This window comes from Streptomyces sp. ISL-94 (genome assembly GCF_018614075.1).
Taxonomy (GTDB): domain Bacteria; phylum Actinomycetota; class Actinomycetes; order Streptomycetales; family Streptomycetaceae; genus Streptomyces.
Genome location: NZ_JAGGOZ010000117.1, coordinates 52502 through 107201, shown reverse-complemented (window position 1 = coordinate 107201; position 54700 = coordinate 52502). Strand labels below are relative to the sequence as shown.

58 protein-coding genes (2 of these 58 cut by a window edge) are annotated in these 54700 nt (G+C 71.4%); 34 read left to right on the top strand and 24 right to left on the bottom strand.

All coding sequences use genetic code 11. From position 1 onward, the window contains the following. Both J7E94_RS30515 and J7E94_RS30510 read left to right on the top strand, forming a co-directional pair. Positions 1-262, top strand: the 3' portion of a protein-coding gene (locus J7E94_RS30515; RefSeq protein WP_251057453.1) for a hypothetical protein. 236 nt of this gene lie to the left of the window's left edge; only the last 262 of its 498 coding nucleotides appear in the window; its start codon lies beyond the left edge, outside the window; its stop codon occupies positions 260-262. A 36-nt stretch (positions 263-298) separates the two neighbouring features. Next, positions 299-1018 carry a ribonuclease H gene (locus J7E94_RS30510; RefSeq protein ID WP_215020041.1) on the top strand — a complete coding sequence of 240 codons (720 nt, stop codon included), beginning with the start codon at positions 299-301 and terminating at the stop codon, positions 1016-1018. A 30-nt stretch (positions 1019-1048) separates the two neighbouring features. On the opposite strand, the gene J7E94_RS35105 is transcribed toward J7E94_RS30510, so the two are convergent. Next, positions 1049-1708 carry an NlpC/P60 family protein gene (locus J7E94_RS35105; RefSeq protein WP_251057452.1) on the bottom strand — a complete coding sequence of 220 codons (660 nt, stop codon included), beginning with the start codon at positions 1706-1708 and terminating at the stop codon, positions 1049-1051. Here J7E94_RS35105 and J7E94_RS35100 point away from each other — a divergent pair. From J7E94_RS35100 to J7E94_RS30495, 3 genes are all read left to right on the top strand, one after another. Continuing rightward, entirely contained in the window at positions 1707-2114 is a 408-nt protein-coding gene (locus tag J7E94_RS35100) for a hypothetical protein (protein WP_251057451.1), read from the top strand. The two genes, J7E94_RS35105 and J7E94_RS35100, sit on opposite strands and share 2 nt — an antisense overlap. 132 nt (positions 2115-2246) lie before the next feature. Next, positions 2247-4247: a hypothetical protein gene (locus J7E94_RS30500; protein WP_215020040.1), complete on the top strand. Its 2001-nt coding sequence runs from the start codon at positions 2247-2249 to the stop codon at positions 4245-4247. 4 nt (positions 4248-4251) lie between these two features. Then, positions 4252-5730 carry a branched-chain amino acid ABC transporter substrate-binding protein gene (locus J7E94_RS30495; protein ID WP_215020039.1) on the top strand — a complete coding sequence of 493 codons (1479 nt, stop codon included), beginning with the start codon at positions 4252-4254 and terminating at the stop codon, positions 5728-5730. A gap of 61 nt (positions 5731-5791) precedes the next feature. On the opposite strand, the gene J7E94_RS30490 is transcribed toward J7E94_RS30495, so the two are convergent. Beyond that, complete coding sequence (locus J7E94_RS30490) at positions 5792-6400, bottom strand: TetR family transcriptional regulator (RefSeq protein ID WP_215020038.1); 609 nt, start codon at positions 6398-6400, stop codon at positions 5792-5794. Positions 6401-6516: 116 nt separating this feature from the next. Between J7E94_RS30490 and J7E94_RS30485 the strand changes: the two genes are divergently transcribed. Together J7E94_RS30485 and J7E94_RS30480 are read left to right on the top strand one after the other, a co-directional pair. Then, positions 6517-7401: a class I SAM-dependent methyltransferase gene (locus tag J7E94_RS30485; RefSeq protein ID WP_215020037.1), complete on the top strand. Its 885-nt coding sequence runs from the start codon at positions 6517-6519 to the stop codon at positions 7399-7401. A gap of 93 nt (positions 7402-7494) precedes the next feature. Next, positions 7495-8727, top strand: a complete 1233-nt coding sequence (locus J7E94_RS30480; protein ID WP_215020036.1) for a GDSL-type esterase/lipase family protein — start codon at positions 7495-7497, stop codon at positions 8725-8727. Between the two features lie 31 nt (positions 8728-8758). On the opposite strand, the gene J7E94_RS30475 is transcribed toward J7E94_RS30480, so the two are convergent. Further along, positions 8759-9478 carry a hypothetical protein gene (locus tag J7E94_RS30475; protein WP_215020035.1) on the bottom strand — a complete coding sequence of 240 codons (720 nt, stop codon included), beginning with the start codon at positions 9476-9478 and terminating at the stop codon, positions 8759-8761. A 183-nt stretch (positions 9479-9661) separates the two neighbouring features. After that, entirely contained in the window at positions 9662-12067 is a 2406-nt protein-coding gene (locus J7E94_RS30470) for an excinuclease ABC subunit UvrA (protein WP_215020034.1), read from the bottom strand. A 224-nt stretch (positions 12068-12291) separates the two neighbouring features. Between J7E94_RS30470 and J7E94_RS30465 the strand changes: the two genes are divergently transcribed. Next, the gene (locus J7E94_RS30465; protein ID WP_308345535.1) at positions 12292-12891 is read left to right on the top strand and encodes a 2'-5' RNA ligase family protein; all 600 of its coding nucleotides are present in this window, start codon (positions 12292-12294) and stop codon (positions 12889-12891) included. A 321-nt stretch (positions 12892-13212) separates the two neighbouring features. Here J7E94_RS30465 and J7E94_RS30460 read toward each other — a convergent pair whose 3' ends face one another. Further along, positions 13213-14073 (bottom strand): helix-turn-helix domain-containing protein, encoded by an 861-nt coding sequence (locus J7E94_RS30460; protein ID WP_308345533.1) that lies wholly within the window; start codon positions 14071-14073, stop codon positions 13213-13215. Positions 14074-14704: 631 nt separating this feature from the next. On the opposite strand from J7E94_RS30460, the gene J7E94_RS30455 reads away from it, so the two are divergent. After that, positions 14705-15313, top strand: coding sequence for a helix-turn-helix transcriptional regulator (locus tag J7E94_RS30455; RefSeq protein WP_215020032.1), 609 nt, complete (start codon positions 14705-14707; stop codon positions 15311-15313). A 50-nt stretch (positions 15314-15363) separates the two neighbouring features. Here J7E94_RS30455 and J7E94_RS30450 read toward each other — a convergent pair whose 3' ends face one another. Continuing rightward, entirely contained in the window at positions 15364-16308 is a 945-nt protein-coding gene (locus tag J7E94_RS30450; protein WP_215020031.1) for a hypothetical protein, read from the bottom strand. A 281-nt stretch (positions 16309-16589) separates the two neighbouring features. Between J7E94_RS30450 and J7E94_RS30445 the strand changes: the two genes are divergently transcribed. From J7E94_RS30445 to J7E94_RS30435, 3 genes are all read left to right on the top strand, one after another. Beyond that, on the top strand, positions 16590-16802 hold the full coding sequence (locus J7E94_RS30445; RefSeq protein ID WP_215020030.1) for a hypothetical protein: 213 nt from the start codon (positions 16590-16592) through the stop codon (positions 16800-16802). Positions 16803-16966: 164 nt separating this feature from the next. Continuing rightward, entirely contained in the window at positions 16967-17602 is a 636-nt protein-coding gene (locus J7E94_RS30440) for an ImmA/IrrE family metallo-endopeptidase (protein WP_215020029.1), read from the top strand. Next, positions 17595-18794, top strand: coding sequence for a DUF6545 domain-containing protein (locus J7E94_RS30435; RefSeq protein WP_215020028.1), 1200 nt, complete (start codon positions 17595-17597; stop codon positions 18792-18794). Before J7E94_RS30440 ends, J7E94_RS30435 begins: the two co-directional genes overlap by 8 nt. An 82-nt stretch (positions 18795-18876) precedes the next feature. On the opposite strand, the gene nadE is transcribed toward J7E94_RS30435, so the two are convergent. Continuing rightward, the gene (gene nadE / locus J7E94_RS30430) at positions 18877-19707 is read right to left on the bottom strand and encodes an ammonia-dependent NAD(+) synthetase (RefSeq protein WP_215020027.1); all 831 of its coding nucleotides are present in this window, start codon (positions 19705-19707) and stop codon (positions 18877-18879) included. A 495-nt stretch (positions 19708-20202) separates the two neighbouring features. Beyond that, on the bottom strand, positions 20203-21159 hold the full coding sequence (locus tag J7E94_RS30425) for an alpha/beta fold hydrolase (RefSeq protein WP_215020026.1): 957 nt from the start codon (positions 21157-21159) through the stop codon (positions 20203-20205). A gap of 122 nt (positions 21160-21281) precedes the next feature. Between J7E94_RS30425 and J7E94_RS30420 the strand changes: the two genes are divergently transcribed. Genes J7E94_RS30420 through J7E94_RS30410 form a run of 3 tightly spaced genes read left to right on the top strand, consistent with a single transcriptional unit; the run spans position 21282 to position 23902 of the window. Next, positions 21282-21908, top strand: a complete 627-nt coding sequence (locus J7E94_RS30420; protein ID WP_215020025.1) for a TetR/AcrR family transcriptional regulator — start codon at positions 21282-21284, stop codon at positions 21906-21908. Between the two features lie 53 nt (positions 21909-21961). Further along, positions 21962-22252, top strand: a complete 291-nt coding sequence (locus J7E94_RS35825) for a hypothetical protein (RefSeq protein ID WP_215020024.1) — start codon at positions 21962-21964, stop codon at positions 22250-22252. A 42-nt stretch (positions 22253-22294) separates the two neighbouring features. Next, the gene (locus J7E94_RS30410) at positions 22295-23902 is read left to right on the top strand and encodes a serine/threonine-protein kinase (RefSeq protein WP_215020023.1); all 1608 of its coding nucleotides are present in this window, start codon (positions 22295-22297) and stop codon (positions 23900-23902) included. A gap of 22 nt (positions 23903-23924) precedes the next feature. On the opposite strand, the gene J7E94_RS30405 is transcribed toward J7E94_RS30410, so the two are convergent. The 7 genes from J7E94_RS30405 to J7E94_RS30375 form a co-directional block, all read right to left on the bottom strand. Then, positions 23925-24104, bottom strand: a complete 180-nt coding sequence (locus J7E94_RS30405; protein WP_215020022.1) for a hypothetical protein — start codon at positions 24102-24104, stop codon at positions 23925-23927. Between the two features lie 84 nt (positions 24105-24188). After that, positions 24189-25439, bottom strand: coding sequence for an MFS transporter (locus tag J7E94_RS30400; RefSeq protein WP_215020021.1), 1251 nt, complete (start codon positions 25437-25439; stop codon positions 24189-24191). 191 nt (positions 25440-25630) lie between these two features. Next, a complete protein-coding gene (gene thpR / locus J7E94_RS30395; protein ID WP_215020020.1) occupies positions 25631-26215 on the bottom strand; it encodes an RNA 2',3'-cyclic phosphodiesterase in 585 nt (194 codons plus the stop codon). A 364-nt stretch (positions 26216-26579) separates the two neighbouring features. Continuing rightward, positions 26580-27473, bottom strand: coding sequence for an arsenite methyltransferase (gene arsM, locus J7E94_RS30390; protein WP_215020019.1), 894 nt, complete (start codon positions 27471-27473; stop codon positions 26580-26582). Between the two features lie 126 nt (positions 27474-27599). Further along, positions 27600-28532, bottom strand: coding sequence for an ABC transporter permease subunit (locus tag J7E94_RS30385; RefSeq protein ID WP_215020018.1), 933 nt, complete (start codon positions 28530-28532; stop codon positions 27600-27602). After that, a complete protein-coding gene (locus J7E94_RS30380; protein ID WP_215020017.1) occupies positions 28529-29416 on the bottom strand; it encodes an ABC transporter ATP-binding protein in 888 nt (295 codons plus the stop codon). Before J7E94_RS30380 ends, J7E94_RS30385 begins: the two co-directional genes overlap by 4 nt. Next, the gene (locus J7E94_RS30375) at positions 29413-29802 is read right to left on the bottom strand and encodes a GntR family transcriptional regulator (protein WP_215020016.1); all 390 of its coding nucleotides are present in this window, start codon (positions 29800-29802) and stop codon (positions 29413-29415) included. Before J7E94_RS30375 ends, J7E94_RS30380 begins: the two co-directional genes overlap by 4 nt. Positions 29803-29989: 187 nt before the next feature. Between J7E94_RS30375 and J7E94_RS30370 the strand changes: the two genes are divergently transcribed. Then, positions 29990-31081, top strand: a complete 1092-nt coding sequence (locus J7E94_RS30370) for a DUF5954 family protein (protein WP_215020015.1) — start codon at positions 29990-29992, stop codon at positions 31079-31081. 45 nt (positions 31082-31126) lie between these two features. Continuing rightward, positions 31127-31306 carry a VOC family protein gene (locus tag J7E94_RS35540; RefSeq protein ID WP_215020014.1) on the top strand — a complete coding sequence of 60 codons (180 nt, stop codon included), beginning with the start codon at positions 31127-31129 and terminating at the stop codon, positions 31304-31306. Positions 31307-31323: 17 nt separating this feature from the next. Here J7E94_RS35540 and J7E94_RS30360 read toward each other — a convergent pair whose 3' ends face one another. Next, entirely contained in the window at positions 31324-32358 is a 1035-nt protein-coding gene (locus J7E94_RS30360; protein WP_215020013.1) for a helix-turn-helix domain-containing protein, read from the bottom strand. A gap of 107 nt (positions 32359-32465) precedes the next feature. Here J7E94_RS30360 and J7E94_RS30355 point away from each other — a divergent pair, with 107 nt between their 5' ends. The 3 genes from J7E94_RS30355 to J7E94_RS30345 all read left to right on the top strand — a co-directional run bounded on the left by J7E94_RS30355 (position 32466) and on the right by J7E94_RS30345 (position 36658). Then, positions 32466-33362 (top strand): alpha/beta hydrolase, encoded by an 897-nt coding sequence (locus tag J7E94_RS30355; RefSeq protein WP_215020012.1) that lies wholly within the window; start codon positions 32466-32468, stop codon positions 33360-33362. A gap of 219 nt (positions 33363-33581) precedes the next feature. After that, the gene (locus J7E94_RS30350; RefSeq protein WP_215020066.1) at positions 33582-34679 is read left to right on the top strand and encodes a serine hydrolase; all 1098 of its coding nucleotides are present in this window, start codon (positions 33582-33584) and stop codon (positions 34677-34679) included. 47 nt (positions 34680-34726) lie between these two features. Further along, a complete protein-coding gene (locus J7E94_RS30345) occupies positions 34727-36658 on the top strand; it encodes an NAD-binding lipoprotein (protein ID WP_215020011.1) in 1932 nt (643 codons plus the stop codon). Positions 36659-36675: 17 nt separating this feature from the next. Here J7E94_RS30345 and J7E94_RS30340 read toward each other — a convergent pair whose 3' ends face one another. Beyond that, on the bottom strand, positions 36676-38625 hold the full coding sequence (locus tag J7E94_RS30340) for an FAD-dependent oxidoreductase (RefSeq protein WP_308345531.1): 1950 nt from the start codon (positions 38623-38625) through the stop codon (positions 36676-36678). A 208-nt stretch (positions 38626-38833) separates the two neighbouring features. Next, on the bottom strand, positions 38834-39370 hold the full coding sequence (locus J7E94_RS30335; RefSeq protein WP_215020010.1) for an NADPH-dependent FMN reductase: 537 nt from the start codon (positions 39368-39370) through the stop codon (positions 38834-38836). 96 nt (positions 39371-39466) lie between these two features. Here J7E94_RS30335 and J7E94_RS30330 point away from each other — a divergent pair, with 96 nt between their 5' ends. Next, on the top strand, positions 39467-40060 hold the full coding sequence (locus tag J7E94_RS30330; protein WP_215020009.1) for a GNAT family N-acetyltransferase: 594 nt from the start codon (positions 39467-39469) through the stop codon (positions 40058-40060). Between the two features lie 100 nt (positions 40061-40160). Then, positions 40161-41411, top strand: a complete 1251-nt coding sequence (locus J7E94_RS30325; RefSeq protein ID WP_215020008.1) for a phospholipase D-like domain-containing protein — start codon at positions 40161-40163, stop codon at positions 41409-41411. Positions 41412-41502: 91 nt separating this feature from the next. Here the strand turns inward: J7E94_RS30325 and J7E94_RS35535 are convergent, their stop codons facing one another. Next, positions 41503-42720: a monooxygenase gene (locus J7E94_RS35535; protein ID WP_215020007.1), complete on the bottom strand. Its 1218-nt coding sequence runs from the start codon at positions 42718-42720 to the stop codon at positions 41503-41505. 196 nt (positions 42721-42916) lie between these two features. Here J7E94_RS35535 and J7E94_RS30315 point away from each other — a divergent pair, with 196 nt between their 5' ends. From J7E94_RS30315 to J7E94_RS36100, 3 genes are all read left to right on the top strand, one after another. Further along, the gene (locus J7E94_RS30315) at positions 42917-43399 is read left to right on the top strand and encodes a hypothetical protein (RefSeq protein ID WP_215020006.1); all 483 of its coding nucleotides are present in this window, start codon (positions 42917-42919) and stop codon (positions 43397-43399) included. 109 nt (positions 43400-43508) lie between these two features. Then, the gene (locus J7E94_RS30310) at positions 43509-44432 is read left to right on the top strand and encodes a hypothetical protein (RefSeq protein ID WP_251057447.1); all 924 of its coding nucleotides are present in this window, start codon (positions 43509-43511) and stop codon (positions 44430-44432) included. 387 nt (positions 44433-44819) lie between these two features. Beyond that, complete coding sequence (locus tag J7E94_RS36100; protein ID WP_215020005.1) at positions 44820-45188, top strand: chloride channel protein; 369 nt, start codon at positions 44820-44822, stop codon at positions 45186-45188. A gap of 223 nt (positions 45189-45411) precedes the next feature. Here J7E94_RS36100 and J7E94_RS30300 read toward each other — a convergent pair whose 3' ends face one another. The 3 genes from J7E94_RS30300 to J7E94_RS30290 all read right to left on the bottom strand — a co-directional run bounded on the left by J7E94_RS30300 (position 45412) and on the right by J7E94_RS30290 (position 48282). Continuing rightward, entirely contained in the window at positions 45412-46491 is a 1080-nt protein-coding gene (locus J7E94_RS30300) for an RICIN domain-containing protein (RefSeq protein ID WP_215020004.1), read from the bottom strand. Positions 46492-46654: 163 nt separating this feature from the next. Further along, positions 46655-47272, bottom strand: a complete 618-nt coding sequence (locus J7E94_RS30295) for a TOPRIM nucleotidyl transferase/hydrolase domain-containing protein (protein ID WP_215020003.1) — start codon at positions 47270-47272, stop codon at positions 46655-46657. A gap of 230 nt (positions 47273-47502) precedes the next feature. After that, entirely contained in the window at positions 47503-48282 is a 780-nt protein-coding gene (locus J7E94_RS30290) for a hypothetical protein (RefSeq protein ID WP_215020002.1), read from the bottom strand. Between the two features lie 89 nt (positions 48283-48371). On the opposite strand from J7E94_RS30290, the gene J7E94_RS30285 reads away from it, so the two are divergent. Together J7E94_RS30285 and J7E94_RS30280 are read left to right on the top strand one after the other, a co-directional pair. After that, complete coding sequence (locus tag J7E94_RS30285; RefSeq protein ID WP_215020001.1) at positions 48372-48740, top strand: hypothetical protein; 369 nt, start codon at positions 48372-48374, stop codon at positions 48738-48740. Positions 48741-48882: 142 nt separating this feature from the next. Then, positions 48883-49056 carry a CsbD family protein gene (locus J7E94_RS30280; protein WP_215020000.1) on the top strand — a complete coding sequence of 58 codons (174 nt, stop codon included), beginning with the start codon at positions 48883-48885 and terminating at the stop codon, positions 49054-49056. A 173-nt stretch (positions 49057-49229) separates the two neighbouring features. Here J7E94_RS30280 and J7E94_RS30275 read toward each other — a convergent pair whose 3' ends face one another. After that, positions 49230-50264, bottom strand: a complete 1035-nt coding sequence (locus J7E94_RS30275; protein ID WP_215019999.1) for an SRPBCC family protein — start codon at positions 50262-50264, stop codon at positions 49230-49232. Between the two features lie 3 nt (positions 50265-50267). Beyond that, on the bottom strand, positions 50268-51248 hold the full coding sequence (locus tag J7E94_RS30270) for a histone protein (RefSeq protein ID WP_215019998.1): 981 nt from the start codon (positions 51246-51248) through the stop codon (positions 50268-50270). Positions 51249-51483: 235 nt separating this feature from the next. Between J7E94_RS30270 and J7E94_RS30265 the strand changes: the two genes are divergently transcribed. The 7 genes in view from J7E94_RS30265 to J7E94_RS30235 are tightly spaced (at most 60 nt apart) and all read left to right on the top strand, a layout consistent with a single transcriptional unit that may run on beyond the window. Further along, the gene (locus tag J7E94_RS30265) at positions 51484-51873 is read left to right on the top strand and encodes a gas vesicle protein (RefSeq protein WP_215019997.1); all 390 of its coding nucleotides are present in this window, start codon (positions 51484-51486) and stop codon (positions 51871-51873) included. A gap of 28 nt (positions 51874-51901) precedes the next feature. Beyond that, positions 51902-52369: a gas vesicle protein GvpJ gene (gene gvpJ, locus J7E94_RS30260; protein WP_215019996.1), complete on the top strand. Its 468-nt coding sequence runs from the start codon at positions 51902-51904 to the stop codon at positions 52367-52369. Between the two features lie 3 nt (positions 52370-52372). Further along, positions 52373-53083, top strand: coding sequence for a GvpL/GvpF family gas vesicle protein (locus J7E94_RS30255; RefSeq protein WP_215019995.1), 711 nt, complete (start codon positions 52373-52375; stop codon positions 53081-53083). Between the two features lie 60 nt (positions 53084-53143). Further along, positions 53144-53392, top strand: a complete 249-nt coding sequence (locus tag J7E94_RS30250; RefSeq protein WP_215019994.1) for a gas vesicle protein GvpG — start codon at positions 53144-53146, stop codon at positions 53390-53392. A gap of 18 nt (positions 53393-53410) precedes the next feature. After that, positions 53411-53842 (top strand): gas vesicle protein, encoded by a 432-nt coding sequence (locus tag J7E94_RS30245; RefSeq protein ID WP_215019993.1) that lies wholly within the window; start codon positions 53411-53413, stop codon positions 53840-53842. Further along, positions 53839-54660 carry a GvpL/GvpF family gas vesicle protein gene (locus J7E94_RS30240; protein ID WP_215019992.1) on the top strand — a complete coding sequence of 274 codons (822 nt, stop codon included), beginning with the start codon at positions 53839-53841 and terminating at the stop codon, positions 54658-54660. Before J7E94_RS30245 ends, J7E94_RS30240 begins: the two co-directional genes overlap by 4 nt. Further along, positions 54657-54700: the beginning of a gas vesicle protein gene (locus J7E94_RS30235; protein WP_215019991.1), read on the top strand. 169 nt of this gene lie beyond the right edge of the window; 44 of the gene's 213 nt are visible here — the first part of the coding sequence; its start codon is at positions 54657-54659; its stop codon lies off the right edge, out of view. The genes J7E94_RS30240 and J7E94_RS30235 overlap by 4 nt, the downstream gene beginning before the upstream one ends.

Sequence of the window (54700 nt, the reverse complement as noted above, 5' to 3'; positions counted from 1 at the left end):
GCCGGACGAGTCGGCGGCGATCTCCGTCAGCGACGCCCGCGGACTGCCGCGGTCATGGGGCCGGGTGCCGCGGACGTACCTGCGGTTCACCGCCGACCGCTCGATCCCGCCCGCGTTGCAGGACCTGATGATCAGGGAGGCCGACGAGCTGACCCCCGACAACCGCTTCCGCGTACGGTCGATCGCCGCACCCCACATCGGCCCCCGCGACCCGGCGGTCCTCGCCGACGAGCTCGAGCGCGTGGCTCGGCTCCAGGGCTGAGTACCGGCAGGCGGCGGCGTGCGGCATGATCGGAGGATGTCTGATCGCATCATTGCCGCCTGTGACGGAGCGGCCAAGGGGAATCCGGGGCCGGCCGCGTGGGCCTGGGTCATCGCCGACGGCGAGGGGCGCCCCGAGCGCTGGGAGGCCGGCCCGCTGGGGCGGGCCACGAACAACGTCGGGGAGCTGACCGCCCTCCAGCGGCTTCTGGAGGCGGTCGCCCCGGGTACCTCGGTCGAGGTGCGGATGGACTCCCAGTACGCGATGAAGGCCGTGACCCAGTGGCTCCCGGGCTGGAAGCGCAACGGGTGGAAGACGGCCTCGGGCCAGCCCGTCGCCAACCGCCAGCTCGTCGAGCGGATCGACCTGCTGCTGTCCGAGCGCGATGTGACGTTTCAGTACGTTCCTGCACACCGCGAGGACGGCGACCACCTGAACGCGATCGCCGACCAGGCCGCCAGCGACGCCGCCCTCACCCAGCAGGCCGCCGGCACCGCGCTCGGCGACGAGGAGATGCCGCGTCCGGCTCCCGCCCGCAGCACGCCCTCGCGGCAGAAGGCCGGCGCCGGCGCCACACGCCGCAAGACGTCCGAGGGGGCGCCGGCCGGCGGGGCCGCCAGGCCCATCAAGGCGAAGTTCCCCGGAACCTGCCCGTGCGGGAAGACGTACGCGGCCGGTGACCTGATCACCAAGAACGGCACCCGCTGGGGTCATCCGGAGTGCGGCACCGCCGTGCCCGTCGGCCCGACGGCGTAGGCGGCGGCACCGCACGAGGCCCCGCGGGCGTCAGAGGCGGTGCACGGTGTGCAGCTTCCTCGCGTAGGTTCCGGTGCCGGCGAGCAGCGAGGCACCTCCGAGGTCGGACATGGTGGGGCCGTTGCCGGTCTTGAGGCGGGAGAGGGAACGCCGCTTGCCGGCCGCGTCCAGGCCGAGGTAGATGCCCACGTGGTCGACGGTGACCGTCTCCGTGGCGTCGCCCGAATCGGCGTTGAACAGGAGCAGGTCGCCGGGCTGGAGCTGCTGCGCGGCCGGCGGGCTGGTCCCGTCCGTCCGGTCGATCCGCGTGCCGGGGGCGTAGTCCGCCATGTGGCGGGACTTGCGCGGCAGCCGGGTCTTCGAGGTGTCCTCGCCGGCGGCCATGGGCACCCCGGCGTGGTAGCCGTAGACCATGCGCGTGCAGCCGGAGCAGTCGAGGTTGCCGACCTGCTGCGAGGAGGGGCCGGTGTAGGTGCCGTCGGGGAAGGTCCAGCCGAGGTTCATGTACTCGTGGAAGTCCGCGCCCTCGTAGCGGAAGCCCTGCGGGTCGAGGCAGCCGTATCCCGCCTCGCCCAGCACCTGCCTGCCCGCCGCCGGGCCGGCTCCGGCCGCCACCGCCGGCGCCCCGGCGAGGAACATGGCCGCGTACGCCAGGACGTTCGGCGCGGCGGAGGCGGCCCCGATCTCCATGTTCGACGAAGCGGGCAGAAATGGTGTGCGCAAGCAGTTCCGCCGGCTGGGCTGGATCATGCGCCTTCTGGCCTTCTTCGGCCGCTCGGCCAGGATGTCCCCCGAGGAGAGCGCGGAGGTCGTCATCGAGCTGGACGCCCTCAGCGGCGAGCTCGGGCAGGACTTCGCGGCCCTGCGATGCCCGGTGGTGTTCGTCGTCGGCAGCGGCGGCCACCCCGGCGCCTCGGAACAGGAGACCGGCACGATGCGTGCCGCCGTCGCCGAGGCCACGGCAGGCAACGACCGAGTGACGGTGTTCGGCACCAGTCGCAGCAACCACATGCAGATCCTTGCCAAGGACCCCGACATCGTGGCCGCGGCGATCGCGGACGTCATCGGGCTGTCGGCGAGATCCACCCGCCGGTGACACCGGCCGCCGCCCGTACGCTGATCGCCGCCCGTACGCCGATCAGATGATCCGCGGCAAACGCCCTAGCCGCCACCGGCTTCGGATGGCAGTCTGTGTCCTCGTTTACGGCATCCTGTGGGGGGAAACGTGATGGAGCCGGGTACGGGCATGGGCCTGCGCGGACGTAGCGGCATCCTGTCCCTGGTCGACGCGTCCCTGAAGGAATCCCCCGCGGCCGAACGGCCGCTCACCATGCTGCTCGGCCCGCCCGGCAGCGGCGCCAGCGAGGCGCACAGCGCGCTCATGGAGCACTTCGGGCCCGACTACCCCTTCGCCTTCGTCAACTTCGCCGGAGCGCAGTCACTCCTGCCCCGCTACGCCCTCGGCCTCCTCGCGCGCCAGCTCGAACGCAAACTGCCCCGCTACGGCCGCTCCCACTTCCCGCTCCTCAGCCTCGGCCTCCTCGCTTCCGACCAGGAACTCAGAATGCGCAGCCTCGCCGAAGGCCGGCGCGCAGTGCAGCGGCAGCTCGACCGGTTCCAGGAGGAGAACGAGGCCCGGCACGGCGACTACCTGGCCGCCTTCTTCGAAGTCGGCATGGGCGCGGTGGGCATGCCCGAAGGCGCCTCCACCGCCGCCCTCGCCCTCTTCCAGGACGCGCTGCGCCGCAGCCGCCGCACCATGCCGAACCTGTTCGGGGGCAGGTTCGGCAGCCGGCTCACCGCCGGGGCCCAGTGGTACGGACGCCATCCCATGATCCGCAGCGGCGATCCCATGGAAGCCCTCGTCGAGCTCAACCTGTGGCGCCACGAGGGCGACGAGAACGAGCAGGAGCGGCTCGACCTCGTCCTCTTCTCGGCCTTCCTGGAAGACCTCAGACGCAACACCGCCCGCAACTTCATGCCCCGCTCCTACCTCCTGCTCCTCGACAACTCCCACACCGATTACGGCCGCCGCTTCCTGGACCTGCTCGTGCGCGCCCGGCACGACAACACGGTCGTGGCCGGCCTCGACAGCGACCCGCTCACCATCGTCGCCAGCTCGAACCGCTGGCTGCCCCGCTGGGGCCCCGCCACCGGGGACTCCTGGCCCTGGCAGCTGCGCGGCCCCGACCGGGCCTCCCTCGCCGACTGGAACACCCACCGGCCGACCCGCGACAGCGAGGACACCTGGTGGTACCCGTTACGTCTGCGCGACCTCAACCTGGACGAGGTGCGCATCCGCATAGAGCTCCAGCTCGGCGGCCACAGCGACCTGGCCCCGCTGACCCGCCTCACCCCCTTCGTGCACCGGCTGACCGGCGGACTGCCGCGCGCCGTCCACCAAGTGCTCGACGTACTGCGCCAGTCCGGACCGCCCCCGGACTCGGGCCCGCAGCAGGACCGCTGGCTGCGCACCCTGCCCGACCGGCCCCTGCGCAGCGGCGAGAGCACCGCCACACTCGCCGACACCGCCCTGCGCCGGCTCCTGCGCGACTTCGACGAGACCGAGCGCACCGCCCTCGCCGAATGCGCCGCCGCCCGGGACTTCTCCGTCGGCACCCGCCTCCTCAGCCCCGGCGACGCGCTGTTCGGCGAGATCCGCTCCCGCTGGCTGCTGTCCGGACCGCTCACCGTGGTCCCCGTACTCCACCCGTGGCTGCGCCGGTTGCTGCTGTGGCGGCTGGGCCGGCGCCCCGACGCGTGGGACGCCGCGCACGAACTCCTCGCCGAGTACTACCGGGGTGAGGGGAAACAGGTGCAGGAGATGTACCACCTGCTCGCCCTCGGACGGACCGACGAGGTCACCGCCCATCTGACTCGGCGCTTCAGCGCCGTCCCGGCCATGCAGTGGATCGCCGAGTTCGACGCGATCACCGCCGCCCCCAACCGCCTCCCGACGGACCGCGGCCCGCTGGAACTCCTCGCCGGGCTCGGCCCGCGCAGACCCGACGGCGTGATGGACGTCGAGTCGGTGATCCACACGCTGGTGACCACCCGCTGGGTGTGGAGCGATCCGCTCGCCGACCCCGCCATGCGACTCAACGACATGATCGCCGACGGCTTCACCCAGCTGTCACAACTGCGGAGGAACGACATCGTGGCTCTGTTCAACGAGGCGGAACGGCACCGCCACTGGCGCGATCCCCAGACCGTCGGAGGGGAGGGCTGAGCCCGTGGTCAGAGTCGAATGGCCGCTGCACGTCGTGCGCCGCGTCGCCCTCGCGACCGCTGCAGCCGTCGTGCTGGCGGCGGCCGTCTGGCTGGGAGTCGGCTGGATCCAGGACCGCCAGTCCAGATGCGCCGACGGAGTGGTCGAACAGGGACCCCACGACGAGTGCGTCGGGGTCACCGACGGCGCCTATTCCTTCGCCCCGCACCTCGACGCGGTCGCGAAGAAGATCCACGAGGAGAACGAACGCGTCCTCGCCGACGCGGACAAAGAGCCCTACGTCAGCGTCGCGTACCTGACCTCCTTCACCTTGACCGCCGAGGACAGCAACTCGGCCGAAGGCATCCGGCACGAGCTCCAGGGCGCGTACCTCGCCCAGTACCGGCACAATCGCGGCGACCTGGCCGCCACGCCCAAGATCCGGCTGCTGATCGCCAACGCGGGCAGCCAATCGGCGTACTGGCAGCACACCGTCGACGAGCTGATCGCCCGCAAGGACTCCCCGGACCGGCTGGTCGCGGTCGCCGGCCTCGGACCCAGCACGGACGAGAACCTCGCGGCCATACGGCGCCTCTCCGAGAACGGCATCGCCATGGTCGGCGCCACCATGACCGCCACGAACATCCAGGGCATCAACGGCTTCGTACGGGTCGCGCCCACCAACATCGACGAGGCGTACGCCGCCGCCGGCTACCTCAAACGGCGGGGCGTCGGCACCGCCGTCGTCATCCAGGACGTGGCCCAGGGCAATCTGTACGCCTCCACCCTCGGCACGGCCTTCACCGAGGCCTTCCAGGAGGGCGAGAAGCACAAGCTGGTCGCGGAACGCATGACCTACGACTCCTCCGTCAGCAGTGCATGGCAGAACGAACTGCGCTACATGCCCGGTCAGTTGTGTCTGCAGCGCCCTCAGCTCGTCTACTTCGCGGGCCGCGGCCGGCACCTCACCCACTTTCTCGACGCCCTGTCCAACCGCAGCTGTACGGAGCAGAAGTTCACCGTCTTCGCCGGGGACGACACGACCAACCTGACCGCCGAACAGCTCGCCCACGCCGCCGAATCGGGCGTCGAGGTCCTCTACACCGGCCTCTCGCACCCGGACATGTACCGCACTTCGCCGCAGGCGGTGTCCGCTCCGTCGGCGCGGAACTTCCAGCAGGGCGGGCTGCTCGACCAGTGGTTCCCGCACGACCCGCGCGACGACGGCGGGGCCCTGATGGGCCACGACGCCGTCCTCACCGCGGCTCACGGCATCCAGATGGCCGCCCGCTGGCAGGGCCAGGTCGTGGGCGACGCCGTGGCCCGGATGTTCCACCAGATGGACGGCAGTCAGCAGGTCGCCGGGGCCAGCGGCTTCATCTCCTTCCAGAACAACGGCAATCCCCGCAACAAGGCGGTTCCGATCCTCCGGCTCAACGTCAAGGGCATGGCCGAGTTCGTCGAAGTGTCCGCGGCGGAGGGCAAGCCGCCGGAAGCGCAGTGACGGAGCCGCGCCCGGCGGCCGCCGCCGGTCGGAGGGCCGCAGTGAGCGGTCGCCGGCGCCGTCAGGCGGCCGGCGGCTGCTGCGCGGCGCCGAGCAGGACGGAGACCAGCCGTTCGGTGGTCCCCTTCGCGTCCTCGCTCCCGCCGGGAAGGCGCGTCATCAGCAGGTGGTGGACGGTGCCGACGAGCGCGAGCGCGATCGTCGCCGTGTCCGCCCCCGGCGCGATCCGGCCGCTGTGCTGCTCGGCCTGGAGGTACGCGGTGAACGAGCCCTGGATCGCGTCGAAGGCCGGCGCACCCGACTGAAGACCCTCCCGGGCGTGGAGCGCGGCCGCGGGGCGGGTCATCGCCAGGCCCACCACCGCCGGGGGCAGGGAGTCCAGCAGTGTGAGAGCGACCTCTTGGAGGTTGCCCGCGACGGTGCCCTGCCCCACCCGCGCGCCCAACCCCTCGGCCTGGCGGGCGCTGCGCGCGAACCGGTCCAGGACCAGCTCGGCGACGAACTCGTCCAGCCCCGCGAAATGCGTGTGCAGGACCCCCTTGCCGCAGTCCGCTTCCGCGGTGACGGCGCGGCTGGTCAAAGCCGCCGCTCCGTCGCGGGCCACCACTCGCTCCGCCGCGGCGAACAGCCGCTCCCGCAGGTCTGGAATCGCCACTCCACGAGGTGACACAACCGCCCCTTCCGCCAAGCCCATTGCAAGTATGGGCGTTCGCCCATACTGTTTGGGCACTTGCCCATTCTAGGGCCGGGGACGTTCGACGCCCCCGGCGGGGACGGAAGTGCCGCATGGATCAGCCGGCCAACAATGCTCAGGCCCAGGCATGGAACGGCTACGAGGGAGCCCAGTGGGCCCGCAGCCAGGAACGCTGGGACGCCGTCAACGACGGCTTCAACCAGCCGCTGCTCGACGCCGCCGATCCGCGCGGGCCGGACCTCGTACTCGACATCGGGTGCGGAGCCGGGCGCACGACCCGGCTGGCGGCCCTGCGGGCCGACCGGGGTCAGGCCGTTGGGGTGGACCTCTCCGGTCCCCTGCTGGAGCGGGCCCGCCTGAGCGCCGAGCGCGAGCGGGTGCGCAACGCCTCCTTCGTCCACGCCGACGCCCAGGTCCACCCGTTCGAGCCCGGCTCCTTCGACGCGGTCATCAGCCGCTACGGCATGACCTTCTTCGCCGACCCCGTCGCGGCCTTCGCCAACATCGGCGGGGCCCTGCGCCCCGGCGGCCGCCTCGCGTTCATCTGCGCCGCCGATGCCGAAGCCAACGAGTGGCTCAAGGCGATGGCCTCGCTGGACGGCATCCTGCCGCTCGGCGGCTTCGGCGAGCCCGGAGCCCCGGGCATGTTCTCCCTCACCGACCCCGACCGCACGCTCGCCCTCCTGGCCGCCGCCGGCTTCGAGGACGCACGTGCCCAGCGCGTGGAAGCCGCCGGGAACTGGGGGCTGGACGCCGAGGACGCGGCGGCCTTCCTGCTCGACTCCGGCCCCGGCCGCCACCTGCTCAGCCAAGTCGGCCCCGATGCGCAGGAAGAAGCCCGCCGTACGCTGACCGGGGCGCTGCGCCCGTACGAGAGCGGCGGCGCGGTATGGCTGCGCAGCAGCTCCTGGCTGGTCACGGCAGCCCGCGGCGCCGCCCCAGCGACCCCGCGCACGGCTCAGCGGACCCGGTCGTAGACGAGAGCCGGCGCGGGCCTCCCCCTCGACCGGTCCGCCCGCGCACACCGGTAAAGGCGCCGGGCCGCGCATCCGACCGGGCAGAATGCAGTCATGGACGACCGCCTCGACGACGCCCCCGCCACCACTGCGGCCCGGGCGGCGGACTGGAACACCCCGCTCCTCACCACGACCATCACCGCAGCTCTCCTGCGCGGCGCCCTGGATCTGGAGCGCACCGCACACGGCGTGCTGCCGCACCGGCTGCCCGCCCGGGCGCGCGCCCAGTGCTCCGACGGGCAGCTGGCCATGGCGGAGTCCCAGCCCTCCGGCGTACGGCTGGCGTTCCGCACGCGCGCCACCACCGTCGAACTGGACACCCTGCGCACCAAAATGGCCTACCACGGCGCCCCGCCCCGGCCTGACGGCGTCTACGACCTGCTCGTCGACGGCCGGCTGGCCGGGCAGGCCAGTGTGACCGGCGGCAACGTCCTCATGGTGGACATGGCCACCGGGTCCGCGGAAACCCGGCCCGGCCCGGTCGGCACCGTCCGGTTCTCCGGCCTCCCCGACCGCGTCAAGGACCTCGAGATCTGGCTGCCCTACAACGAGATCACCCAACTGGTCGCCCTGCGCACCGACGCCCCCATCGAGCCCCTGCCGGACGGGGGCCGCAGGAGGTGGCTGCACCACGGCAGTTCGATCAGCCACGGCTCCAACGCCGCGAGCCCCAGCACCACCTGGCCCGCGCTGGCCGCGTCGGCCGGCGGCGTGGAACTGACCAACCTGGGACTGGGCGGCAACGCCCTGCTCGACCCGTTCACCGCCCGCACCCTGCGCGACCGGCCCGCAGACCTGATCAGCATCAAGATCGGCATCAACCTCGTCAACACGGACCTGATGCGCCTGCGCGCCTTCGGCCCCGCGGTGCACGGCTTCCTCGACACCATCCGCGAGGGCCACCCCACCACTCCGCTCCTGGTCGTCTCCCCCCTTCTGTGCCCCATCCACGAGGACACCCCCGGCCCCAGCGCCCCGGACTTCGGCAGCCTCAGCGAGGGAAGGCTCACGTTCCGGGCCGCGGGCGACCCTGCGGAACGGGCCGCCGGAAAGCTGACCCTGGGCGTCATCCGGGACGAACTGGCCCGCATCGTGAAGCAGCGGGCAGCCGAGGACCCGCACCTGCACCACCTCGACGGCCGCGAGCTCTACGGCGAGGCGGACTTCGCCGAACTGCCGCTGCCCGACCAGCTCCACCCGGACGCCGCCGCGCACCGCCGCATCGGCGAACGCTTCGCGGCCCTGGCCTTCGGCTCCGGCGGCCCGTTCGCCGCCGAAACCCCCTGAAAACGAACGAGGCCGGGCCTCCTCCCGGGGCTCAGGAGATCCCGTACCACTGGCTGGCCCAGCCGGTGTTGATGGTGCTGGTGGACTGGTCGGCGAGGTTCACGCCGGCCGGCAGCGAGGTCTGACCGGTCAGCAGGGTGCTGTAGCGCAGGTTCGGCGGCGTCAGACCGGCGTTGACCGAGATGCCGGCCCCCGTGGCCTTCAGGGTGAGGGCATTGGTGGCCCAATTCCCGTTGAGGAGGAGCGCGATGAAGTACGTCCCTGGGGCGGCGGTGAACGGCTTGCCGAGCGGCAGCGGCTTGGCGACGGCCTCGGTCATCAGCTGGGGAGAGATGTCCGCCGTGGCCGCGACCAGCGTGCCGTTGGCGTCGTACACGCCGAGGTAGCAGTTGGCGAGCTGGGCGCTCGGGTCGGCGCCGGCCAGACCCAGCCAGATGTTCGACCACGTGATCTGCTCGCGCAGGACGATCCGTACCAGGGTGACGCGCCCGCCGACCCCGGCGGCGGACTGGGCTGTGACATGGCCCGCGTCATTGGGGTCGCCGGTCCACGCCAGGAGGTTCTGATCCTGCGGCCGCGGCCCCTCGTACCCGGAGCCACTGCCCGGCGCCGGCGCGGACGGCGCTGCGGAACTCACGGCCGTACGGCCGGCCCGCGGGCTCTCGCTCGGTGCGGTACAACCGGCCAGGACGAACAGTGCCGCGAGCGCGGCCATGGAGCCGGTCGCGGCAGTGGTGGTGCGGGTGCGCATGGTCCCCCCCATGAGGTGCGGATGTGCCGACGGGCCATGGTCACATGAGCCGCTGACGTCCCCCGAACCGAGTACCGGAGACCGGGGGCTCCACGGCCCCGGGCCCCCAGCCCCCGGCCCCCAGCCCGCGGCCTCCGGCGTTGGAGGCGGCCGGTCGCACCCGCTCGCGTAGGCGATGGCCCGTCAGGCGCCGACGTAGGCCGCGAGGTGCTCACCGGTGAGGGTGGAGCGGGCGGCGACGAGGTCGGCCGGTGTGCCCTCGAAGACGAGCCGGCCGCCGTCGTGGCCGGCGCCGGGGCCGAGGTCGATGATCCAGTCGGCGTGCGCCATGACCGCCTGGTGGTGCTCGACGACGATGACCGACTTGCCGGAGTCGACGAGCCGGTCGAGCAGGCCGAGCAGCTGCTCGACGTCGGCGAGGTGCAGGCCGTTGGTCGGCTCGTCGAGGACGTAGACCCCGCCCTTCTCGGCCATGTGGGTGGCCAGCTTGAGCCGCTGCCGCTCGCCGCCGGACAGGGTGGTGAGCGGCTGGCCGAGGCTGAGGTAGCCGAGCCCGACGTCGGCGAGCCTGCCCAGGATGCGGTGCGCGGCCGGCGTGTGCGCCTCGCCGGCGCCGAAGAACTCCTCGGCCTCCGTCACCGACATCGCGAGCACCTCGCTGATGTCGCGGCCGCCGAGGCGGTACTCCAGCACCGATGCCTGGTACCGCTTCCCCTCGCACTCCTCGCACGGGGTGGCGACCCCGGCCATCATCGCCAGGTCGGTGTAGATGACGCCGGCGCCGTTGCACGTGGGGCAGGCGCCCTCGGAGTTGGCGCTGAACAGCGCCGGCTTCACGTCGTTGGCCTTCGCGAACGCCTTGCGGATCGGGTCGAGCAGTCCGGTGTACGTCGCCGGGTTGCTCCGCCGCGAGCCGCGGATCGCGCCCTGGTCGACCGACACCACCTCCGCGCCGGCGTTCCCCGACCGGTGTGGCAGCGACCCGTGCACGAGCGAGCTCTTGCCGGAGCCGGCGACGCCGGTGACGACGACGAGCACCCCGAGCGGGATGTCGACGTCGACGTCGCACAGGTTGTGCGTCGTCGCGCCGCGGATCTCCAGCGCGCCCGCGGGCTTGCGCACGGTCTCCTTGAGGGCGGCCCGGTCGTCGAGATGGCGGCCGGTGACGGTGTCGCCGGTCCGCAGCCCCTCGACCGTGCCCTCGAAGCAGACGGTGCCACCCGCTTGACCTGCACCCGGGCCGAGGTCGACGACGTGGTCGGCGATCGCGATCGTCTGCGGCTTGTGTTCCACGACGAGCACCGTGTTGCCCTTGTCCCGCAGTCGCAGCAGCAGGTCGTTCATCCGCTGGATGTCATGGGGGTGAAGGCCCGCCGTGGGCTCGTCGAAGACGTAGGTGACGTCGGTGAGCGAGGAACCGAGGTGGCGGATCATCTTCACGCGCTGCGCCTCGCCGCCCGACAGCGTGCCCGACGGCCGGTCGAGCGAGAGGTAGCCCAGCCCGATCTCCACGAACGAATCGAGGGTCTGCAGCAGCGCGGTGAGCAGCGGCGCCACCGACGGTTCGTCGAGGCCGCGCACCCACTCGGCGAGGTCGCTGATCTGCATCGCGCAGGCGTCGGCGATGCTGATCTTCTTGATCTTCGACGAACGGGCCCCCTCGCTGAGCCGGGTCCCCTCGCACTCGGGGCAGGTGGTGAAGGTGACCGCCCGCTCCACGAACGCCCGGATGTGCGGCTGCATCGCCTCCTTGTCCTTGGACAGGAACGACTTCTGGATCTTGGGGATCAGCCCCTCGTAGGTGAGGTTGACACCGTTGACCTTCACCTTGACCGGCTCCCCGTAGAGGAAGTCCTGCATCTCCTTCTTGGTGTACTTGCGGATCGGCTTGTCCGGGTCGACGAAGCCGGACTGGGCGTAGACCTGCACGGTCCATTGGCTGTCCGACTTCCATCCGGGGATGGTGAACGCGCCCTCGGCGAGCGACTTGGAGTCGTCGTACAGCTGGGTGAGGTCGATGTCGGAGACCGAACCGCGGCCCTCGCAGCGGGTGCACATGCCGCCGGTGCGGTTGAAGGTCGCCTTCACCGCCTTCTTGGCGCCGCGCTCGACGGTGATCGCCCCGCTCGCCCGGACCGAGGGGACGTTGAAGGCGTACGCGCTGGGCGGGCCGATGTGCGGCTTCCCGAGCCGGCTGAAGAGGATGCGCAGCATCGCGTTGGCGTCGGTGGCGGTGCCGACCGTGGAGCGGGGGTCGGAGCCCATCCGCTGCTGGTCGACGATGATCGCCGTCGTCAGCCCTTCGAGTACGTCGACCTCGGGCCGCGCCAGTGCCGGCATGAAGCCCTGTACGAAGGCGCTGTAGGTCTCGTTGATCAGCCGCTGCGACTCGGCGGCGATCGTGTCGAACACCAGGGAGCTCTTGCCCGAACCGGAGACGCCGGTGAACACCGTCAGCCGGCGCTTCGGGATCTCGATGCTGACGTCCTTGAGGTTGTTCACGCGGGCGCCGTGCACACGGATCAGAGCGTGGCTGTCGGCGTCGTGCGGCGCAGGCGCCCCTGTTTCCGGCTTCGTGGCCCTGCCCATCGTGTCTCCCTCGGTCGCGCGGGCCGCCGTCGCGGACTCCGTCTCCGTCGCCTGGCTCGATCTAACCAGTGTTGAGCCGAACGGGCGCACATATCCGTTGCCCTGGAGCCACCCCACCCGCCACGACCCGACGCTCTGACCTCTGCATGCCGGCCCCTCGCGGCCTCCGGCACGCCGTCCTCCGAGGTCCGGACCGCCGTGCGGCCCCAGGGCATCATGGCCGGGTGAATGTGTCTCCGACCGCCGGTGGCGGAGCCGGTGTGCCCGGATTCCTCGAGGTCGCCGCCACGCCTCGGACCGCCGTCGTGTGGCTTCCCCCGGCCGGGCTCTGGCCTCCCATCCAGAGCATCCGAGCCGAGCACGACCCCCAGATCCGCCGCTGGCCGCCCCATGTGAACCTGGTCTTCGGCTTCGTTCCGGAGGATGACTTCGCGCAGGCCGCCGCCCTGCTGTCCGCCGTGGCCGCCGGAACCGAGCCCTTCGCCATCCGCCTCAGCGGAGTGCACAGCTTCCGGCACCGCGCCTACGCCACCGTCTGGCTGGACCCGGCCGCGGCCGGCCTGGAGCCCTGGACGGCGCTCCAGGCCGACCTGGCGGAGCCGTTCCCGGGCTGTCGCAGCCGGTTCCCCCGTTTCACACCTCACCTGTCACTGGGACGCACCCGCGATCCGCGGCACCTGGCTGCGGAGTGCGCCGCCCGCCTGGGGAGCATGCCCGCGCAGGTCGACGAGATCGCGCTGCTCTCACGCCGCGGTGAGGGGCCGATGCAACCCCGCGTCACGATCACCCTGGGCACGGGTGAGCTGCACTGGCACCGAGAGTGAGAGGTCGTCCCGGTTGGCTGTACGGCGGTAGCAGATCAAGGCGCTGGCGATACCGACGAAGGCCAGGGCAACGACCCCAGGCACGCATCGGTCAAGCGAGCCGCAAGCCAATCCAGGGGATGATGTCTCCCGGCAGCAGGCCCCACCGAACGCGCGGCCTCCTTCGACTGCCTTGGGGGAACCTCTACGTGATGACCATGGAGGCACCGGAACGGCTCGCGCTCGAGTCGGAGGGAGCCCAGTCGGCCGGCGCTCCCGCGGCCCTGACCCGCAGTCGCTGAACGCTGGACCCGCGGGCGCGCCCGCGGGTTTCCCAGGCCTCTACGTCATACGGTGCGCACCGCGCTGCCCGTCACGCCGCGCGCACCGGGGGGCGGTCCGGATGCGCGTACGCGCTTCGGGAGCGGTCGCGGATTCGACCGCGGCCCGCAGCAGGAGCCCGTACCCGGTGGCACGGTCGTCTTCTGCCGCCCCGTCGGGATGCAGGACGCTCAGCGCGCCGACCACGGGCGGTTCCGCGCCGGGGGCGGCGCAGGTCCCCGGCAGGCGCCGCAGCGGCACGGCCACCAGGGACCAGCCGGGCAGCGGAGAACGGGTGCGGGCCATGCCGTCGCGACGGACCCGGCGGAGGTCCTCGCGCAGTTGCGCGTCGTCGGGACACAGGTGGGCCAGCATGGCGAGGCCGGCCGCGTCCGCGCCGAGCGGGGCCTGGCGCAGGATGCCGGTCGCCTCCGGGGCGGACGCCAGTGCGCGCCGGACCGGGGGTGTGTGGGTGCCGGTGGCCGCGGCGCACAGGCGCTCGCCGCTCAAGGGGGCGTAGGTGTGGAGGAGTACGGGATATCCGGTGCGCGCGTGGAGCTCGTTCAGCAGCGTCTCCAGCAGCGGCGAGCGGGGGAGGGCCGCGCCCGGATGCCGGAGCACCGGGGAGGCCGGGCCCGACGGGGCCGCGGGGGCGTGGGTCAGGAGCTCGTACTGGCCGTGGCGGGGGCGGCGGCACAGGTCGGCGTCGACCAGTTGGGAGAGGCGCCGGTGGGCTTCGGACTTGCTGAGCCCCGTCTGGTGGATGATCTCCCGGAACCGGTGCGGGCCGGGGCCGAGCCCGCGGACGGCCTGGAGGAACGCGTAGGCCTGGGCGCCGTTCCGCTCGGGCGTGGGCTGCACGGGGTGGGCGGGTGTGATCACGCTTCCTCCTGGAGCGTCCGGTTCTGCCTGGGGGTCGGGAGTCCCGGTGGCGCGGCTGCGGCGGCTCGGGTCGCGAGGGCCGCATCGGCGGTAACGGCCGCGTCGGCCGTGCCGGCGGCGAGCGCCGGCGCGCTTCCCCCGTCGGCATGGGGTGCCGTGCACCCCCGGACGGCGGACGGCGGTTGAGGACGCCCCCGGAATGCTGCTGGGACACTCCTGTTCGCCCGCCTACGGTCCGACCTCTCCCCCGTGGAAGCCGGAACCGTGGCGGCGTACGCGGCCGGGTCCGCACCCGCCTCGCGGTGGCGAAGACAGTGGCGGCTCGGCGGCACAAGCAGGATCTTGCTCCAGCCGCGCCGTCGATGTCAACAATAGTTAGCACGATAGGCTTTGAAGTGGCGTCAGGAGCCGTCAGGAGGGCATGAGGAGGTGTCAGGAGGCCTCGGCAGGCGCAGGCGGCTCGCGGGTCCGGCCCGACTGTGTACCGCCCGCGAGGATCTTGATCGTGTTTGCCCTTGCCCGACCAAAGTCAGGCTGGGAGAGTCTTCCCTGAGAGATTCACCAACAGGGGGAGTTGACGGCATCCTGCTCGCATCCAGCAGCAGCGGCGGGCCATGGCGGGAAGGAATCGATGAGCGGGGCAGCCGGGGATGAGTACGGGCAGCGGATCGCGGCACGGCTGAACTTCCTGTTCGACCGGATCTACCGCAGGGGCGGCAGCCCGCAGACCGGCGAAGAGGTCAGCGCCGCCACCGGTGTGCCCCTCGACCACCTGGCCCGGCTCCGGTCGGGCGAGCCGGCCGAGGACGTTCCGGCCGACGCCGAGCTGTTCCGCGCCCGCCTGGAGCACCTGTTCGAAACGCGTACCACGGCCACCGGGGACCCCTTCAAAAGGGACGACGTGGCCAAGGCGTGCGACAAGAGCCGCGTGTGGCTGTACAACGTGACCTCGGGGAAGAGCAAGCCGAGCTGGGAGTCGACCGTCCAGCTCGCCGCCGTGTTCGGCGTCGAGACCTCCTACTTCGCGGACACCCCGCTCCAGGCCCTCGCCAGGCACTTCGGGATCGAGGCCGGCGCCGAGTTCTTCCTCGCGCCCGACGACTCCGACGTCGTACGGGACACGACCGCCCACGTCGAGCTGCTGGCGATGCTGCGCGAGGCCGGGGGCATCCCGGCCCTGCTGGGCCGGATGGCGGGCCCGCTGCCGGGGGCGGGGGGCGGGGATCCCGCGGGCGGTTGAGGCGGATCCCGGCCGGGGGTGCGGGCGGACTGCGGAGCGAGCCCCGCCGGTCAGTCCATGTGGCGGTCGGCCGAGCCCGCCCACCACTCGCCGAGTGCGAGCAGGTTGTCGGTCCCCGTCGCCTCGTAGAGCCGGTTCAAGAGGGTGGTGACCGTTCGCTCGCTGATCTCGAGCCGGCGCGCGACCTCGGCCCGTCCCTTTCCGGCCCGCAGTATCCGGTACAGCGCGCGCGTCTGCGGCGTGGTCACCGCCGCACCGCCGGGCTCGGGGCCCCTGCCGCCCTTCCACGGTTCGGAGCGGGCCCAGAGCTGTTGGTACACCGCGACCATGAGCGAGACCACCACCGGGTGGGTGATGCAGTAGGCCGAAGTCGTCGCCCCCTCGGGGTCCTTGGGGTCGGACACGACGACCGTCCGGCCGTCTACGATGATCATGCGGACGAAGTCGGGGACGCGGGTGCGCACCTCCGCGCCCGCGGCGGACATGGTGCTCGCCCACTTGCTCTCCGCTTCGCGCTGGCGGGCGGAGCTGGGGTAGATCGTACGGAACTGCTTTCCCTGCCGGACGAGTTCAAGCTCCCGGGCCAGGGACTTCTCCAGGCTCCACGCGGGGCGGTCCTTGGGCTGCGCCGACCAGACGCTCGACTCGGTGCCCGAGATGAGCGTCGTCAGCATCCGGTTGGCGTCATCGGGTGAGGCCAGGCGCTCGATGCCCTCCATGGGGGCCAGCGCCGACTTCTTCGGCAGGGCGGCGAACAGGTCCGGGACCCCCGACAGCCGCTCCAGGTGCCGGCGTATGGCATCGAGTTCCCGGACGGTGGCGTTCCGTTCCGCCTGGTGGACGTCGGTGGGCTCGAACCGGCCCGGAACGTACAGGCTGGGGGTCACCAGATCGAGCGCCAGCAGCTCCTCCAGGGCCGGACGGTCGTCCGGAGGGACCCCGGCGCCGTTCGTGATCTTCAGGTAGACCTGCCGGGCGGCGCAGGAAAGGGTCACCGGGGGCAGAACGTTTTCGCCTGCTTCGTACAAGACCGAACCCCCTGGGAGCTTCCACTTGAGGAAGTGCGCCGATGGGAAGCCTGGATTTCCTTGATCTTCCCAGGGGGGACCGTACAGGCTGCCGGGTGTGACCCTCCAGTCACGGACCGGCCTCTTCGCGGCGCAAAACAGGCACTGAGCTGGGGTTCTGTCCGCAGCGGCCCTGGCCCCACGCCGGGCCCGGTGCACGCGGAAGGCCACGAACGACCGGATGCCCCGACGAGAGAATCGAGAAGATCATGCGCAGCACCCGCAGGCTGTCACGAGCCGTCGCAGGCATCGCCCTGGCCGGTGGTGTCCTGCTCTCCGTTACCGCCATGGGCGGTACGGCGGCCGCGGACACGCGGTGGGACTCGGCCCCGGCGGACACCCGGTGGGACTCGGCCCCGGCGGACACGCGGTGGGACTCTGTTCCGGCCACTCTTGCGCCGCTCGACACCCGCTGGGACTAGCCTCTTCCTGTGGGCGGCCCGCAGCGGGCCGCCTCCAGGGCTCCGCCGGGCGCCCGAGCAAGCGCACGAGCACCACGAGTACGACAAGCACCACATGCACCACATGCACCACAAGTACCAACAGCAGCGCAGAGTACGTACGCGGGATGTCGGAGGGACGAGTCGTGGGGGGCAGCATCCGGGCGTCGCTCGGCCTCGCAGCACAGACGCTTCGTGAACAGCGGACGCTGCGCAAAGAGCGCAGGGAATTCCGCATCCGGCTCGGCCTCCCGGCCCACCCGACCCAGCACGAGGTGGTCGAAGCGGTCGGCCGCAGCCGGGGTTTGCCGATCCGCATCCTGCACCTGCCGCTGCGCCGGCCCCTGACCGGCGGACTCCTGCACACGCCCGACGAGTTGATCCTCCTCGTCGACAGGGACTCGCCCAAGACGCTTCAGGCCATCGTCATCGGCCACGAACTCGCGCACATCTACCTCGGCCACGACCCGGAGGAACACGGGCACGACCTCATGAACGACGAGATCCTCGCGCTCCTGGCGCCCGCGCTGAACCCGGCCGTGAGCCGGATGATGCTGGGCCGGACCTACTTCGACGTCGCCGGTCCCGGCCCCACCCACGCGCACCCCCATGCCGGCGCCTCCGACTCCGCCACCGGTACGCACGCCCACGGCGGCCCGTCCGCGGAGCGCCAGGCCGAGATCCTGGGGCGGCTGATGGTATCCATGATCGTCAACGCCGACGAGCCCGCCCACTGCCCCGAGGCCAACTCCGCGCTCCGCCACAGGGGGACCGGTGTCTGAGGACGCAGCCGACATCGTCTACCTCATCGTCGTCGCCATCGGTATATCCACTACGACGGCCAAGGTCATCGCCTGGCGCCGGGAACGCTCCGGTGCCCTGCGGCTGATCGCCACCTGCTCGGCGGTGGGCGTGGGCGCCTTCCTCTTCGCCACACCCGTCGTGTACCGGGCCGTGGCCGTCACCACGGGTTCCCCGAACCTCGCCGAACTGCTCGTCTTCTTCTGCATCCTGGGCTTCTTCGCCCACACGCACGTCATGGCGATGCTGTGGCAGCCGGAGCGGATGCCCCCGTTCGCGGTCAGCGCGCTCGCCGTGCGCCTGTCGGCCTACGGCCTGCTGGGCCTCCTGATGCTGGCCGGCTTCCTGCTGTCCGCCACCGGGGACACCCCCCACCCCATGGACTTCAACATCGCCTACGGCCAGGACCCCGGCGCGCTCCTCATGCTCGCCGCCTTCCAGTCCGGCCTCGCGTACGCCTCGCTCGCCACCGCGATCCGCTTCCGCCGCACCGCCCTGCTCTCCGCGCAGCGGGACCCGCGCCTGAGCCGCGCCCTGCACCACATCAGCATCGCCACCTGGTTCATCGCCGGGTACGTCGTCTGCGTCGGACCGGCCACGCTCGCCGGCGCCCTCGGCTCGCACGCCCTCGACCCCCTGCACAGCCTCGGCCCGGTCTCGGGCACCATCGGTGCGTTCGTCATCAACTACGGATTCTCCGGCGCCGCCGTCGCCGCCTGGCGGGCGGACCGGCGCGACTACATCGCCCTCGCACCGCTGTGGGAGCTGACGCGCCAGGCCGATCCGCGCATGGCGCTCACCGAGCCCAACCGGCTCACCGCCCTGGGCTTCTTCGACGTACGGGACTGGCACCTGCTGACCCGGATCGCCGACATCCTCACCGTGGTCCAGAGCCTGGGCCCCTACTTCGACGCGGCGCCGGCCGACCGGATCCGGCGGGTGGCGGGCGCCGAGCGCTGGACGGAGGCGGAGGAGCGGGCCGCGGCCGCGGCGGCGACCCTCCTCGACGCCATCGCCCGCAAGAACGACGGCGCCGATCCGCCCGCCGCGCCCGCACCGCTGCCCGGCCGCGGGCTGAGCCCCGCCGAGGAACGCGCCCACCTGGTCAAGGTCGCCGGCCGGCTCCGGCACCCGGCCGTACGGGCCGCCGCGGGTGTGCCCGTACGAGCCTGAAGGCTGAAATCGTCAACGACCGTGCGGCAAGCGTTCCAGGCTCCCCGGATGACCAGCGCTCTTCTCCGCCTCACCTCTCGCCCTAAGGGGCGACGGGCAGCCGGCGCTTGTGCTCGGTGAGGCGGTAGCGGCGGACGATCGTTTCGAAGGCCCGCCCGTCCACCGGCTTGCCCTCCAGGAAGTCGTCGATGTCGTCGTACGTGACCCCGAGCGCGTCTTCGTCGGCCTTGCCCGGGTCGAGGGTCTCCAGGTCGGCCGTCGGGGTCTTCCAGACCAGCTCGGCGGGCGCGCCCAGGGCGTCTGCGACGGCGCGCACCCGGCGCTTGGTCAGGCCGGTCAGCGGGACCAGGTCGGCGGCGCCGTCACCGAACTTGGTGAAGAAGCCGGAGACCGCCTCGGCGGCGTGGTCGGTGCCGACGACCAGGCCGTCGTGCGCGCCGGCCACCGCGTACTGGGCGATCATGCGCTGCCGGGCCTTGATGTTGCCGTGTACGAAGTCCTCGTGGTGGGCGTCGCGGAAGCTCACGCCGGCGGTCCGCGCGGCCTCGAGCGCGGCGTCGCTCGCGGGCTTGATGTCCACGGTCAGCACGTGGTCGGCCCGGATGAAGGCGAGGGCGAGCTGGGCGTCGTGCTCGTCTGCCTGGACTCCGTAGGGCAGCCGCATCGCGTAGAACCGCGCCTCGTGCCCGGCGGCCCGGGCCCGCTCGACGGCGAGCTGGCACAGCCGGCCGGCGGTGGTGGAGTCGACGCCGCCGCTGATGCCGAGCACGAGGGAGCGCAGACCGGTGGAGGTCAGCCGCTCGGCGAGGAAGGCCACCCGGCGTTCGATCTCCAGCTCGGCCGCGAAGGCCTCGGCGACCTCAAGTTCCCGCGCGATCTCCTGATGGAGGGCGACGGACGCCGGCTCGCTCACGTGTGCTCCTTGTTCCCGCTTCCCGATATTGTCGCGCCCACCCTACCCAGAGCGCGCCCGGCGGATTCCGGGAGGACAGCCCGGGGCCGTGACCCTCCGGTGGCCGGCGACCGAACACCCCGCACGGAGCGGTCGGTGAGACCGGCGCTCCCGTGTCGAGTCACTCCCCACGGGAATCCGGCTCCACGTTCACGGTGCCCAGCACCGCCCCGTCCGAGCGGCTCAGCACGGCGAACACCCCGGGGGAGGCCACACACCTCCGCTCGCGTGCCGCGATCTCCTCCTCGGATACGGGGCCACCGAGGTACCGACGGACCTCCAGTCCCGCCAGAGCCGGGAGACCGCCGGGACCTCGTCGGACTCGATGGGAGCGGCCCACCTGGGTGGGCTGGCCGCGAAGCTCCCGCTCGTCCTCGGCTGACCGGCCGGTGGGGAGGCGCAGACCGGGACGGCATCCGAGGAGCTCAGGCGGTCAGGCTGTGGGCGGTACGACCGTCACGAGCCGCCAACGCCATGGGCGGGAGCCGGGGCGAGGGAGTCGACGTCCTCCATGAAACTCAACATCCGGGCGTTCACCAGGTCGGGGTGGTCGATCTGCGGTCCGTGGCCGGTCGCGGCGATGATCTCGGCGCGGGCACCCGGAATCAGGCGCGGCACACGCTCCAGCTGCCGCTGCGGGTGGACGAGCAGGCTGCGCTTGCCGAGGACGAGGTAGAGCGGGGTGCGGATGGAGCGCAGCGCGTCCTCGGCCAGCGGCAGCGGCGCGGGGCGGCGGACCCGGAAGGCGCGGGCGCCCGTCTGGACGAACTTCCGCAGCTCGGGGACGACGATCACCGGCTGCTCCAGCCAGGAGGCGAGGCGCGGGCGCAGCGCCTTGGGGGCGAAGCTGGCGAAGAGGCTGACGAAGACCCAGGCGAAGAAGCGCAGCCCCACCTTCTCCAGGCCGCCCGGGTCGAGCAGGGTGACCGAGGCGAGCCGTTCGGGGCGGCGGTGGGCCTGGTTGAGCGCCAGCCAGCCGCCGTAGGAGGAGCCGACGAGGTGGACCCGGTCGAGGCCGAGGGCGTCCAGGGCCTCGTCGAGCCACTGGGCGGCCCGCTCGGGCTGCCACATCGGCTCGCGGTGGACGCTGCGGCCGGCGTCGCCGGGGGTGTCGAGCGCGTACACGGGGCGTTCCGCGCCGAGCGCGGGGGTGTTGGGGTACCACATGGCCGAGCAGTAGCCCGCGCCGTGGATCAGCACGATCGGCGTGCGGGACTCGGCGGCCGGGTCGTCGGGGCCATAACGGTAGACGTGCGTGGTGCCGAAGCCGGTTTCGACGTCCGTCTCGGAGCGGATGGGCGCACCCATCGCGTAGAGCGCGTCGCAGGCGGCGAAATAGCGGTCGCGCAAAGTGTCGTTCACGTAGCGGCCGATGTCGCGGCGTGCGCGGGTTCGGGTCGTCTTCTCAGGCACGGGGCACCTCCGGTTAAGGTCCGTTCTTCGTGATACGACCGTACCATGTTGGTGATACGTGGGTACCATGAAGGGCCCGAGGAGCCGGGCTGCGAACCCACACGAAGGCGGGGACACCACAGATGCCGAAGCGCGTGGACCACGAGGAACGCCGCACCCAGATCGCCGAGGCGCTCATCCGGGTCGCCGGGCGACGCGGACTGCACGCCGTCGGCATGCGTGACGTGGCAGCCGAGGCCGGCGTCTCACTCCGGCTCGTGCAGTACTACTTCCAGACCAAGGAGAAACTGCTCTTCTACGGGCTCCAGCACCTCACCGACCGCTTCACCGCGCGCGTCGGCGCCCGCCTCCAGGCCGCCGGCCCGAACCCGGGCCCGCGCGCGGCCGTTGAGGCACTCCTCCTGGCCTCCCTCCCCACCGACGAGGAGAGCCGCACCTTCCACCTCCTCTACAGCTCCTACGCGATCCTGTCCGTGACCGACGAGGCGCTCGCCGCCCAACCCTTCATCGACAACCCCGACGCAGCCGAGAACGCCCTCACCGGCCTGCTCCGGCAGGCCCAGGAAACCGGCCTCGCCGACCCGGACGCCGACGCGCGGACGGAGGCCGTCAGCCTGCTCGCCATGACCGCGACCATGGGCACGAGCATCCTCGTGGGGCAACGGGAGCCGGAGTCGGCCGTCGCGGTCCTGCGCCACCACCTGGACCGGATCTTCACCGCCGCCGACCGTCCCGCGCCGCCGGCCTGATCAGCGGCTGTCCTGCCCGGCCGGTTGCCGAGGACGAGCGGCACGCCGAGGCCGTGGCAGGCGCCGAGGACGCCGCCCATGCCGGGGGCGGGCCATGTCAGTTCACAGACGTGGGCACGGCCGCCGGCGCGGTCTGCGGCCTGGGCGGGATGGAGGCTCGGCATGTGGAACAGCCAGTCGGAGAGGACCAGTCCGTACAGCTCGTCCGGGCCCGCGGCCGGAAAACCGTCGAGGTAACGGCGTACGCCGTCCCGGACTGCGCCGAAGACCTCCAAGCCACGGACGCGGCGGCGGTCATCATCCCCTCCCGGCAACTCCTCGCCCAGTCCCCGCGCTTAGGGTGATGTCGATCAACTCATCGTTGATCGGGGGATCGGGGGAGGCCGATGAACAGCGCGACCGAGGTGTTCCAGCCCTTGCAGGCGGACGATCCGACTTCCATGGCCGGCTATCGCCTCGTGGCCCGGCTCGGCGCGGGTGGCATGGGCCGGGTCTACCTGTCGCACACCCAGGGCGGCCGTCCGGTGGCGATCAAGGTGGTACGGCCCGAGCTGTCCGAGGACCCGGCGTTCCGCCGGCGCTTCCGCCGTGAGGTGGAGGCCGCCAGGCGGGTCCGGGGCGCGTACACGGCCGAGCTGATCGACGCCGAGGCGGACGGAGTGCCGCCCTGGCTGGCCACCCTCTACGTGCCCGGGCCCTCGCTGGCGGAGGCCGTCGCCCGGCGCGGACCGCTGCCGGTGCCCGCGGTGCTGTGGCTGATGGCGGGGGTGGCCGAGGCCCTGCAGGCCATCCACGGCGCGGGCATCGTGCACCGGGACCTGAAGCCGTCGAACGTCCTCCTGGCCGCCGACGGGCCCCGTGTCATCGACTTCGGCATCTCGCTCGCGTCCGGCACCACCGCGCCCACCGCCACGGGCAGTGCGATCGGCACGCCTCAGTTCATGGCCCCCGAGCAGGCGTTGGCGGGCGAGAGCACGGCAGCCACCGACGTCTTCGCACTGGGCCAGACCGCCGGGTTCGCGGCGCTGGGCGAGCCGCTGTACGGAGACGGCCCCGCCATGACCGTGCTATACCGGATCGTGCACTCCGAACCCGACCTGTCCCGGCTGCCGGAGCAGCTGCGTCCGCTGATCGCCCGGTGCCTGGCTGCCGATCCGCAGGAGCGTGCCACCCCGGCGGAGATCGTGGCGTGGTGCCGGCAGCGGCTGGGCGCGGCCGCCGACGGGGGCGGCGGCCCGGCCGTCTGGCGGGAGGTGGCGGGGCCCGAGGTGGCGATCCCGGCGCCGCTCCCGCATCCCACCCCGGTGCATACGCTGCCGCTGGTGCGTCAGCAGCCGCAGCCGCCGGCGCCGGACGGGCCGCAGGAGCGGCGGGCGCGCAGGCGGCGTACCGCGCTGATCGCCACCGTGGCGGTGACGACGGGGACACTGCTGCTGACCGCCCTCGTCTGGACGCTCGGGGACGTGGCGGGCAGACTGCGCGACCGGGAGGCGTCCGGGGCGAAGCCGTCCGGCTCGGCCGCGGGGGCACAGAAGACACCGTCGGCGTCGGCCGGCTCGTCTCCCGGCGGCCGGACACCGGGGACCTCCGGATCGATACCGAGCTCGTCCCCACCGCCGAAGCCCGTCCTCCTCCCCTATCCCATGGTGCGCCTGGACGAGAAGAGTTCGATCGGCATCAAGGAACCGGTCCAGCGCGAGGACCGCACCGGCGACATCCGCCTGAACTGCGAGAACGCCGGCTGCGCGCTGGAGAGCGACTCAAGCGTGATCACGATGCTGTTCGGCGAGCCGCACGGCTCGCTCGACGAGTGCTGGATCCTCCTCAAGGGCGCCACAGCGCGAAGCTTCTCGCTGGCCCCGGCGGCGGCCGGCAGCGAGTTCTGCGTCAAGCACCCGTCGGGAGACATTGCGTTGCTCGTGCTCCAGATCAAGTCGACTGTGGGCCCCGCGGGCTTCGTCGTCGCGGACATGACGGTCGCGCGCGCGGCCTGACGGCGCGATCGACGTCTCCGAGTCACCCCGTGATGCGCGGGTCGAGCCGGCCCGGATCTCCCACGCCGGACGGCGACGGGGAGGGCGAGGGCGACGGGGCGGCTCGGGCGCCCGTACCCGAGGCGAGCGCCGGCAACAGCAGGGCGGCGCAGCCGGCGGACACTCGGCGCCGCAGCGCCGCGAAGCGGATCGGATGGTCCACAGCGCGCTCCGTTCGTCGCGGCTGTCATCTCACGGGTCCCCGATGCCTCTGATCAGGGTGGCACGGCACGCTACGGCGCGCACGTCACCCCGCGCGCCCCCGGCGCCGCAGGGCGGCCCCGGGCCGGTCGGCACCGCCGGCGATCGCGCCGGCGCGGACCACTGAGGGCCGTGAGACGACGGTGACCAGGAGGGAGACCACGGCGGCGGCGGTGATCGCCGTGCCGGGGGAGAGGTGCTGGGCGGCGGCGCCGGCGAGCGCGGCGCCGAGCCCCTGCCAGGTCATCCGGCCGGCGGACTCAACGCCCTGGACCTGACCCCGCACCGGGTCGGGTGTCAGCTCGAGAAGCTGCTCCTGCAAGGGGAGGGTGGCCGCGAACCCCGCACTGGCGACGAACACCGCGGCGGCCGAGACCAGGACGGGCGGGTGGACCGCGAACAGCAGGTAGGGGGCGGCGAGCAGCAGCCGCAGGGCGAAGGCACCGCGTCGGCGCCCGTCGGCGGTCAGCAGTCGGCCGACGGTCAGGTCCCCGAGGAGCATGCCGGCCGATCCGGCGGCCAGGAGAGTGCCTGCGTGGCCCGGGTCATAGGAGATGAACAGGGCCTCACAGCCGACGATCAGACCGTTGGGGACCCACAGGTTCAGCAGCAGCGCCCGCCGGCCGGGGTGGGAGAAGAGCGCGGCGTTCGTCGTCCAGGTCTGGCGCAGTCCGGGGCGGCGGGTGAGACGGATCGAGTGTTCGCGGACGGTGGTCGCCACGGCGGCCAGCCCGAGTCCGGTGAGGACCGCCGCGACGACGAAGACCCCCTGCGGGCTGAGGTAGCGCTGCAAGACGGCACCGGTGGCGTAACCGAGGACCGCCATTCCGCCCGAGGTGATGTTCATCAGCGAGCGTGCCAGGGCGTAGGTGGAAGTCGGGACGACCTCGGCGAGCAGCCCCATGCGGGTGCCTGTCCCCAGCGACTGGAAGAACCCCAGCACCAGCAGCAGCCCGAACCGCGCAGCCAACGGCAGCCCGGGGATCGCCTGCGCGGCGACACCCGCCAGCGAGACGCACTGGAGCGCGACGAGGGTACGGCGCGGACGCTTCCCGTCCGCGACCGACATCAGGGTCAGGGCGCCGAGCACGGTCGCGAACGTGGCGCCGTACATGCTCACGGCCGTCAGGAACGGGGAGTGGGTCTGGTCGTTGACCAGGGTGCCGAGCGCGAAGCCCGAAAGGGTCGTCGCGGCGGCCGTCAGGGTGAAGCCGGCATAGAGACCGGCGAACTCTCTGTCGCGGAGCAGGGCGCGATAGCCGGGGGCGGCGGTGGGTGCTGAAGTGTCAGAAGGCATAAAAAAAGCCTCCGGACGCGTGAGTTGTACGCGTCGAAGGCCAACAAGGTCATTCTAGCAGGCTCGATGACGCGGTGGTGGCGGTCAGCGGACCTTCGGCCGGCGCTTGGGAAGCCCATCGTGGCTCGCCGCCCGGGAGAGCCATGGCCCGCTCGGGCCGACCGTTCGGCTCCGGCGTGAGATCGGCCGGGTCAGCTTCCGCCGCCGAAGTTCCACGCTTCGATGTCGCGGTAGCGGATCGGGCCCGGGCCGCGGCCGACGTTGCTGCCGACCAGGTGCAGGCGTTCGGAATGCCAGCGGCGCCCGGTGAATGCGGTGAGCCCGGTGGCGGCCGTCACCACGCAGGACGGATCGTTGCGTCCGGATCGGGCCAGCGTCAGATGGGGACGCAGCGGACGGTCCTCGAAAGCGATCCCGCACTCCTTGACCACGGCGCGCACGTCGGTGGCGAGCAGGTGCAGCCCTGCGAGGTCCCCGTCGATCCCGCTCCACAGCACGCGCTCGTCGAAGTGCCCGCCGCCGCGCAGTGCCAGTTCTACGGGCCGGCGTGCCGCCGCGAGCTCTGCGAGCGGCGGCCGCAGCAGCGGAACCGTGGTCGCCGGGAGCTCTCCGAGGAACGCCAGGGTGATGTGCCAGTCCTGGATGCGGTTCCACCGCATGCGCGGGTACGCGTCGTAGGCGGGGCGCAGCTCGCGCGCCAGCTCTTCCTTGGCCTCGTCGGGCGGGGCGAGGGCGATGAACACCCGAACGGTCGCGGGCTGTATCTCTTCGTTCACAAAGACTTCCTACCGTGCTCGGCCGACTCAGTCATCTTCTCTTACGTACACCGCAGCGCAGGTGAGCCGGTACCGCCCGCGCCCGTCGCCGGCGGGATGTGGTGTGCGTCTGCGTCCCAGCGGAGGGCACCGTCGAACCCGTCATCGACGCACCCATCGGCGATGGGCAGGGCCACTGTGCACCCCAGTGCCCTCGCTCCTGTCCAGACACGAATTCCCCGGCCCGTCACGCCATCGTTATGGAACCGTCTCGACGCGGCGTTCAGCCGGCTGGAAAGGACGCATGGCGTTCCCTACCTGACGGAATGCCTGGGCAACCGACTGTTCTGGAAGCTGGGCACGAGCCTCTGAGCGGGGCCCGGGGTCAGTCCTGGCAGCCGCATCCCGAGGCGGCCTCGGCCTCGTAGGCCGTGGTGGCGGGGTCGGCGGACCGCTCGTAGGCCGTGCAACAGGCGGTGGCGCCGCAGCAGTCGGTGGCCGCTTCGGTGCCGGCGGAAGAGGCGGGCTGTGCGGCCGGCTTGACCGCGCGGACGATGGCGGAGTGCATTCCGTCGGCGACCCGGTGAGTCGGGGTGATCTCGATGCCGGTGAAGCCTGCCCTCTCCAGCCCGTGACGGTATTCGGTGAAGGAGAGCGCGCCGGCGATGCAGCCGACGTGGTCCCCGCGCTCGGCGCGCTGCGCGGGGGTGAGGGTGTCGTCCGCGAGGACGTCGGAGATGCCGATCCGGCCGCCGGGGACCAGGACACGGTAGGTCTCGGCGAAGACGGCGTGCTTGTCGGTGGACAGGTTGATCACGCAGTTGGAGATGACGACGTCGACGGTGTTCGCGGGCAGCGGGACGGCCTCGATCTCGCCCTTGAGGAACTCGACGTTCGCGGCGCCGGCCTTCCTGGCGTTGGCCACGGCCAGGGCCAGCATCTCCTCCGTCATGTCCAGCCCGTACGCCCTGCCGGTGGGGCCGACGCGACGTGCGGAGAGCAGGACGTCGACACCGCCGCCGGAGCCGAGGTCGAGGACTCGCTCGCCCTCGCGGAGGTCGGCGACGGCGGTGGGATTGCCGCACCCGAGGGAGGCGGCGACGGCCCCGTCCGGCAGCTGATCGAGGTCGCCCGGCGTGTAGAGGGCGGAACCGAAGTTCTCGTCGAGACCGACAGGCTCGGGCCCGCAGCAGGCGGTGGTGCCGCCTTCGGTGACCTTCAGCGCAGCGGCTGCGTACCGCCGGCGGACGGTCTCGCGCAGATCTGTGGACTCGCTCATGGCGCGCTCCTCGCGGGAAGCCGATCGCGTTGTATCGAAGATTCTCGATACAAGCTTGCGCGCTGAATCGAAGAACGTCAACATAGAGGAATGTCGAAGCCGTGCCCGAGCGGCAGGAGGCAGTGCTCAGCCGTGCCGGGCGCGCACGAGCCGGAAGGCGGCGTAGAGGAGGGCGGCGGTCAGGGCCAGGAGGAGGGAGGTTTCGATGAGCTGCGTCGGCCAGTAGTGCGAGGCCGGGTGGAACTCCGCGTACCGGGCGGTGATGTGCATGTCGGCGGGGCAGACACGCAGGTTATGGGTCCGCGCGAAGCAGGCGTACTCGGGGAGGCGCTCACCCGTGGCGGTGAGGAGTCCCGAGTCCATCAGCAAGGCGGAGTGGGGAATCAGTTTGGCCGGGCTCCCGGGAAAGGGCACGGTGTTGGTCTCCACGGAAAGGAACGACCACCGCAGGGCGCCGAGGCCCAGCAGCACCAGGCCGGTGAGGAGCCCCGTGACCGCCATGGCGGCGAGGGTGCGCCGGACCAGCTGGCCGACGAGGGCTCCGATGGCCACGCCGAGCAGGCAGTAGCCGACGAGCACCGGGCCCGTGGCCTCGTACGTTCCGCGGTCGGCCCAGTGGAACTGGTAGGTGCCGGATATCCGGACCCAGCCCAGGCGGTAGACCCCGGCCAGCGCGGCCGAACCGAGCACGGCCACCGCCGCTGCCACCAGCACCTTCGCGCCGAGCCAGGCCTTGGCCGTGGCCGACTGGGTGAGGGCGAGCCGCCAGGTGCCGCTCTCCAGCTCGCGGGCGGTCATCGGGCCGGCCACGAAGGCCCCCACCAGCAACGGCAGGAACAGCAGGCCCGTGTTCGCCGCCTCCATGAAGAGCCGCAGCAGGGTGGCCCCGTGGTTCGAGGACGGGACGGTCATCCGGTCGGAGTCCGGGTCGCCGGCCCACGCGCGCAGGGCGACGACCGCGGCGAGGCCGGCGGCCACGAGGGCGGGCACCGCCCACAAAGTGCGCCGGTGCTGGCGGACGGTGGCCCAGTACGGGCCCTTCAGTGTCAGCGCGCTCATGCCGTCACCCCCACGCAGGCGGGGGAGTCGTCGACGGCGAACGACGGAGCATCGGGCGAACGCAGATGGGCGAGCAAGAGTTCCTCCAGGGACGGGTGCGTCGTCTGCCAGACCCGGCTGTCGACGGGGCCCCGCAGCCGCACGAGTGCGGTGAGCTGGCGGCCCGCGGTACGGGTCTCGACGACGGTGTGCGGGGCGAGTTCGGCGGAGGCGGCGAGGGGACCGGTGAGCAGCCGGTGGGCCGCATGGATTTCGTCGAGGGGGCCGGAGAGGCGGATCCGGCCGCCGTCGACGAGGAGGAGGTGGTCGCAGGCGCCCTCCAGCTCCGTGAGGATGTGCGAGGACATCACCACGGAGGTGCCGTTCTCGGCGGCGTCGGCCATCAGCGTGCCCATGAGCTGGTGTCGGGCGAGCGGGTCGAGGTCGGCCATCGGCTCGTCCAGGAGGAGCAGGCCGGGGCGCTTGCCGAGGGCCAGTGCCAGAGCGATGCGGGTGCGCTGGCCGCCTGAGAGGGTACGGACCTTGGCGTGCGGGTCGAGCCCCCCGGCCTCGACGATCCGCTCCGCCCTCTGTGCGTCCCAGCGGGCCGGGTTGAGCTCGCGGCCCATGCGCAGGGTCTCGCCGATGGTGAGCTGCGGGTAGAGCGGCTTGTCCTGGCCCACGTAGGCCAGTGTCTCGCGCGGTGCCGTGCGAAGGGTGCCCTCCGTGGGGAGAGCGAGCCCGGCCGCAAGGCTCAAGAGGGAGGATTTGCCGGCCCCGTTGGGGCCGACGAGTGCACACACCCGGCCCTCCGGCAGCCGGAAGGAGCAGTCGCGCAGCGCCCAGGCTCCCCGGCGTCCGTAGCGCAGTCCGAGGCCTTCCGCCTCGATCACGGTGTCCGTCATGCGTCGCCGTCCCCCTTGAAGTGTTGTTCCAGTACGGATGTGAAGAGCGCGGCCACGTCGTCCCGCTCCATCCCGGCGTCCCGGGCGCGCCCTGCCCAGTCCGCGAGTTCGTCGCGCAGTGGAGAGTCGGCCGGGGCGCTGCCCAGGGACTTCCGGATGAAGGTGCCCAGGCCCCGCTTCGCCTCGACGAGCCCTTCGCGTTCCAGTTCGCGGTAGGCCTTGAGAACGGTGTTCGGGTTGATGGCGGTGGCCTCCACGACCTCGCGCGCGGTCGGCAATTTGTCGCCTGGTTCCAACAGACCCAGGCGCAGGGCCTGTTTGGTCTGCAGGACGATCTGCAGGTATGTGGCGATGCCGCTGCGCCGGTCGATGCGGTATTCCAGCACGCCAACACCACCCTTTCACTAGGTAAGTAGTGAAAGAGTGGTGCAGGGGCGGGGTTCCTGTCAACCGTCTCGGTGTTGTGTTCGGGTTTGGCCCAGTTGTGCGAAGTGTGCTGTCTGCGGAGCTCCGAAGGGCTGCGGATTCGGCGATCCAGGGGCGCTGTCATAGCGCAGTCGGCAGGATGAGGGCATGAACCGTGGGGATGTGGGACCGGACGGATCGCGACCGGTGGTGGTGCGGGTGCGGGTCCCGGTGGAGCCGGTGGAAGCCGCAGTCGAAGCCGACGCCGTCGACGCCGTGACGCGGGCGGGCGATGTGGTGGTCCGCGGCCCGCTGTTCGGGGTGGCGGCGCAGGGTGCCGGCGACGGACCGCGGTGGCGGGTGGTGATCGAGATGACGGCCGGCTGCCCGCAGCAGGCGCGCGACGGGCTGAACTCACTGTTGTGGTTCAGGGCGAAGGACGAAGCGGACGACAAGGCGGAGCGGCGGGCGCTGCTGGCGGCGGTCGCCCGGCTGGAAGAAGAGCGGGTCGATGAACTCGCCGTGGCCGGAACCCGGTACCGGGTCGTGCGCGCCGAGGAGTACGCCGGCACGGGCCCGGCCGGCATCGAGCAGCCGCGCCCGACCGACCCGGAGCCCCTGGTCCCCGACTGGGACCGCGCGGCCAAGGACGCGGCGGTCGACGACGGCCTGGTCCTGGACCCGGACGCGCCCCTCACCCCGAGCCAGGCCCTCGAGCAGCTGGCGCTGCGCGGCCTGTGTTACACCGGTGAACGCTTCCCCCGAGACGTGCGCGAAGACGCCCTGCGCGCGTTGGACACCCACCCGGACGTCCTGCTGCTGCCCCCGACGTTCACGGTCGTGGAGCGGGGCGCGAGCGGCTGGAGGCCGGTCACCGGCCCGCACGCGACCGCGCACGCCGCCCGCAGGTCGCTGGACTTCGCCCTGACGTGGATGTGGCCGCGCATGCACGGCCACATCCCCCAAGGCGCCCACCCGCACACCGACGCCCGTACCGGGATTCCGGGCGGAGAACCCTCGGCCGGCCGGCGGACCACGGAGCTGGCCGAGTACGCCCAGGCGGCCGACACGCTCCGGGCCCGGCGCGTCAACCGCCTCGAATTCCAAGGGACCGTGTACCAGATCGCCCGCACCCGCCGCCTGCTGCGCTGGGGCCCCGACGGGCCGGAGGGCCCGCGCCCGTCCGACACCAACAGCCAGGACCCCACACGAATCCACCCTGCGCTCGACGAGGACGGCCGCGTCCTCCCCGAAGACTGAGCCGCGCACCGGCCCCAGCGAGCCCGTCCCGAGGGCCTGTGTCGGATGTGTGTCCCAGCCTCGATCACGAAGGGTTCACACCACACTCAGAAGGGCAGGTTCCACGGGGCCCTCGCCGAACAGGGCGCGGAGCTGATGCCACGGGGGTCGTACGGCTTCAGCGCCAGGTTCGGTTGGGTGAACGACCGCTTCGGGGTCTCCTGGCAGCTGAACCTGCCCGAGTGACCGCCGGACCTTTCACGTCAGTCGTCGAGTAGCCGCCATGCGGTGAGGGCGAGCCTGGCCCGTGTCAGTCCGGTGGGATCGGTGAGTTCGATGTCCAGGGTCTTCGCGATCTGTTCGAGCCGGCGGGCGACGCTGCTGTGGTGCAGGTGGAGGACGTCGGCCGCGCGGCGCAGGGAGCCGGTGGCGCAGTAGGTGTCCAGGGTCTCCATGTCTTCCGGGCTGCCGGCGATGCGGGCGATGGCGGCCACGTCGGCATTGTCCCTTGAGGTGTCCTTGGGTACCTCGGCCAGGAGTGCCAGCGCGCCCAAGTCGGCGTAGCGGACGACCGGTTCGCGCGGACCGGTGAAGCGGAGGGCGGTGCGGGCCTGCCGCCAGGAGCGGTCAGGGCCGGCCGCGGCGCCGATGCCCGCGCGTACGCCCGCCGGAAACCGGGCCGGGTCGATGGCGGTGCTCAGGATGACGCCCACGTCCCCGAGAGGTGCCGCCTTCACCTGGCCGGCGGGGCAGACCAGGCCGCCGATCCGGTCGAGCGGCAGCTCGGACCGTACGGCGACGACACGGACCGGCAGGCCGACGGCGAAACCGAGCAGCCGTAGCGCCCGGGCCCTGGCCGCCTCGTCGCTGTCGGAGCTGATCACCAGTTCCACGAGTGCGGGGTCGGCCATGGTGGTGCGGGCCGGGCCGTACCGCTCGACGACCGACGCGGCGGCGATGGCGAGCCGGTCGAGGAGCACTTCGTCGAGCGGATTCGGCGATCCGGGGCGTTCCAGCCACACCGTGCCGATCTCCTCCTCGTCGAGCGTGACCGGCGCCGCGGTGGACGCGGGTGCCGGCGCGGCGGACGCCTGCCTGCCGTCGGGGGAGACGCGGATCACCCGCCCCGTGCCGTGGAGCCGGATCCCGGCCACGCACTCGGCCAGGCCCGCCGACGCCCGGGCGAGCGCGGGGAGGTCCACCCGCCGGCGCATCAGCGTGTCGTAGAACGCGACGACGCGGATCGCGCCCTCGACGTACGGATCCAGTCCCGACAGCCGTACGGCCAGTGCCTCCATGGCAGAAGGATAGAAGGGCAGGGGTGCGCCGAGCGGTGCGTGATCGGGGCGGTATGCGCGACGGACGGCGGATGACCCCGCGGGTGACGACGGTGAGGATGGTCGTCATGGATCCCGAACTCGAAGCGTTCCTCCCGTTTCTCCCACAACTCGACCTGAACGACCCGGTCGCGGCGCGCAAGGAATTCGCCGAGCGTGCCGCCGCTGCACCGGCACCGGACACCTCGAACATGGAAGTCACGGACCGCACGGTGCCCGCCGATCCGGACGTGGCGGTGCGCATCTACCGCCCGCACCGCGCACAGGGCGCCGTCGTCTGGCTGCACGGCGGCGGCGGAGTCTTCGGTGACCTGGACACCGAACACCCATGGGCCGCCCGGATCGCGGCCCTGTCCGGGGCGGTGCTGATCTCGGTGGGCTACCGCCTCGCGCCCGAGAACCCGTTCCCGGCCGCCCTGGACGACGCCTACGCCGTACTGACCTGGGCGGCCGAGCACACGGACGAACTCGGCATCGACCCGGCGCGCATCGCCGTCGGCGGTCACAGTGCCGGCGCGAACCTCACGGCCGCGGTGGCCTTGCGGGCGCGGGACGAGCGGGGGCCGGCGATCCGCTTCCAACTGCTCAACCAGCCGGGACTGGACGACCGCCAGGAGACGTGGTCGGCGCGGAACTTCACCGACACGCCCTGGTTCAACCGCGATCGGATCGCCGCAGTGTGGCGGCACTACCTGGGCTCCCGGCCCGCCACGCCGTACGCCGCCCCCGCACGGGCCGCCGATCTGTCCGGCCTGCCACCGGCCTACATCGCCACCGCGGAGTTCTGTCCGAACCGCGACGAGGGCATCGCGTACGCGCTGCGCCTGCTCCAGGCGGGCGTGCCGGTCGAGCTTCACCAGTGGCCCGGCACCTTCCACGGATCGCAGGCGCTCCTGTCCGCCGAGATCTCACAGCGGCAGAACGCCGAACTCGGTGCCGCTCTGCGCCGCGCCCTGGCGGAGTGAGCCGTGGATGTCGAGCAGCACGAGCCCCCCGGTGTACTCAACGATCGTGAGAGGACGGAAGACGTGAAGATCCGACTGGTGTGGTGCGGAAGCGTGGCCGCGCTGAGTGTGGGTGCGGCCACGGTGGCGCCCGTTCCCGCGCCCCACGAGACAGGGGCCGTGTCGTCCGTCAGCGCGCTCCCGCCCACCGGCCTCGACCCTGCGGAGCTGAAGTCCGCCATGGACGGTGTCCACCGCGCGGGGATGCCGGGCGTCTACGCCGAGGTGCGCGACGGTGACCGGACATGGCGCGGCGCTTCCGGGGTCGCCGATGTCACGACAGGCCGTCCCGTCAGGCCCGACATGCGCCAGCGCGTCGGCAGCATCACCAAGACCTTCGTCGCCGCCGCCATCATGCAGCAGGTCGAGCAGGGCCGGATCCGACTCGACGCGCCGATCGGCGGATACCTGCCGCAGCTGGTGCCGGGGGAGCGCGGCCGGAAGATCACGGTTCGGATGCTGCTCAACCACACCAGCGGCATCCCCGACTACATCCCCTACGCGTTCCCGTCCCTCCAAAACTTCCCTTCCGCGCCGGACATCTCGAAGAGCCTGGACGAGAACAGGTTCAGGCAGTTCCGCCCGGCCGAGCTCATCGAGATGGGACTCGCGGCGCCTCCCACCGGCGAGCCCGGAGGCCCGACAGGGGTGTACTCCAACACCAACTACGCGCTCCTCGGCCAACTCCTGGAGCAGGTGACCGGTACCCCGGCCGAGCAGTACATCACCCGGAACGTCATCGAGCGTGCGGGCCTGCGGCACACCGAGTTCCCGGACGGGCCGCGCATCGAGGGACCGCACTCGCGGATGTACGAGGCCTTCTACGGCTTGATCGACCCGCCGCGCGACTACAGCGTCTACACCATGTCCTGGGTGACGATGGGCGCCGGTCTGGTCTCGACCATGGAGGACCTCAACCGCTTCTACGCCCAGCTGCTCGACGGCAAGATCGTCAACCAGTCGTCGCTGGCGCAGATGCAGCGCACGGTCCCGGTCCGCGCCCTGGACGGATCGACGGTCGACTACGGCCTCGGTCTGCACAAGGTCACCACACCGGAGTGCGGCACCTTCTGGGGCCACGACGGCACGGTCTGGGGGGCCGGAACGATCTCCCTGACCCGGGCCGACGGCAAGCGCCAGATGTCCGTCGCGGTCAACCTCATGAGGTGGAACAGGCTGGACTCCTCGGGGAAGCCGCAGCCCCACCCCATCGACGACGCGCTGTCGACGCTGCGCCGGCAGGCGATGTGCGGCGGGGAGACGGGGGTTCACCCGTAACCGACCGGGCGCCCGCGGGTTAGCAGCGCGGAAGATGAGGAGTTTTCATGGCGCAGCGGCACACGACGTCCTTACGGCTGCGCCTGCGGTACCGGTTCGACCATCTGGTGGCAGGGGGAACCACCGCGCTCATCGGCTGGTTCGCCCTGGCCTGCCTCACCGTCGTGGTCCCGGCGAGCACGGTGCTCGTCTGGGCCGACCGGGCCGCTCCGAGGACCCTCTCCGGCCGGCTCACGGCCGTGTGGGTGAGTGTCGGACAAACGCTCAAGATCGGGGGCGCGGTCGGCTCCCCCCTCTACGTCCTGGCCTCCGTGGCCCTCGCCCTGGTCGCCCTGCTGTTCGTGTCCACGCTGGTCAGTCTGATCACCACCGGCATCAACCGGCGCATCATGCTGCTGCGCCGCGGCCATTCGACCGTGCTGGAATCCGGGCACACCGTCGTGCTGGGCTGGTCCGATCAGATCTTCCCGGTGGTCGGAGAGCTGGTGGCCGCCAACGCCAACCAGCGCAAGTCGGCCATCGCCGTCCTCGCCCCGAAGGACAAGGTCGAGATGGAGGACGAGATCTCCACCTCCGTCCCCGACACCGGCACCACGAAGATCATCTGCCGTAACGGCCGCACCACCGACTCCTCGGAGCTGGCCCGGGTGAGTCCGCAGACCGCGAAGGCCGTGCTCGTGCTGCCCCCGGACGGGGACACCGGCGACGCCCACGTGGTGAAGACCCTGCTCGCCCTCGACGCGGCGGTCCCCGAATCCGGTGAGGCGGTGGTGGTGGTCGCCGCCGTCCGCGACACCCGCAACCACCTCACCGCCAAGCTGGCCGCCGGGCCGGGCGGCCACGTCCTGTGCGTCGACGACATCATCGCCCGGCTCCTCGTCCAGACCGCCCGCCAGCCCGGCCTCTCGCTCGTCTACCAGGACCTGCTCGACTTCGAGGGCGACGAGCTCTACACCGCCGCGGCCCAGGGCCTCGCCGGACGCACCTTCGGCGAGGCCCTGCTGGCGTTCACCACGTCCTCGGTGGTCGGTCTCCTGCACACCGACGGCGGCGTCGCCCTCAACCCGGACCCCGGTACGGTGATCGGCGCGAGCGACCGGATCATCCTCATCTCCCGGGACGACGACACGGCCGTACCGGCGGACGCGTCCTCCTTCGTCGACCAGGACGCGATCGTCACGGCCCGCCCGAGGACGCCCGCCGCCGAACGCCTGCTGCTCCTGGGCTGGAACCGCCGCGCTCCGCTCATCGTGGAGCAGCTCGACCAGTTCGTGAGCCCCGGAACCACCCTGGACGTCGTGGCCCTCGTCGACGACGTGACGACGCGCACCGCCTGCGGCAGCGCGGCGCCGTGCAACTGCCTCGAAGTCACCTTCCACAGCGGGGACATCACCGATCCCCAGCTGCTGGCCAAGCTCGACGTGCCGTCGTACGACAGCGTGATCGTCATCGGGGAGGCGGACCGCGACGCCGCGATGCCGGCCGTTGCGGGAGCCGAGTCCCAGACCGGAACCGAGACGGACGACCGGACGCTTGTCACCCTGCTGCACCTGCGGGCGATCGGGGACGCCGCGGACCGGGAGCTCTCGCTCACCACCGAGATGTCCGACGACGGCAACCGGCTGCTCGCCCCCGCCCGGGAGGGCGCCGACTTCATCGTCAGCGGCCGGCTGATCAGTCTCCTCATGACCCAGATCTCGGAGAGCCCCTGCCTCGCCGACGTCTTCGAGGAGCTGTTCAAGGCGGCGGGGAGCGAGCTCCACCTGAAACCGGCCGCGGACTACGTACGGACCGGTCGCGAGGTGGCGTTCGCCACCCTCGTCGAGTCGGCGCGCCGCCGCCGCGAATGCGCGGTCGGCTACCGGCTGCGCGCGCAGGCCGCCACGGGCCCCGCGTACGGCGTGCGGCTCAATCCGGACAAGAGGCAGCGGGTCCGCTTCGGCGAGCACGACTGGCTGATCGTGCTCGCCGAAAGCTGAGGCACCCCCCCGCCCGCTCAGAGGGTCGAGTGGACCTCCAGGGCGGTCCGTACCGCGGACTCCACGGCGCCTTCGATCCACGCCGGCTTGACGGAGGTGTGGCACCCGGCGAAGTGCAGGCTGCCTTCGGCCGTGCGCACGTGGGGGAAGAGCTCGGTGTGCTGGCCGGGCAGCAGCACCGAGGCCTCGCCGTAGGCGTACGGGTCGCGCATCCAGGACTGGGTGCGTCCCACGCCCGTGTAGAACACCTCGATCCGCTGCCCGAACACCTCCTGAACGCCGGCGAGCGCGCGCGGGTAGCGCTCGTCGTCGTCCAGGGAGTCCCACTTCAGGGCGTCGTCCGACCAGCTGTAGGAGGCGAGCACGACCCCGCCCGCGCTGCCCTCGACGGGGTAGGACGGCTGGAACATGAAGCGGTTGGGGTTGTCGGTGGCTGAGCCGCCGCCGATGACCCCGGCCGCCTCGGGCTGGTCGCGGGTGACCCGTCGGCAGGCCGCGTAGTGGGCCCGTTGGGCACTGGAGATGTCGCGCTTGGACACGGAGGAGTGGGCCCCCAGCAGCGCGCCGTCCTCCGGGGTCTGCCCGAGCTGGTACTTGCGGTACAGGCCGGGCTGCACGGCTTCCAGCTCGCGCTTCCAGTCGGCTTCGTCGAACTCCCACCAGCGGCGGCTGAACTCCAACAGCACCTTGGTGGCCGCGTCGTAGTGCAGTTCGGTGATCGCGCGCCGCTTGCCGTAGGAGAGCGCGGGCGCGACCGGGATGTGGCGCAGTCCGGAGAAGGGGACGGTGATGATCGCGGTGTCGCCGGTGAAGGTCTCGCGCTGCACGGCGCCGCCGCCGCGGCCCTCGGAGACGGTTTCGATGCTGACCTCCCCCTCCCCGTGCGTGATCCGGGTGGCGCGGCGGTCGAGCCGCACGAGGTCCTCGACCCGGGCGTAGAGTGCGTCGGCCAGGGTGGCGGTGCCGCCCGGCAGCTCGAAGAAGGCGGTGTCCGGACTGATCAGCGAGGCACCGATGAAGCTGTGCACGAAGGCAAGGTGCAGCCGGGAGGTGAGGTTCTCGACCGTGCCGATCAGGTCGATCGTCCGCTCGTCGAGCTTCGCCTCCTCGGTCAGGTAGCGGTACATCGACATGTGGCCGTAGCGCTGGATGACTCGGGCCCAGCCCTCGACGAGCGCCTTGTCCTTCTTGCCCTCGATCTCCTTGCGTACGGGGGCGAAGGCATTGCGGACGATCTGTGCGGCGGGCAGGGCTTCGTAGGCCGCCGGCACTCCGAAGGAGCGGTTGAGGGCCTGCGGGCTGCGCGCGTAGTCGGCGCGGCGGACGCGGATGCCGTTGACGAAGATCCACGTGCGGTAGGCGGGGCGGCCGGACCCGTCGACATCGACCAGGTGGAAGCGCCTGCGCTTCAGGCCGAGGCTGTCGATCAGGCCGGTGACCAGCGGGTGGCTGTCGGGAATGCGCATGGCGCCGGCCTCGGCGTACTGCGTGGGGTCGGCGAAGGGGGCAGCGGACTTCTCGTGGCCGCCGGTACGGAAGGTCTTGATCCGGCCGCCCACCCGGTTGCCGTTGGCCTCGATGACGGTGACCTGGTGTCCGCCCTCGCGCAGCAGGTGCGCGGCGGTGAGCCCGGCGGGCCCGGCGCCGACGATCAGCACCTTCTTGCGGGTACGGGACCGGGGCAGGCCGTTCTTCAGGAGGATGTCGGCGTAACGAGGTACCAGGGGCTGGTCGTCGTCGTCCCGCACGAGGATGGCCCGGGCGATGGTGAGGCAGGTCGCCCAGTCGGGGCGCGCGGAGCCGGACGGCGCCCGCGGGGTCTCGGCGGACGCGGCGGCGACCGTCAGCGCTCCGGCTCCCGCGACGGCGGCCGCACCGGCGATGACGGTACGGCGGGAGGGGCGGCGGGCGGGCGCCGGGGCGGGCTCGCCCGAGGGGCCGGGCGTGGGGCCGGGTTCGATGATCACGGCTCAACTCTCGCGGCTTACAAGCGCCTTGCATGCCCAAAGGCACCCAGATGGGGAACAATCACCCGGACGTGCGGTTTCGGTCGCCCGACGCTGACGAACTGGGATTCGTGCCGCGATGACTGATGACTGATGACTGCCGGACGGGGCCGGTCGGCGGATCCGGCCCCACGACCGTACGGTCGGCAGGCCACCGAGGCACGCCCCGTCAGCGGGGCGCCGCGAGCAGTGCGAGCGTCTTGCCGAGCTGCTCGCGCACCCCCTCATCGGTGATGACACCGTCCGGGCCCACCATCTGACGGTCCACTGGAACACGCACGCACGCCGACTCCACGATGTCGGCGCCGGTGTAGCCGAGCACCGTCCGCAGCGTGGCCTCCGCGCCCTGACCCCGGCCGGAGGCGGCCGCGTTGACCCAGGCCACGGGCTTGTCACAGATCTCGGTGCCGCCGACCGTCCAGTCCAGCAGGTTCTTGAACGAACCCGGCAGGGTGCCCGCGTACTCCGGGGTGCAGATCAACACCGCGGCCGCCTCGTCGATCGCCGCACGCAACGCGGCCACCGGAGCGGGCAGCGGGTCCGTGTCGTCGTCGGGGTTGAAGTGCGGAAGGGCCGCCAAGCCGTCGTAAAGGACGGTACGCACCTGGGAGGAGGCCACGGCCTGCGCGGTGCGCAGCACGGACTCGTTGGAGGAACCGGCCCGTAGGCTTCCGGACAGCAAAAGGATCACAGGTGGCGTAGGCATCCGCCCAACGTACTGCGTCGTAGGCGTACTTCGGCAACGCCTCCGCCCGTGATCGTCGGATACCCCCTGCGCAGCGCCAGGCGGCATGATGGAACGATGATCAACGCGATACCGGACGTGGTGCCGGCCGGCCGGATGAGCCAGAGCACGCAACCGGCCTTCGGGCTCCCGAACGGCATGCGGTTGCGGCCCTGGCGGGAGAGTGACGCGCGGGCGCTCGCCCAGTCGTGCCTCGACCCGGAGATCCAACACTGGAACCGTCCGGGCCGGCTGTCCGACGACGAAGCCCGGCAGAAGATCACCCGGTGGCGGAGCCGCTGGCAGAGCGAAGAGGCCGCGATCTGGGCCATTGCCGCTGATGACGACGCCGTTGCGGTAGGGCTGATCGGTCTGGCGGACCTCGATCTGCGCGGTGGCAGCGGCGAGTTCCTCTACTGGCTGCTGCCGGCCGGCCGGGGGAGGGGAACCATGGTCGATGCCACCGTCCGGATCAGTCGCTGGGCCTTCGAAGACCTCGGACTCCACCGCTTGCGGATCAGCCACTCCGTCGCCAATACGGCATCGTGCCGGATAGCCGTCAAGGCGGGCTTCCCCTTGGAAGGCACCATGCGCAGTGCGCTGCTTCATGCCGACGGGTGGCACGATGAGCACCTTCACGCCCGCATCCAGGACGACAGTCCGCCCTCATAACCAGCGGCGCTCCGGCGATCGCCCCCGGACTGCCTGCGGGGCTCGCGCCGTGCGATAGGTTCCAAGATCGGATTGTTGGAACATCAGATCGGAGCAGCGCGTGCGCATACGCAACGCAGCGGCGGTAGGGGCGCTCATTCTGGGGGCCTCGCTGCTGGAGGCACCGGGTGCGATCGCTGCGGACGACACCGTGGCACTCACCGCAACCTTCAACGACCCCGCCGGGACGACCGCGCAGCAGGACGCCATCCGCAACGAGTTGATCTCCCTGGTGAACCGGACGCCCGCAGGGGCGGAGATCAACGGTTCGATGTACCTGTTCACGGACGGCGGCGTCAGCAACGCACTGATCGCGGCGAAGAACCGCGGCGTGAAGGTCAAGCTCATCGTCGACGGCGACGCCGTCGCGGCCACCGGCCCGGACGGGAAGGCAACCGGCTCGGAGTACGCGACGCTCGCCGCGGCGACCGGCCTGGGAACCGACCTCGCCGCCGATTCCTGGGTGCTGGCCTGCCCGGAGACCCGCGGCTGCGTCGGCAACCGGAATCTGGGCGGTGGCGACGACGGCGCCATCAACCACAACAAGTTCCTGCTCTTCTCCAAGGTGGGCAGCACCGACAAGGTGGTGTTCCAGACCTCGGCGAACCTCACCAGCAGCCAGCGGCGCAACCTCTTCAACAACGCCGTGACCATCCCCGACGCGGGCTCCGGCCTCTACGCGGCGTACCTGGCCTACTGGCAGGACCTGCGCGCCAACGGCTCCTCCGGGGACGGCCTGGCCACCTACTACAAGACCACGGAGGCGGGGGCGTACAAGACGTACTTCTTCCCGCGTCAGGAGAAGGCCGGGACGACGTACTCCACCGACCCCGGCACCGACACGGTCGTCTCGCTGCTCAACAACGTGGACTGCGCGGGCGGGACCACCAAGATCCGGATCGGCATGTACGCCTTCACCCGCACCCAGGTGGCGGACAAGCTCGTGCAGTTGAAGGGCGCGGGCTGCCGGGTGGAGCTGCTGCACAACGGGGAGGACGGAAACCTCGGCAGCACCGTACGGGACACGATCGCCGGGCGGTTCGACTACGCGGCGCGGTGCGCGGGTACCGCGACCGACGCCGCCGGAGTGACGCGGACGATCGGCATCCACTCCAAGTACCTGCTGATCGAGGGCACTTACCTGGGCGGGGCCAACCGCAAGCTGGTCTTCACCGGGAGCCACAACTACACCTTCCCGAACCTGCGGTCACACGACGAGACGCTGCTGAAGATCGACAATGCGGCGGTGTACGACGCGTTCGCGGCGAACTTCGAGTCGATCAAGGCGAGCCCGCACTGCGCGGCGTGGTGAGTTGCGGCGCAGTGAGGTGACGTGAGGTGAGATGAGGTGCGGCAGCGGTGTGTCCTGCCCGGCGGCTCCGCCGGGCGCACATCCGCAGCCGCTACGGGGTCATGGCCTGGCCGCCGATGCCGGGGGCGCCGGCGAGCTGGCCCTGCCACCATGTCGCCGCCTCGGTGTGGTCCATCGCCGCCCAGTCAGGGGTCCGCTCCACCTGGGCCCGGCCCAGCCGGCGCGCCAAGGCGACCAGCTCCCGGCCCGCCGCACCCCGCGCCGCCCGGTACCCGTGGAGCAGCTCCGCCCAGGAGCCGGACCGGCGCCACGCGGACGCGAAGGCCGCGGCGTCCTGGAGCGCCTTGGCCGCCCCGCTCGTGTTGTGCGGGCGCACCACGGTGGCGGCGTCGCCCGCCAGCAGCAGGCGCCCGGCGGCGGTACGGGCGGTTTCCAGGTCGTAGATGGGCTGGACGAAGGTGTCCGCCGGCTCCGTCAGCGCGATCACGCCCGCCCAGTACGGCGGGAACTCGCGGTCGAGCAACTCCCCGAGATGTGCGGTGAGTTCCTCGGTCACCTTCCCCGGCGGAAAGCTCGTCGGGTCGTCGTACGGCAGCCGCGCCGTCCGCGGCGGCATGGCGTACAGGACCCAGTTGACCCGGGGGCCGTCCGGTCCGGGGATGCGGTAGACGACGCAGCTCCCGCCGGGGAAGCAGACGGTGGTCACCGCCTCGGCGGGCCAATCGCCGGCGCCGAGCACGTCCAGCCGCCGGGCGTCGAAGTTGCCCCGCCAGCACACGTAGCCGGCGTAGTGCGGCCGGGACTCCGCGCAGACCGCCTCGCGCACCACCGAGCGGTACCCGTCCGCGCCGATGACCAGGTCGTACCGCTCGACGGCACCGTCCGCCAGGCGTACCTCGGCCCGCTCCTCACCGCCTGCCCCGGTCACGCCCGTCACCGCCGCGCCCTGCCGGTAGACCACGGTGTCCGGCGTCGCCTCCCGCAGCCCCCGCCACAGCAGACCCCAGTGGTACGAGTGGAAGGGGAACGGCTGTTCCCAGAACACCCGCCCGCCCGGCCCGCCCCCGTCCCGGACCACCCACCTGCGCCGGGTCAGCCGGTGCGCCGGGATCCCGGCGGGCAGAGCTCCCACGGCGGTGAGTTCGGCGGCCCGTTCGTCGTGGACGCACAGCCCCAGTCCTCGGTCCGCCAGCCGCCCCCGGGTGCGCTCCAGCACCATCACCTCGCCCGCACCTGCGCGCGCCGCCGCCGAGGCGAACGCGCAGCCTGCAATGCTCCCACCGACCACCGCGACCGTACCGTCTCGCATGGCTGCTCCCTCTGCGATCCACCGGGGGCCGCCACCTTACCGGCCCTCCATCCCGTTGCACGGCGCCTGTACGGAGAGGCGGGGCGCGTGCCCCGCGGACCCGGCCGCCACCTCAGCTGATGCGCGGTCCGTGTGGATGGGAGAAGCTGGGGGTGGCCGCGTACCGACGGCGGAACAGGCAGGCGAGGTGGTTCTCGTGGATGCTTCAGGAGAGGGCCGACTCCTACGGATGCCTCGGCGCAGGCCGCGGACGGCCACCCTGCTGGTCTCGGCGGCGGCCCTCGTGGCGGCCGTCTTCCCGGCCTCCGCGCAAAGCCGCGCCGCACCGGCCCCGACGCCGGATCCGGTCGTGGTCGTCGACTGTTCCTCGCAGGCTCAGGTGCGCCCCGAGGAGTACCTGCTGGCCTGCGGGGACGGCAACAACCGGCTCGTCGGGCTCCGCTGGGAGACCTGGGGGCAGCGGACCGCGACGGCCGCCGGAACCGACATGGTGAACGACTGCCGCCCCTACTGCGCGGCGGGGCGTTTCCGCCCCTACCCGGTGACGGTGACCCTGAGTAACCCGCAGCGCTGGCCCGACCACCCCGACCTGCAGCGTTTCACCACGATCCGGATTCTCTACACCGACACCGCGCCGTCTCCCGTCCTCAAAGACGTGACGTACAAGCTCGTGTACTGAATTCGGCACTGAACCGCTCGGTGTCAAGCTTCATCGCGGGACCTCTCCCCTCTCACTGTCCAGATGCCCTGCGGCCCGGTCGAAGACCCCCCACAATGGCCGGAGGCCGGTGACCGGTCTGCTCAGGATCACCGTGAACACCGGGCCGTCCCGCTCCACCCGCACGGAGACCTGCTCATCCGCCATGCCGCACCCCTCCCACTTCGCCGGCACCCTCGAAGGCGTCTACGGACACGCCCCCTGCATGACGCCGTTCGGCCCGAACGCGCCTGTGCTGATGGCCGGAATGACGCCCGCCGACCAGTCCTGCAAGCAGATCTGGCAGCCCAGTGGCGCGGTCCCGGCGGCCGCGAGCGATGACCACCCCTTCCCGTACCTGTTCCACCGGGACATCCCCACCCTCTACCTGGGTGTGCTCGGCGCGATCCTGCTGGTGACCCTCCTGTCGGTGCGCCTGACCGGCGTTCGCATCCGGAGCACGGTCCGCTATGCCGACATGTTCCTGCTGGGCGCGGCCTTCATGTTGCTCGAAACGAAGAACGTGATCAACTTCGCGCTCTACTTCGGTACGACCTGGCTGGTCAACGCCTTCGTCTTCATCGGCGTCCTGCTCGCCGTCCTCGCGGGCGTCGAGGTCCGGCGCCGGCTCCCGCGGGTCAACCAGCTCCTGCTGCAGCTGCTGCTCTTCGGCACCCTCGCGGTGGCCTGGTTCGTCCCGGCGGACGCCGTGCTCGCGCTGCCCTTCGCCCCACGGCTCGCCGCCGCCATCGCCCTGGCCTTCGCCCCCATCTTCTACGCCAACCTCATCTTCTCGGACCGCCTCGCGCTCGCCCCGGACCCGACCTCGGCGCTCGGCGCGAATCTGCTGGGCGCGCTGACCGGGGGCGCGCTCGAGTACCTGGCCCTGGTGACGGGCTATCAGGCGCTGCTGCTGGTCGTCGCCCTGCTGTACCTGGGCGCGTGCGTGGCCATGCGGTTCACCGGGCGCGCGGCAACGCCGGTGCCGGACGACACGGTCGCCCACCACGGCTAGTTCTAGGGCCACATCGCGGTCCCCGCGGTGACGGGCTTTGACCAGGGCGCCTTGGGAGGCGGACTCGGCGAGCTTCGTCGTGCTGGGCGGCTCGCCGGTTCAGGCTCGGACGACGTCCAGTACGGCTCGGTGGGGAGGCAGCGCATGCGCGGTGCTCGGACCGGTCCCCGTCCCGGTCATACGGGGCCGGCGTGCCGGCCGGCCGGGTCCGGGAGGGATACCGCGCCTACCTCGTCGCCGTGCCGGCGGGCTGCCTGGTCGGGCTGGTCGGCGGGGCGTTCCGCGGGTGCCTGGAACGCGCCGGCAGGCTGCGCGGCTCGGTGCTGGAGGCTGCTGCCGGGCTCGGCGGCCCGGGATGGCTGATCCCGGTCGGGCTCGCGGCGGTGGGTGCGGCGGTGGCGTGCGCGATCGCCCGGCGGGTTCCGCACGCGGCGGGCAGCGGGATCCAGCACGTGGAAGCCGTGTGGCGCGAGGAGGCGGGAGCCGGAGCCGGAGCCGGAGCCGGAGCCGGAGCCGGTTCCCGTTCGCTGCGGCTGTTGCCGGCCAAGTTCTTCGGCGGTCTCATCGCCATCGGCTCGGGCCTCCCTCGCGCACGCGGTCGCGGCGCCGCTGCTGCCGGTTCACCCGGCCGGCCCGGGCGCGTTCGCAGCCGTGGGAATGGCGGCCCTCTTCGCCGGGGTCGTACGGTCGCCGGTCACGGGCGTCGTCCTGGTCGTGGAGATGACGGCGCCACCCCGCTCCTCGTCCCGCTGCTGATCGCCTGCTTCGCCGCGACACTGACCGCGGACCTGCTGGAGAGCGATCCCCTCTACGACAGCCTGCGGCGGCGGATGCCGGAACGCCCCTGATCCGGCGGCGCGGAGGGGAAGCGGGCCCGCCTCACCGGCCCGGGCGGGGCGGCCGTGTTGTGCCCGGGCGGAGCGCTCGCGTAGACCGGACGGTCGCCGGGGGCGGCCGTCCGGTCACGGTGTCGCGCTGCTCAGTGGGCGATCGTCCACTGCTGGGCCTTGGAGCCGTCGCAGGTCCACACGCCCAGCTTCTTGTAGTCCTCGTCGTAGGTCAGGCAGTCCTGATCACTGATCCTGATCTGGTAGGTGTCGCCCTTGACGTTGACGACCTCCCACTTCTGCGTCGAACTGCCCTTCCAGGTATTGACGTTCGCGAAGTAGGTGCCCGTGTTCTCGGTAAGGGCCGGCCCGAGCCCGTTGGTGATCTCGTAGCGGCCGCGGCCCGTCTCCTTGAAGGTCCACTTGGAGTTCGCTGCGCCCAGTTTCCCGGCGACCACCGTCGAACCGGAGGCAGCGTTCGTCGCGACCGCTCCGAGGTTGTTGACGGTCTTCAGGTGCACCGGGACACCGACCGGAGGGCGGCCCGAGCCGCGGGGCGTGGTCGTCGCGCTGTCGGCGCGGAAGCCGGGCCGGGGGCCGGGCTGGGCAGGTACGCCCGGGGTCACGGGCGTGTCGCCGGGGCCCGGAGTCTCGCCCTTGGGCACTCCGGGGATGGTCGCCGGCTCCAAGGTGCGGCGGAAGTTCACGGTAGAGCCGGTGCGGTCCCACAGGCCGTAGAAAGCCCAGTTGCCCCAGCCGCCGTCGCCCTGGTTGGTGAAGCTGCCGCCACCGGAGAAGATCCAGATCCGGTAGGTCTGGTCCTCGCGTGAGGTCTCGTCGTGGTACTCGACGTCCCCCTGGAACGCCACGTCCTGGAGGTTCTCCTGGTAGTGGTGGACGAACCACGGGTCTCCGAAGGCGTTCTTGCCCTTGATGTCGAAGATCATGATGTTGTAGTTGCCGCCGGTGTGGTTCGTCAGCATCTCGAGCAGACCCTTGACGAAGGTTTCGCGGGCCACCCTCTTGGTCTCGGCGGTCTGCTGGGCCGCCAGGATGCACCACGAGAGCGCGCCGGTGCCGAAGGAGCCCGGCGACACGGCGGCCGCAGCGTTGCAGTTCTCCACGGGTCCGTTGACCGAACCGTCCGCCAGTGCGGGCTGTGCCAGACTCCCGACCGCCAGGGCGCTCACGCATACGGCGGCCAGGACAGACAGCTTGCTTCTCGAACGCACGGGTTCTCCTCCGGTGGGGACGAACAGAGCTACGTCCGCCTAGAGAAGTAAACGGCCTGCCGTGATACGTCGGATTCCGGTCAAACTGTTTCGGCCGCGTGCGCTGAGCGGTGTATGACTCGCCCCGGCCGGTCGCGCCCGCGATGGTGCTTTCGTACGTCGGTCACAGGCTCGCGAGGAGTTCGTCGAGCGGGGTCGGTACCTGTTCGGGGTCGAGGGCCTCGACGAGGAGGCGGCCGTAGCGGATCTTGCGGCCCTTCTTCGTGCCCAGGAAGCGCCGCAGCTGCTGCTGCCGGGGCCGACCGTGCTGTGCGGGCTGGCGCAGGAAGGTCTGCCAGGCACGGAGGTCGCCTTCGGCCCCGACGATCTCCTCGACCCTTGCCGTGCCCAGGGCGCGGATGAGCTCGTCCTCCAGGTCCGACACGCACACGAAGAAGCCCCCGTGCGGCGCCCGTGCCCGCTGCAGGCCGTGGTCGTAGAAGCGCTGCTCGCCCTCGTCGCACAGTCCGGCCAGGCGCAGGCCGAGGCCGGGCGGCCCGAGGAGACCGGCGTAGCGGCCGACGCTCATCGCCCCGCCCATCGCCATGACGCACACGCCGTCGGCGGCAAGGTCCCGGCCACGCCGGGCAGCCAGCGTCTCAACGGCCGCGAGGTCACTCGGCCCTTCCAGCAGTACCGCCGTCCGCACCCCCAGTTGCACAGCCAGATCACTCGCCGCCCCGCCGGGACCGCCGTTCGCCCAGCCGCTGACCGCATCCCGGAATGCCTGTATGTCCGCCATGGAGCGAGTCTGGACCGTCACCAACGGCACGGCACGCAATATTCGAGGACCCCGCGCGGCACACCCGACGCCCTCGGCACCCCGCTGTGTTGGCCAGGCCGTCGGCAGCGGCTCGCCTGCGGTGCCGCCCCCGCCGGCATCACGGGCTGTCGCGTCAGTGAACCCGCAATGATCACGCTGGTCTCCCCTGATGTTCGGGACGACGTGGCCCTCGGCGCATGCGCGCGCGGTCAGCGCATGGCCGCGTTGCGGAGCGTGAGGGTGGTCTGCGCGGCGTCGGCGAGGTTGGTCTCCCGCACCAGCCGTACCGCGCCGAAGGTGGTGGCGTCGCTCCAGGCGCACACGGTCTGGGTGCCGCCGAAGTAGTCCGCGAAGCCGCAGCTGATGCCGCCGCCGTACGGTCCCGGGGCGAATCGGGTCGCGTCACGGGCCTTGGCGGCGGTGAAGAAGTTGCGGAACTCTTGCGAGATCGACTTGGTCGCCTTCTCCTCGCGCACCTTGGGATCCCACTCGGCGCTGCGGACCAGGACGACCAGGTCGATGTTTTCGTCCCCGTCCTCGTCGTAGTAGCCGGTTTTGGTCCCCTCGGGCAGCTTGCGGCCCGCCAGCACCTCGGTCTCGACGCGCTCGGCGGCCTCACCGGTCAGCAGCCGGAAGTCCTCGAAGCTGTCCGGCAGGACCACCGTGCGGGCTGTGCCCGCTTCCGCGGCCCCGAAGGCGGGCGCGGCCGCTCGGGTCTCGGAGGCGCGCGGTTCCGGGTTGTAGGAGGCAGCGGCCTTCACGCCCGCGCCCACCGCGATCAGCACTGTCACGCCGACGATGAGCAGGCGCCGCTTCCTCTCCTCGCGGAGGGTGAGGGCAGGATCGCCGCCGGCCGGGGTCGACGGCGAGCGCCAGGACCCGGTCAGCCGCCAGAGCAGCACGATGCCCACAAGGGCGACAAGGAGGACTCCGGTCACCTGGCCGAGGGCGAAGCTCTGCGAGGTGGTGTCCACGGACGCGACGATCATGCCCGGCATCGTACGTGTGATCGAAGGACGTGTGGATCGCGATTCGGCCCCGCCGCACACCGGCATCCAGCACTGTCGACGGCCGGACAGTGACAACGGCGCCGGCGGCCGTCTCGCAGAGCGCGCAGGACGCGGTGGAGGGCCTGCTGGTGACCATGCCTGCGGCCACGGCCGTCGCCGATCCTGGCGTCGCCGACCAGGGTCCGGACGATGCTGCGGCCGGCCGGGCCCTCAGTGGCCCTTGCGTCCTCGCCGCCTACGCTGCGGTCCAGGTGATCGCCGAGGCCATCCGGACGGTCGGAGATGCAGAGCGTCCCGAGCGGGTCGCCGAGGCGATCCACGCCGGGAGGTTCAAGACGCCGATCGGTGACCTGAGCTTCAACGGGGACGGGGACGTCGAGGGCTTCTCGTTCGGCGTCTACGAGTGGCACCTCGGCAGGCCGAAGACCAAAGTGTAGGGAGGACGGGGCCTTCGCGTCGGTTCTCCGGCCCTCGGCTTCGCTCCGGTATGTCTCGTACAGGTTGCTTCGCCTGGGAATATGTGGGTATCGGCTGATCGAGCCACCATTAATTCTTATGGCGTGATGTGGAGGTGCGGAAATGGCCGCAGGCAAGAAGGCCAAGAACGTCGGCAAGAACATCAAGGGCAAGACCAAGGAGGTCACCGGCAAGGCGGTGGGCAACGAGAGCCTGGAAGCGAAGGGCCGCGCCGAGCAGGCCGCAGGTGATGCGAAGCAGACGGCTCAGAAGGCCAAGGACACCCTCAAGCACTGACCCGCCATGCCAACGCGGAGGCCGGCGGCATCGCCGCCGGCCTCCTCACACCCGCTCACACCCGCTCACACCCGCTCACACCCGCTCACACCCGCTCACACCCGCCGACCTCGGAAGGTGCGGCGGGTGCGTGCTGTGGCCGTGAGTACGGTTCACGCGGGCTAGGACGAGCCTCAGCGCCGGCGTCGTGGGCGGCGCGGCTCTTCTTCCTCGTCCTCGTCCTCGTCTTCGTCGGAGTCTTCGGCCTCTTCTTCGTACTCCTCCTCCTGTTCATCCGCCGGGAGTCCCTCGTCTTCGTCCTCGGGGTATTCCTCCTCGTCCTGCTCTTCCTCTTCCCCGGCCTGCGGCTCCTCTTCCTCCCCTTCCTCCTCATCCGGCTCTTCCGTCGCCTCCTCCTCGAGGGCCTCCTCGTGGGTGAGGACGACCTCGCCGTCTTCGATCTCTCCGCGCCAGCCTTCGGGCTCATCGGTGGAGAGGGTGACGAAGCGCTTGAAGTTCTTCAGGTCCAGGCGCATGCGCCGGCCCTGGGCCCGCCAAATATTTCCCGTCTTCTCGAAGAGCCCGGCGGGGTAGTACTCCACGACCAGGATGATCCGGGTGAGGGAGGGCGCCAGCTCGTGGAAGCTCACGCAACCGCGGGTGGTCCCCTTGGGTCCGTCGGAGCTCCAGACGATCCGGTCGTCGGGGAGCTGCTCCTGGACGGTGGCCTTCCAGCTCCGCGTGGAAGGGCCCACCTTGACCTTCCAGTCCGTGGTGGTGTCATCGCCCTGTGAGACGCTGCGCACGCCCTTGGCGAAGCTGCTGAAGTCCTCGTACTGGGTCCAGTGGTTGTAGGCGGTCCGCAGCGGTACGCCGACATCGGCGGTCTCGATGATGTTGATGGCTTTGGCGCTGCCCTTGCGGCTCTTGCCCTTGCCGCCCAGCAGACCGGATCCCACATCTTTGACCTTGTCCTTGAGCCCCTCGAAGGTCTGGCCGAGGACGGCCTTCACGGGGGAGTCCCCCTTGAGGAGCCGGCCGCCGACGCCGGGAAGGAGCCGGCCTCCGTTCTCCGCCACGTCGTAGAGGTTGTCGGTGAGATCGCCGACTTTGTCCACGGCCTTGTCCGCCAGCTGCTCAGCCTGGGCGGAGAGAAACGTGGTGACCTCGGCCAGGAGTCGGTCGAGACCGGACTGTGCGCCCTTGGCGCCACGCTGTGTGGTGGCCACGGTTCACCTCCGCGCGGTCGGCTTGCGGCGGGCCGTCTTCTTCGCGGCCGCGGTCTTCTTCGTAGCGGTCTTCTTCGCCGTGGTCTTCGAAGCCGGCCGGGCTGCGCTCTTCTTTGCGGCCTTCTTCGCAGCAGGTTTGGCCGCCGCCTTCGTGGCCGGCGCCCGACGGGTGGTCGAGGAAGAGCCTGCCCTCGCCTTCGTGCCCGGGGCTGCCTTCTTCGCCGGAGTCCTCGTCGCAGCGCGCGCCGGCGAAGCCTTCTTGGCCGGGGCCGCCTTCTTGGCTGAGGCTGCTTTCTTGGCCGGAGCCGCCTTCTTGTCCGGGGCCTCCTTCTTGGCGGGGGCCTTCCGGGGGGGCGTCTTGCGCGCCGGCGCACTGCTCGGTGCCGCCTTCTTCGTACGCGGGGCGGAACGACGGGCCGGCCGCCGGGGAGCTGGTGGTTCCTCTTCTTCCTCCTCCGGCTCTTCCTCCTCGGGCTCCTCTTCCTCCTCGGGCTCCTCCTCCTCTTCCTCCGGCTCTTCTTCGTCCTCGAGCTCTTCTTCCTCCGGTTCCTCTTCTTCCTCCTCTTCCTCTTCCTCCTCCTCGGCCCTCTGGGAGGGCTCCTCCTCGTCCTCGTAGCTGTCTTCCGCCTCGTCGTAATCCTCTTCGTCCGCCGCCTCCTCCTCCTCCTCGCCGCGGCCAAGGCCGAGAGTGCGCTCGTGCACCGAGTCGGCGAGCTGGGCCAGTCGGCGGCTCGCGGTAGCCACCAGTGCCTTGCGGCCGGCGTCCAGCGCCTCGCCCCTGATCTGCTCGCCGAGCTCCGCGACCTGCGGCATCTCGCTGAGCTTCTTCAGCCCCTGCGTCGCCAGCTCTCTCGGCTCAACGCCGAAGTGCCGACCTGCGGCGTATGTCGCCAGGGTGAAGGCCAGGCGTCCCTTTTTCGTCCGCCCCAGTACGTAGCCCCCGGCGACGGCGGCCGCCAGGGCGATCTTGGTCGTGTCCTGCATGAGCCCTTTCCCTTTCACCGGGTGAGTGCGGGCCGGTGCCGCCCCTGCGGATCCAAATGCCGCTACGGACGCACGCTCGGGTGACGACACACCGCTCGCACGGTTACAGAGGGGCTGCTCGGCCGTGCTCCAGATATGCCTCAGATACGATGAAAATCTGGATCGTGGAAATTTGGGCATGTTTGCGCCCGGTAAGAGCGGGCAGGCCCCGGGTCGGTTCGCGAGGAGAGTGGCCATGGCCGCAGCAGAGCCGGCGCGCCGTCGACGCACCCCCCCAGACGGCGGTGACCAGGACGCACAGGACGCACCCCCCAGCCGGAGCGCCCCCAGGGCACCGGCCCGAAAGGCACCTGCGCGCCCCCGTGTCACGGGCGCTGCCGCGGCCATGCGCCTGGCAGCCGAACAGCTCACGCAGCTGCTGGGACGCAGCCCCGAGTCGGTGTCGTCCCTGCGTCCCACCGAGGACGGCTGGGAGGCCCAGGTCGAGGTCCTCGAACTGGAGCGCATCCCCGATACCACCAGCGTCATCGGAAGCTACAAGGTCACGATCGACGAGGAAGGTGAGCTGATCTCCTACGAGCGAACCCGGCGATACAGCCGGGGCATGATCGACCGGCCGACCTGACAAGCCGGCCCTGTGAAGGGAAGCGGCCATGACTGTGCTGCCGCAGGGTGGAAGCAACATCAGCAGAACCGGAGGTGGCGGCGGAGGCACGGCCAGCCTCTACGACGTGGTGGAACTGATCCTTGATCGCGGTCTCGTCATCGACGTGTTCGTCCGCGTCTCCCTCGTCGGCATCGAACTGCTGAAGATCGATGCGCGGATCGTCGTGGCCAGCGTGGACACCTACCTCCGCTTCGCCGAGGCGTGCAACCGCCTCGACTTGGAGGCAGGCCGCAAGGCCCCCGCGCAGCTGACCGACGTGGTCGGCAACGCGGTCGAGAGCGGGGCACACGGCAAGTCCAAGGGCGCGCTCAGTGGCGCCATGGACGCCGTGACGCAGTCTCTGACCGGCGGTTCCTCCAAAGAGGAAGAACCGGAAGAGGAAGAACCGGAAGAGGAAGAGACCCCCCGCCGGCGCCGGCCCGCCCGCCGCCCCGCACGCCGCGAAAGGGAGTAGGCGATGGCTCTCTACGTGTACTCGATCACCGCCACCACCCACCCGTGCCGCCTGGACGGGCTGACGGGCGTCGGAGCCGAGCCCGCGCCGCTGCGCACCGTCACCGCCGGGCAGCTGCGCGCGGTCGTCTCGGACGTAGACGAGGAGATCCGGCCCAAGCGGCGGGACCTGGCCGCGCACCAGGAGGTCCAAGAGCGCCTCATGGCCGACGGTACGGTCCTGCCGCTGCAGTTCGGCTACACGGCGCCCGACGACGAAGCGGTCACCCAGGCCCTCCAGCAGCGCTCGGAGAGCTACCTGGAGGCTCTGGAGCGCCTCCAGGGCTGCGCCGAGTACCACATCAAGGCTTCCCAGGACGAAGAGGCACTCCTGCGGGAGATCCTCAACGACTCCCACCAGGCCCGGCTGCTCAACGAGCGGATCAGAGCCGGCGACACCGATCCGCGGCTGCCGCTGCAGCTGGGAGAGATCGTCGCGGCCGAGGTGCGCGACCGGCAGGAAGCCCTGGCCGCCGGGCTGGTCCAGGCACTGATCCCCTTTGCCCGCGACCACAGTGTCCGCGCGCCGGCCGACGGCGACATCGTGAACCTTTCCCTTCTGGTCCACGACGACCAGAAGGACACCTTCCTTCAAGCCGAGGCCAGCCTCGCCCAGCAGATCGACGGCGTCGCTTTCCGCTTCGCCGGACCGCTGCCCCCGTACAGCTTCGTGTAGTGCCCCGGGGGCCCGCCGGTCGCAGGCGGCCCAAGCCGGAAGAATGCGTCAGGAGGAGCCATGGGGTTGCTGACCAGCTTGCTGACCGCGCCAATGGCGCCCGTACGGGCCGTGGTGTGGGTGGCGCAGCGCGTCGTGGACAAGGCGAACGAGGAGTACTACGACCCTGCCCCGGTCTACGCCGCTCTGGCCGACCTCGAGCGTCGTCTCCAGCTCGAGGAGATCGACGAGGCCACCTTCGACCGCCAGGAGGACGAACTCCTCGACCGCCTCGACGAAATCATGCGATTCCGGCAGGGACCGCAGTGACCAGGGAGGTCGGGGACCGTGACTGACCCGCTTGCCAACCGGCTCGGCCCGCTGCCGTCCCGGGCGACGCCGATGTCCTATCCGCAGACCTCCTCTGCCAGCCTGGCAGACATCCTCGAACGCGTCCTGGACAAGGGCATCGTCATCGCCGGCGACATCCGCATCAACCTTCTCGACATCGAGCTGCTGACCATCAAACTGCGGATCCTCATCGCCTCCGTCGACAAGGCCAAGGAGATGGGCATCGACTGGTGGGAGTACGACCCCTCGCTCTCCTCCCGCCACAGCGGCGACCCGCTCGCGGAGGAGAACCGTCGACTGCGCGCCGAACTGGAGGCACTGCGGCGCGACCGCCTGGAGGCCGCCCCGTCCCAACGCCCCGATGAGGGCGTGGCGGAGGAGGGAGAGGAGCGCCGGCCCCGCGCCACCAGGAAGAGGCCCGGCCCATGACCCCCGAGCCGACCCTCACCTACGTCTACGCCGTCGTCGCGGCCACCGGCGAGCTCGGCACCATCGTGGCGGGCCTCCGCGGTGTCGCCGACGCCCCGGTCACCCTCTTGGCGCCCCGCGCCGACGACGCCGGCCCGGCTGCCGCCCTCGCGTTCGTCACCAGCGAGGTTCCCGGCACGGACTGGCGCGAGGAAGCCCTCACATCCCACTTCGAAGACCTCGCCTGGCTCGAGACCACCGCCCGGTCCCACCACCACGTCATCCAGGCCCTTTCCGACCACACCACCGTCCTGCCCCTGCGGATGGCCACCCTCTACCAGGACGGCGAGCGGGCCCTGGCAGCCTTGCGGGAGCGATACCGCACCTTCGCCGACCGGCTCGCCCTCCTCGCCCACCACACCGAGTACGGGGTCAAGGCCTACATCCGCCCCGACACCGACACCGCGGCGCCCGACGCCGCGCCTGGCGCGAGCCCGGGCAAGGCCTACCTCCAAGCCCGCAAAGCCCAGCACCATGCCCGTGAGGACCGCTACCGGGAAGCCAGGCAAGCAGCCGAACGCATCGCCGCCACAGCAGCCCAGCACGCCAGCCATGTCGTGCGGCATCCCACCCAGGCCGGGCCCCTCACCCGCGGGGAGAGCGGCGAGAACGTCCTCAACGACGCTTACCTCGTATCCGAGGACCAAGCCGACGCCTTCCGCACCGCCATCCGACAGGAAGGCGAGAACATGCCCGGCATCCGCCTCGAAATCACCGGTCCCTGGGCGCCCTACTCCTTCGCCATGCCCCCAGCCGACGAGCCCGGCGCGGGACCATGACGCTCACCGAACGAGACGAACCACTGCCCGGCCGGCAAGT

What these genes read in the sequence shown, in the direction of transcription:
- J7E94_RS30335 (WP_215020010.1), bottom strand. Translation starts at nt 39,370, where the DNA reads ATGCCTACGCCACCTGTGATCCTTTTGCTGTCCGGAAGCCTACGGGCC.
- J7E94_RS30290 (WP_215020002.1), bottom strand. Translation starts at nt 48,282, where the DNA reads ATGATCGTCGCGTCCGTGGACACCACCTCGCAGAGCTTCGCCCTCGGC.
- J7E94_RS30370 (WP_215020015.1), top strand. Translation starts at nt 29,990, where the DNA reads ATGAACCGTGGGGATGTGGGACCGGACGGATCGCGACCGGTGGTGGTG.
- J7E94_RS30455 (WP_215020032.1), top strand. Translation starts at nt 14,705, where the DNA reads ATGAGCGGGGCAGCCGGGGATGAGTACGGGCAGCGGATCGCGGCACGG.
- J7E94_RS30360 (WP_215020013.1), bottom strand. Translation starts at nt 32,358, where the DNA reads ATGGAGGCACTGGCCGTACGGCTGTCGGGACTGGATCCGTACGTCGAG.
- J7E94_RS30265 (WP_215019997.1), top strand. Translation starts at nt 51,484, where the DNA reads ATGGCCGCAGCAGAGCCGGCGCGCCGTCGACGCACCCCCCCAGACGGC.
- J7E94_RS30240 (WP_215019992.1), top strand. Translation starts at nt 53,839, where the DNA reads ATGACCCCCGAGCCGACCCTCACCTACGTCTACGCCGTCGTCGCGGCC.
- J7E94_RS30510 (WP_215020041.1), top strand. Translation starts at nt 299, where the DNA reads ATGTCTGATCGCATCATTGCCGCCTGTGACGGAGCGGCCAAGGGGAAT.
- arsM (WP_215020019.1), bottom strand. Translation starts at nt 27,473, where the DNA reads ATGAGCGAGTCCACAGATCTGCGCGAGACCGTCCGCCGGCGGTACGCA.
- J7E94_RS30330 (WP_215020009.1), top strand. Translation starts at nt 39,467, where the DNA reads ATGATCAACGCGATACCGGACGTGGTGCCGGCCGGCCGGATGAGCCAG.
- J7E94_RS30295 (WP_215020003.1), bottom strand. Translation starts at nt 47,272, where the DNA reads ATGGCGGACATACAGGCATTCCGGGATGCGGTCAGCGGCTGGGCGAAC.
- J7E94_RS35100 (WP_251057451.1), top strand. Translation starts at nt 1,707, where the DNA reads ATGTTCGACGAAGCGGGCAGAAATGGTGTGCGCAAGCAGTTCCGCCGG.
- gvpJ (WP_215019996.1), top strand. Translation starts at nt 51,902, where the DNA reads ATGACTGTGCTGCCGCAGGGTGGAAGCAACATCAGCAGAACCGGAGGT.
- J7E94_RS30480 (WP_215020036.1), top strand. Translation starts at nt 7,495, where the DNA reads ATGGACGACCGCCTCGACGACGCCCCCGCCACCACTGCGGCCCGGGCG.
- J7E94_RS30255 (WP_215019995.1), top strand. Translation starts at nt 52,373, where the DNA reads ATGGCTCTCTACGTGTACTCGATCACCGCCACCACCCACCCGTGCCGC.
- J7E94_RS30420 (WP_215020025.1), top strand. Translation starts at nt 21,282, where the DNA reads ATGCCGAAGCGCGTGGACCACGAGGAACGCCGCACCCAGATCGCCGAG.
- J7E94_RS35105 (WP_251057452.1), bottom strand. Translation starts at nt 1,708, where the DNA reads ATGGAGATCGGGGCCGCCTCCGCCGCGCCGAACGTCCTGGCGTACGCG.
- J7E94_RS30410 (WP_215020023.1), top strand. Translation starts at nt 22,295, where the DNA reads ATGAACAGCGCGACCGAGGTGTTCCAGCCCTTGCAGGCGGACGATCCG.
- J7E94_RS30280 (WP_215020000.1), top strand. Translation starts at nt 48,883, where the DNA reads ATGGCCGCAGGCAAGAAGGCCAAGAACGTCGGCAAGAACATCAAGGGC.
- J7E94_RS30400 (WP_215020021.1), bottom strand. Translation starts at nt 25,439, where the DNA reads ATGCCTTCTGACACTTCAGCACCCACCGCCGCCCCCGGCTATCGCGCC.
- J7E94_RS30500 (WP_215020040.1), top strand. Translation starts at nt 2,247, where the DNA reads ATGGAGCCGGGTACGGGCATGGGCCTGCGCGGACGTAGCGGCATCCTG.
- J7E94_RS30470 (WP_215020034.1), bottom strand. Translation starts at nt 12,067, where the DNA reads ATGGGCAGGGCCACGAAGCCGGAAACAGGGGCGCCTGCGCCGCACGAC.
- J7E94_RS30345 (WP_215020011.1), top strand. Translation starts at nt 34,727, where the DNA reads ATGGCGCAGCGGCACACGACGTCCTTACGGCTGCGCCTGCGGTACCGG.
- J7E94_RS30385 (WP_215020018.1), bottom strand. Translation starts at nt 28,532, where the DNA reads ATGAGCGCGCTGACACTGAAGGGCCCGTACTGGGCCACCGTCCGCCAG.
- J7E94_RS30355 (WP_215020012.1), top strand. Translation starts at nt 32,466, where the DNA reads ATGGATCCCGAACTCGAAGCGTTCCTCCCGTTTCTCCCACAACTCGAC.
- J7E94_RS35535 (WP_215020007.1), bottom strand. Translation starts at nt 42,720, where the DNA reads ATGCGAGACGGTACGGTCGCGGTGGTCGGTGGGAGCATTGCAGGCTGC.
- J7E94_RS30270 (WP_215019998.1), bottom strand. Translation starts at nt 51,248, where the DNA reads ATGCAGGACACGACCAAGATCGCCCTGGCGGCCGCCGTCGCCGGGGGC.
- J7E94_RS30250 (WP_215019994.1), top strand. Translation starts at nt 53,144, where the DNA reads ATGGGGTTGCTGACCAGCTTGCTGACCGCGCCAATGGCGCCCGTACGG.
- J7E94_RS30485 (WP_215020037.1), top strand. Translation starts at nt 6,517, where the DNA reads ATGGATCAGCCGGCCAACAATGCTCAGGCCCAGGCATGGAACGGCTAC.
- J7E94_RS35540 (WP_215020014.1), top strand. Translation starts at nt 31,127, where the DNA reads ATGTGTGTCCCAGCCTCGATCACGAAGGGTTCACACCACACTCAGAAG.
- J7E94_RS30475 (WP_215020035.1), bottom strand. Translation starts at nt 9,478, where the DNA reads ATGCGCACCCGCACCACCACTGCCGCGACCGGCTCCATGGCCGCGCTC.
- J7E94_RS30350 (WP_215020066.1), top strand. Translation starts at nt 33,582, where the DNA reads ATGGACGGTGTCCACCGCGCGGGGATGCCGGGCGTCTACGCCGAGGTG.
- J7E94_RS30445 (WP_215020030.1), top strand. Translation starts at nt 16,590, where the DNA reads ATGCGCAGCACCCGCAGGCTGTCACGAGCCGTCGCAGGCATCGCCCTG.
- J7E94_RS30380 (WP_215020017.1), bottom strand. Translation starts at nt 29,416, where the DNA reads ATGACGGACACCGTGATCGAGGCGGAAGGCCTCGGACTGCGCTACGGA.